Annotated in this window: 43 protein-coding genes (2 of these 43 only partly in view); 24 read left to right on the top strand and 19 right to left on the bottom strand. The window is 71.6% G+C overall.

What is annotated here, in order from left to right; translation table 11 throughout:
* The 3 genes from eccCa to ACWCPY_RS25330 form a co-directional block, all read left to right on the top strand.
* Positions 1-3,388 carry the 3' portion of a type VII secretion protein EccCa gene (gene eccCa, locus ACWCPY_RS25340; protein WP_451268536.1) on the top strand. 584 nt of this gene lie to the left of the window's left edge, so only the last 3,388 of its 3,972 coding nucleotides appear in the window; its start codon lies off the left edge, out of view; it ends in the stop codon at positions 3,386-3,388.
* Positions 3,389-3,469: 81 nt separating this feature from the next.
* Positions 3,470-4,888, top strand: coding sequence for a DUF6177 family protein (locus ACWCPY_RS25335; protein ID WP_451268534.1), 1,419 nt, complete (start codon positions 3,470-3,472; stop codon positions 4,886-4,888).
* Between the two features lie 631 nt (positions 4,889-5,519).
* On the top strand, positions 5,520-6,413 hold the full coding sequence (locus ACWCPY_RS25330) for a terpene synthase family protein (protein ID WP_451268532.1): 894 nt from the start codon (positions 5,520-5,522) through the stop codon (positions 6,411-6,413).
* Between the two features lie 77 nt (positions 6,414-6,490).
* Here the strand turns inward: ACWCPY_RS25330 and ACWCPY_RS25325 are convergent, their stop codons facing one another.
* Positions 6,491-7,870, bottom strand: coding sequence for a PucR family transcriptional regulator (locus ACWCPY_RS25325; protein WP_451268530.1), 1,380 nt, complete (start codon positions 7,868-7,870; stop codon positions 6,491-6,493).
* Between the two features lie 175 nt (positions 7,871-8,045).
* On the opposite strand from ACWCPY_RS25325, the gene ACWCPY_RS25320 reads away from it, so the two are divergent.
* Both ACWCPY_RS25320 and ACWCPY_RS25315 read left to right on the top strand, forming a co-directional pair.
* On the top strand, positions 8,046-9,542 hold the full coding sequence (locus ACWCPY_RS25320) for a long-chain-fatty-acid--CoA ligase (protein WP_451268528.1): 1,497 nt from the start codon (positions 8,046-8,048) through the stop codon (positions 9,540-9,542).
* A gap of 107 nt (positions 9,543-9,649) precedes the next feature.
* Positions 9,650-11,137 (top strand): carboxylesterase/lipase family protein, encoded by a 1,488-nt coding sequence (locus ACWCPY_RS25315; RefSeq protein ID WP_451268526.1) that lies wholly within the window; start codon positions 9,650-9,652, stop codon positions 11,135-11,137.
* Positions 11,138-11,189: 52 nt separating this feature from the next.
* Here the strand turns inward: ACWCPY_RS25315 and ACWCPY_RS25310 are convergent, their stop codons facing one another.
* Positions 11,190-11,405, bottom strand: coding sequence for an EF-hand domain-containing protein (locus tag ACWCPY_RS25310; RefSeq protein ID WP_451268524.1), 216 nt, complete (start codon positions 11,403-11,405; stop codon positions 11,190-11,192).
* 165 nt (positions 11,406-11,570) lie between these two features.
* Between ACWCPY_RS25310 and ACWCPY_RS25305 the strand changes: the two genes are divergently transcribed.
* Complete coding sequence (locus ACWCPY_RS25305) at positions 11,571-12,209, top strand: GNAT family N-acetyltransferase (RefSeq protein WP_451268522.1); 639 nt, start codon at positions 11,571-11,573, stop codon at positions 12,207-12,209.
* Positions 12,210-12,246: 37 nt separating this feature from the next.
* On the opposite strand, the gene ACWCPY_RS25300 is transcribed toward ACWCPY_RS25305, so the two are convergent.
* The 6 genes from ACWCPY_RS25300 to ACWCPY_RS25275 form a co-directional block, all read right to left on the bottom strand.
* Positions 12,247-13,425, bottom strand: coding sequence for a YVTN family beta-propeller repeat protein (locus tag ACWCPY_RS25300; protein ID WP_451268520.1), 1,179 nt, complete (start codon positions 13,423-13,425; stop codon positions 12,247-12,249).
* Complete coding sequence (locus ACWCPY_RS25295; RefSeq protein ID WP_451268518.1) at positions 13,425-14,243, bottom strand: polysaccharide deacetylase family protein; 819 nt, start codon at positions 14,241-14,243, stop codon at positions 13,425-13,427. The genes ACWCPY_RS25300 and ACWCPY_RS25295 overlap by 1 nt, the downstream gene beginning before the upstream one ends.
* Before the next feature lie 355 nt (positions 14,244-14,598).
* Complete coding sequence (locus tag ACWCPY_RS25290) at positions 14,599-15,114, bottom strand: ATP-binding protein (protein ID WP_451268516.1); 516 nt, start codon at positions 15,112-15,114, stop codon at positions 14,599-14,601.
* Positions 15,115-15,365: 251 nt separating this feature from the next.
* Positions 15,366-16,133: an enoyl-CoA hydratase/isomerase family protein gene (locus tag ACWCPY_RS25285; protein ID WP_451268514.1), complete on the bottom strand. Its 768-nt coding sequence runs from the start codon at positions 16,131-16,133 to the stop codon at positions 15,366-15,368.
* A gap of 89 nt (positions 16,134-16,222) precedes the next feature.
* The gene (locus ACWCPY_RS25280; RefSeq protein WP_451268512.1) at positions 16,223-17,470 is read right to left on the bottom strand and encodes a L,D-transpeptidase; all 1,248 of its coding nucleotides are present in this window, start codon (positions 17,468-17,470) and stop codon (positions 16,223-16,225) included.
* A gap of 212 nt (positions 17,471-17,682) precedes the next feature.
* Complete coding sequence (locus ACWCPY_RS25275) at positions 17,683-18,906, bottom strand: L,D-transpeptidase (protein WP_451268510.1); 1,224 nt, start codon at positions 18,904-18,906, stop codon at positions 17,683-17,685.
* 155 nt (positions 18,907-19,061) lie between these two features.
* Between ACWCPY_RS25275 and glgX the strand changes: the two genes are divergently transcribed.
* Positions 19,062-21,293, top strand: a complete 2,232-nt coding sequence (gene glgX / locus ACWCPY_RS25270) for a glycogen debranching protein GlgX (protein WP_451268508.1) — start codon at positions 19,062-19,064, stop codon at positions 21,291-21,293.
* A 16-nt stretch (positions 21,294-21,309) separates the two neighbouring features.
* Here glgX and ACWCPY_RS25265 read toward each other — a convergent pair whose 3' ends face one another.
* The 4 genes from ACWCPY_RS25265 to ACWCPY_RS25250 are packed head-to-tail and all read right to left on the bottom strand — an operon-like array spanning position 21,310 to position 24,987.
* Positions 21,310-21,957, bottom strand: coding sequence for a response regulator (locus tag ACWCPY_RS25265; RefSeq protein WP_451268506.1), 648 nt, complete (start codon positions 21,955-21,957; stop codon positions 21,310-21,312).
* A gap of 19 nt (positions 21,958-21,976) precedes the next feature.
* Positions 21,977-23,266, bottom strand: coding sequence for a sensor histidine kinase (locus tag ACWCPY_RS25260; protein WP_451268504.1), 1,290 nt, complete (start codon positions 23,264-23,266; stop codon positions 21,977-21,979).
* 31 nt (positions 23,267-23,297) lie between these two features.
* Positions 23,298-24,083: an ABC transporter permease gene (locus ACWCPY_RS25255; RefSeq protein ID WP_451268502.1), complete on the bottom strand. Its 786-nt coding sequence runs from the start codon at positions 24,081-24,083 to the stop codon at positions 23,298-23,300.
* A gap of 1 nt (position 24,084) precedes the next feature.
* Positions 24,085-24,987 (bottom strand): ATP-binding cassette domain-containing protein, encoded by a 903-nt coding sequence (locus tag ACWCPY_RS25250; RefSeq protein WP_451268500.1) that lies wholly within the window; start codon positions 24,985-24,987, stop codon positions 24,085-24,087.
* Positions 24,988-25,159: 172 nt separating this feature from the next.
* On the opposite strand from ACWCPY_RS25250, the gene ACWCPY_RS25245 reads away from it, so the two are divergent.
* On the top strand, positions 25,160-27,001 hold the full coding sequence (locus ACWCPY_RS25245; RefSeq protein ID WP_451268498.1) for an ABC transporter ATP-binding protein: 1,842 nt from the start codon (positions 25,160-25,162) through the stop codon (positions 26,999-27,001).
* On the top strand, positions 26,998-28,851 hold the full coding sequence (locus ACWCPY_RS25240; RefSeq protein WP_451268496.1) for an ABC transporter ATP-binding protein: 1,854 nt from the start codon (positions 26,998-27,000) through the stop codon (positions 28,849-28,851). The genes ACWCPY_RS25245 and ACWCPY_RS25240 overlap by 4 nt, the downstream gene beginning before the upstream one ends.
* 64 nt (positions 28,852-28,915) lie before the next feature.
* Here ACWCPY_RS25240 and ACWCPY_RS25235 read toward each other — a convergent pair whose 3' ends face one another.
* Positions 28,916-30,121 carry a cytochrome P450 gene (locus ACWCPY_RS25235; protein ID WP_451268494.1) on the bottom strand — a complete coding sequence of 402 codons (1,206 nt, stop codon included), beginning with the start codon at positions 30,119-30,121 and terminating at the stop codon, positions 28,916-28,918.
* Positions 30,122-30,320: 199 nt separating this feature from the next.
* On the opposite strand from ACWCPY_RS25235, the gene ACWCPY_RS25230 reads away from it, so the two are divergent.
* Complete coding sequence (locus tag ACWCPY_RS25230; protein ID WP_451268492.1) at positions 30,321-30,980, top strand: helix-turn-helix domain-containing protein; 660 nt, start codon at positions 30,321-30,323, stop codon at positions 30,978-30,980.
* Between the two features lie 276 nt (positions 30,981-31,256).
* Positions 31,257-32,039 carry an isoprenyl transferase gene (locus tag ACWCPY_RS25225; RefSeq protein ID WP_451268490.1) on the top strand — a complete coding sequence of 261 codons (783 nt, stop codon included), beginning with the start codon at positions 31,257-31,259 and terminating at the stop codon, positions 32,037-32,039.
* 80 nt (positions 32,040-32,119) lie between these two features.
* Here the strand turns inward: ACWCPY_RS25225 and ACWCPY_RS25220 are convergent, their stop codons facing one another.
* Positions 32,120-32,329, bottom strand: a complete 210-nt coding sequence (locus tag ACWCPY_RS25220; protein ID WP_451268488.1) for a DUF397 domain-containing protein — start codon at positions 32,327-32,329, stop codon at positions 32,120-32,122.
* A complete protein-coding gene (locus ACWCPY_RS25215) occupies positions 32,326-33,156 on the bottom strand; it encodes a helix-turn-helix domain-containing protein (RefSeq protein ID WP_451268486.1) in 831 nt (276 codons plus the stop codon). Before ACWCPY_RS25215 ends, ACWCPY_RS25220 begins: the two co-directional genes overlap by 4 nt.
* Positions 33,157-33,260: 104 nt before the next feature.
* On the opposite strand from ACWCPY_RS25215, the gene ACWCPY_RS25210 reads away from it, so the two are divergent.
* From ACWCPY_RS25210 to ACWCPY_RS25185, 6 genes are all read left to right on the top strand, one after another.
* Positions 33,261-33,521, top strand: a complete 261-nt coding sequence (locus tag ACWCPY_RS25210) for a hypothetical protein (RefSeq protein ID WP_451268484.1) — start codon at positions 33,261-33,263, stop codon at positions 33,519-33,521.
* Complete coding sequence (locus tag ACWCPY_RS25205; RefSeq protein ID WP_451268482.1) at positions 33,518-33,982, top strand: hypothetical protein; 465 nt, start codon at positions 33,518-33,520, stop codon at positions 33,980-33,982. The genes ACWCPY_RS25210 and ACWCPY_RS25205 overlap by 4 nt, the downstream gene beginning before the upstream one ends.
* The gene (locus ACWCPY_RS25200; protein WP_451268480.1) at positions 33,961-35,664 is read left to right on the top strand and encodes an ABC transporter transmembrane domain-containing protein; all 1,704 of its coding nucleotides are present in this window, start codon (positions 33,961-33,963) and stop codon (positions 35,662-35,664) included. The genes ACWCPY_RS25205 and ACWCPY_RS25200 overlap by 22 nt, the downstream gene beginning before the upstream one ends.
* Positions 35,661-37,433, top strand: coding sequence for an ABC transporter ATP-binding protein (locus ACWCPY_RS25195; RefSeq protein WP_451268478.1), 1,773 nt, complete (start codon positions 35,661-35,663; stop codon positions 37,431-37,433). The genes ACWCPY_RS25200 and ACWCPY_RS25195 overlap by 4 nt, the downstream gene beginning before the upstream one ends.
* A gap of 96 nt (positions 37,434-37,529) precedes the next feature.
* Complete coding sequence (locus ACWCPY_RS25190) at positions 37,530-38,561, top strand: alcohol dehydrogenase (RefSeq protein WP_451268476.1); 1,032 nt, start codon at positions 37,530-37,532, stop codon at positions 38,559-38,561.
* A gap of 686 nt (positions 38,562-39,247) precedes the next feature.
* Positions 39,248-41,281, top strand: a complete 2,034-nt coding sequence (locus ACWCPY_RS25185) for a M4 family metallopeptidase (RefSeq protein ID WP_451268474.1) — start codon at positions 39,248-39,250, stop codon at positions 41,279-41,281.
* 78 nt (positions 41,282-41,359) lie between these two features.
* On the opposite strand, the gene glgP is transcribed toward ACWCPY_RS25185, so the two are convergent.
* Positions 41,360-43,963, bottom strand: coding sequence for an alpha-glucan family phosphorylase (gene glgP / locus ACWCPY_RS25180; RefSeq protein WP_451268472.1), 2,604 nt, complete (start codon positions 43,961-43,963; stop codon positions 41,360-41,362).
* Between the two features lie 677 nt (positions 43,964-44,640).
* Here glgP and ACWCPY_RS25175 point away from each other — a divergent pair.
* From ACWCPY_RS25175 to glgB, 4 genes are all read left to right on the top strand, one after another.
* Positions 44,641-46,680, top strand: a complete 2,040-nt coding sequence (locus tag ACWCPY_RS25175) for an alpha-1,4-glucan--maltose-1-phosphate maltosyltransferase (RefSeq protein WP_451268470.1) — start codon at positions 44,641-44,643, stop codon at positions 46,678-46,680.
* Positions 46,677-48,383 carry a maltose alpha-D-glucosyltransferase gene (treS, locus tag ACWCPY_RS25170; protein WP_451268468.1) on the top strand — a complete coding sequence of 569 codons (1,707 nt, stop codon included), beginning with the start codon at positions 46,677-46,679 and terminating at the stop codon, positions 48,381-48,383. The genes ACWCPY_RS25175 and treS overlap by 4 nt, the downstream gene beginning before the upstream one ends.
* Positions 48,384-48,611: 228 nt before the next feature.
* Positions 48,612-50,012: a maltokinase N-terminal cap-like domain-containing protein gene (locus ACWCPY_RS25165; RefSeq protein WP_451268466.1), complete on the top strand. Its 1,401-nt coding sequence runs from the start codon at positions 48,612-48,614 to the stop codon at positions 50,010-50,012.
* Positions 50,013-50,068: 56 nt separating this feature from the next.
* The gene (gene glgB / locus ACWCPY_RS25160; RefSeq protein WP_451268464.1) at positions 50,069-52,402 is read left to right on the top strand and encodes a 1,4-alpha-glucan branching enzyme; all 2,334 of its coding nucleotides are present in this window, start codon (positions 50,069-50,071) and stop codon (positions 52,400-52,402) included.
* 69 nt (positions 52,403-52,471) lie between these two features.
* On the opposite strand, the gene trxA is transcribed toward glgB, so the two are convergent.
* From trxA to ACWCPY_RS25145, 3 genes are all read right to left on the bottom strand, one after another.
* Positions 52,472-52,813: a thioredoxin gene (gene trxA / locus ACWCPY_RS25155; RefSeq protein ID WP_451268462.1), complete on the bottom strand. Its 342-nt coding sequence runs from the start codon at positions 52,811-52,813 to the stop codon at positions 52,472-52,474.
* A 3-nt stretch (positions 52,814-52,816) separates the two neighbouring features.
* The gene (locus ACWCPY_RS25150) at positions 52,817-53,221 is read right to left on the bottom strand and encodes a MerR family transcriptional regulator (RefSeq protein ID WP_329814992.1); all 405 of its coding nucleotides are present in this window, start codon (positions 53,219-53,221) and stop codon (positions 52,817-52,819) included.
* Positions 53,222-53,314: 93 nt separating this feature from the next.
* Positions 53,315-54,679: a cation:dicarboxylate symporter family transporter gene (locus ACWCPY_RS25145; RefSeq protein ID WP_451268460.1), complete on the bottom strand. Its 1,365-nt coding sequence runs from the start codon at positions 54,677-54,679 to the stop codon at positions 53,315-53,317.
* 174 nt (positions 54,680-54,853) lie between these two features.
* Between ACWCPY_RS25145 and ACWCPY_RS25140 the strand changes: the two genes are divergently transcribed.
* The 3 genes from ACWCPY_RS25140 to ACWCPY_RS25130 form a co-directional block, all read left to right on the top strand.
* Positions 54,854-56,545: a sensor histidine kinase gene (locus tag ACWCPY_RS25140; RefSeq protein WP_451268458.1), complete on the top strand. Its 1,692-nt coding sequence runs from the start codon at positions 54,854-54,856 to the stop codon at positions 56,543-56,545.
* Positions 56,542-57,216, top strand: coding sequence for a response regulator (locus ACWCPY_RS25135; RefSeq protein ID WP_451268456.1), 675 nt, complete (start codon positions 56,542-56,544; stop codon positions 57,214-57,216). Before ACWCPY_RS25140 ends, ACWCPY_RS25135 begins: the two co-directional genes overlap by 4 nt.
* 398 nt (positions 57,217-57,614) lie before the next feature.
* Positions 57,615-57,671: the start of a helix-turn-helix domain-containing protein gene (locus ACWCPY_RS25130; protein WP_451268552.1), read on the top strand. The gene runs 582 nt beyond the window's last position; only the first 57 of its 639 coding nucleotides appear in the window; it begins with the start codon at positions 57,615-57,617; its stop codon lies off the right edge, out of view.

Here is a 57,671-nt window from a genome sequence, read left to right as displayed (position 1 = left end):
CCGTACCGGCACCGAACTCCCGCTCACCGTCCCGCTCGACCGGGTCGGCAACATCAGTGTCATCGGCCCCCGCGAGGACTGTCTGCGCGTCGCGCGCGCCCTGCTCGTCCAGACCGCCGCCACGCACGCCCCCGACGACGTCGCGATGGCGCTCGCCGTGCCCGGTGACCGGCTGGCCGACTGGGAGTGGGCCAAGTGGATGCCGCACCTGCTCGACACCGAGCAGTTCGACGGCCCGGTCGCCGCCCGCCGGATCGCCCCGTCCGCGCCCCAGCTGTCCCGCCAGATCGGTCCGGAGCTGCGCCGCCGCGCCTCGTACGCGGCCGAGGTACGGCGCGGTCTGTCCGGGAAGGACGCGCTGTCCATGACGTCCCGGCTGCTCGTCGTCACCGACGGGCACGGCGAGGACGCCGTCGACCTGCCGCGCCCGGACGACGCGGTCGGGCTGCGCGAGATGGGCGTCAGCGTGCTCCACCTGCTCGAACACCGGGTCCAGGAGCCGGGGCACGTCAGCGTACGGATCACCGTCGACGGCGACGGGGTGGTCATCGAGGACCTGCGCGAGCAGGAACCGATCAGTGCCCACGGCACCGTGGACGAGGTCAGCATCCCGTTCGCCGAGGGCCTGGCCCGGATGCTGGCGCCGATGCGGCTGTCCGCCGAATCGCTGGTGGACGCCCCGCTGTCCGGGCCCGTCGACTTCGCCGACCTGCTCGGCATCGACGACGTGGCCCAGCTCGACCTCTCGCACATGTGGGCGCCGCGTGGTGAACGTGCCTTCCTGCGTGTGCCGATCGGCATCAGCGACTCCCACCAGCCGGTGCTCCTGGACCTGAAGGAGTCCTCCGAGCTGGGCATGGGGCCGCACGGTCTCTGTGTCGGGGCGACGGGTTCCGGCAAGTCGGAGCTGCTGCGGACCCTGGTCCTGGCCCTGGTGGCCACGCACCCGCCGGAGGACCTCGCGCTGGTCCTGGTCGACTACAAGGGCGGTGCGACCTTCGCCCCGTTCGCGGAGCTGCCGCACGTGGCCGGTGTCATCACCAACCTGGAGAACCAGGCGGGCCTCGTCGAGCGGGTGCACGCCTCGCTCGCGGGTGAGGTCAAGCGCCGCCAGCAGGTGCTCAAGGACGCGGGCAATGTCGCCGACATCGGTGACTACGCGGCGCTGCGCGCGGACCGGCGGCCCGATCTGGATCCGCTGCCGCACCTGTTCGTGGTGATCGACGAGTTCGGTGAACTCCTCACCGCGAAGCCGGACTTCATCGACCTGTTCCTGTCCATCGGCCGTATCGGCCGCTCCATCGGTGTGCATCTGCTGCTGTCCAGCCAGCGCATCGAGGGCGGCAAGCTCAAGGGCCTGGACACCTATCTCTCGTACCGGCTCGGTCTGCGTACCTTCTCCGCCGACGAGTCGCGCACGGTCCTGGACACCACGGACGCCTTCCATCTGCCGCCGCTGCCCGGTTTCGGCTATCTCAAGGTCGACACCAGTCACTACGAGCGCTTCAAGGCGAGCTATGTCTCGGGCGCGTACCGGGGCCCGGTGCAGCGCACGCAGGAGGAGGACGCCGGTCCGCTCGCGCTGGAGTACGAGGCGTTCAACACCCTGGCCGAGCCGGAGACCTCGGGCGAGGAGCCGAAGGTGCGGCGCCGGGAGACCGGGCCGACGGAGATGGGTGTCATCGTCGACCAGCTGCGGGAGGCGGCCGGTCCGGTGCGCCGGATCTGGCTGCCGCCGCTGCCCGGTGCCGTCGCCCTGGACAAGGTCGCGGGGCCGCTGGACGTGGGCCCGCGCGGGATGCAGCTGGCCGCGCGGCGCGGTCCGCTCCAGGTGCCGCTGGGTCTGCTCGACGACCCGACCAAGCAGTGGCAGGGCCAGTGGTATCTGGACCTCACGGTGGCGGGCGGCCATGTCGCGATCATCGGCGGTCCGCAGGCCGGCAAGACGACGCTGCTGCGCACGCTCGCGCTGGCACTCTCGCTGACCCACACCCCGCAGGAGGTCGGCGTCTACGGGCTCGACCTGGTCGGCGGCGGTCTCCAGGCCGTGTCGGGGCTGCCGCACGTCGGCGGCGTCGCCGGCCGTGCGGACCGGGAGCGCGCGGGACGCACCGTGGAGGAGGTGCGGGGCATGCTCGCGGTCCGCGAGGAGCTCTTCCGCGAGCACAGCATCGACTCCGTGGAGCAGCTGCGTTCGCTGCACGCGGCGGGCCGGCTGCCGCAGCTGGCCTCGGCCGAGATCGTGCTGATCATCGACGGTTTCGGTGCGCTGCGCGACGACTTCGACGAGCTGGACGACGCCGTCGTCGACATCCTCAAGCGCGGTGGCGGCTACGGCATCCACGTCGTCGCGGGCATGCTCCGCTGGAACGACGTGCGCATCGCCACCCAGTCGAACTTCGGCACCCGGGTCGAGCTGCGGCTCAACGACCCCAGCGAGTCCAGCATCGACCGGAAGCTGGCGCAGACCCTGTCGCCCGACGAGCCGGGCCGCATCCTCACCGACGGCAAGCTCTTCGCGCAGGTCGCGCTGCCCCGCACGGACGGGCTCGCGGACGTCTCGGACCTGGGCGCGGTCCTGGAGCACACCGCCCGTACGGTCCGCGCCACCTGGAGCGGCGAGGTCGCCCAGCCGGTGCGGATCCTGCCGCACGTCCTGGAGCCGCATCTGCTGCCGGGCCCGGTCGCCGAGCCCAAGCGGGTACCGATCGGCCTGGACCAGACGGCGCTGGCGCCCGCCGTGCTCGACCTGTTCCACCACGACCAGCACCTGCTGATCCTCGGCGACAGCGAGTGCGGCAAGACGAACCTGCTGAAGACGATCGCCGGCGGGCTGATCGAGCGTTACGGCGAGGACGAGCTGGTCTTCGCCGTCATGGATCCGCGGCGCGGTCTGCGCGGCGCGATCCCGGAGGAGTTCCGCGGCGGCTACGCGTACAACCCCAAGATGTGCGCGGGACTGGCCGCCGGCATCTCCACCGAGCTGGAGAAGCGGCTGCCGGACGACCGGGCGGACACCGAGGACCTGGAGCCCGGCAGCTGGGGCAGCGGTCCGCGGATCGTGATCCTCGTCGACGACTACGACGTGCTGACCACGGCCGGGCAGTCGCCGCTCGACCCGTTCCTGCCGTACATCCCCTCCGCCGTCGACATCGGGCTCCATTTCGTGCTGACCCGCCGGGTCGCGGGTGCCTCGCGCGGCATGTACGACCCGCTGATGCTGGGTCTGCGCGAGTCGGGGGCCTCGGCGCTCCTGATGGCGGGCGACCGCAGCGAGGGCCAGCTGTTCCCCGGTGTGTACGCGACCCAGCAGCCGCCGGGACGCGGGGTGTTCATCCGCAGGGGCCAGCCCAACCGTCTGATCCAGACCGTGTACACCGCGGAGTGACGCACCGGGCGGCGGCCCGCGCCCGCGGGCCGCCGCCCACCGCACACCCGCATCCCGGACGAAGAAGGAACGGCCGACCACATGACCAAGGACGTCATCGCCCTCACCACGCGCATGCCCGACCCGCTGACCGTGCTCGCGGGGCTGCTCGCGGGCGGACCGGACAAGCTGGTGGGGACGGCGGGCGAGGATGCCGTCGTGCAGCTCTGCGACGAAGAGGGCCGGCCGCTCGTCTCCATCGAGGCACCGCTGCTGGTGCAGGTGGCGGGCGAGGCCGAGCGGCTGCTCGGTGCCACGGCGCCGCCGGTCCCGTTCTGGTGGACGGAGGCCCGCGCCACCACCGGTGTCGAGGAGGCCGAGCTGCTCGCGGGCACCTTCGCGGCCCGGATCGCCACCCTGGCCGGGGGCTCCGCCTGGCCGCCGGAGGCCGCGCGTTCCCTCGCGGTGGTGAAGACCGACGGGGTGAGCGTCGCGCCCACGCCCGCCGCCGCGCAGCCCGCCGTGGACGCGCTCACCGACAAGGTGGCCGTCATCATCCAGGACCGTCCGGTGGTCGCCATGACGGCCTGGCTCTCGGACGCGTTCCGGGCCGCGGCCAATGCCGAGCTGGGGCTCCAGATCGTCACCTCGCCGGGTGCCACGCTCTCCCCCGCCGTGCGCAACAGCCTGAGCGGCTGGCCCTCGCGGTGGGTGGTGCAGGACGAGAAGGACGGCTACTACGACGGTCTGTCCGGTGCCGTACTGCGCTGGCAGAGCGGCATGTTCGCGACGGTCGAGTCGGCCGACGCCACCCCCGAGGACCCGCGCACACCGGTGGCCGCCGCCTACCAGGAGGTCGCGGAGACCGGTGAGCGGCAGCTGGCGATCTCGTTCCGCACGGTCCACCCGGCGGACGACCGGCTGGTGCTGGGCGGGGCGCTGGAAGCGGTGTGGCAGGAGCTGACGGGGCAGGCCCCGGCGGGGTGGGGCACCGCCGAGCCCGCCAACCTGCCGTGGTCGCTGCGCCGGCTGACCGATGTCGCCTTCGACCGGGCGCCCGAACCGACCTGGTTCGTGGTGGTCGGCAGCCCGGACCGGCCCGGCCTGGCCACGGTCCGCATCAGCCGGACGAAGGCGGGGGTGGAGGAGGACGTCACGCTGGCGTTCGGTTACGGCCCCGGCGAGGAGCCCCCGCTGGACGTCCTGCCCCGGGTGGCGGAGGTGCTCGCGACCCGTCATCACCTCCAGTCGATGCTGGTCCAGCTCCGCAAGGCGCGGCGCGACCTGGCCGTGCCGCCGCGCTTCGAGGGGCCGGGGGTGCCGCTGGCCTTCGTGCTCGGCGCGGAGGAGGTGCGCGAGATGCCCGGCGACCGCGCCCGGCGCACCCCGCTCTCCGAGCCGCCCGTCCAGCTCGGCCCGAGGTCCCGTCCGGCGCTGTACTACCCGCTGCCTGGCGATCCGTCGGATCTGTCGGGCTGGCAGGACTTCGAACGGCTGATGCGGCACCTGAAGGGCGCCTGAGGAGGACAAGCCGATGGCCCCGACCCGGGAAACCGGGCCGGGGCCATCGGCTTGTCCGGGCCGCGGGAAGGTACGGCGGGGCGGGGTGCGAGGCGGCGGCGTGAAATCGACGGCGTGGGTCGCCCGAGCGGTCTCCCTCACCGCCCGCAGGCGATCACCACAAGAGGTCACCAACCGCTCAGAGATGTTCACGCTCCCCTGACGATCAAGCACTTTCGGTCACAAACGGCTTCCCTCCTACCCGCACACGGGGTTGACTGGGGGTCACGCATGGTGATGCCGCCGCCCCGCGTCAAGGGCCGTTGTCACCGCGGGCCCGAGGGCCCGGCCCCGATGCCCCGAACCCCGGCGGAGGAGAGTGAGCAGGAATGACTGCCTCGTCTCGCACGGTGAGCCTCTGGCCAGAGTCGGCGGGTGCGGGCGGCCCGTCCTCCGATGCGTACCCGGCACGAGCACGCGAGTCCGACCGGATACCCGTTCGTATCGTTCATCCGAATCGTTTCGACGAGGGGCACCAATGAGCCAGATTGCGCTGCCAGCGTTTCACATGCCGTTCCAGAGCACCGGATGCAATCCCGGCATCGAGGAAACCAGGGAGGCAGCATGGGAATGGGCCGAATCCAATGGCCTCGTGCTCTCCCCGGTGGCCCGGAAGAAGATGATCCGGACCAGGCCCGAGCTCTGGATCTCCCTGATCTTCCCGACCGCCTCGCAACAGCATCTCGATCTCTTCTGCCAGTGGCTCTTCTGGGCCTTCCTCGTGGACGACGAGTTCGACGACGGGCCCGCCGGACGTGATCCGCGCATGTGCGAGGCGGCGATCGACCGGCTGGTCACCGTGCTCGACGGCGGCCCGCCGCGCGGCGCCATGGAGCGGGCGCTCGTGGGGCTGCGGACCCGGACGTACCGGGACCGCTCGGCGCGCTGGATCCGGCAGTTCCGGCGGGACACGGTCGCCTGGCTGTGGACCTACTACGCCGAGGCCGTGGAGCGGGCCGCCGGTCAGGCGCCGACCCGGACCGAATTCGTGAAGCACCGCCGGGATTCGGTGGCCATGCAGCCCTTTCTCGATCTCCACGAGATCACTGCCGGGATCGACCTGCCGGAATCGGCCCGGAGCCTTCCCGCGTACATCGCGCTGCGCAATGCCGTGACCGATCACTCGGGGCTCTGCAACGACATCTGCTCCTTCGAGAAGGAGGCGCTGCTCGGGTACGAGCACAACGCGGTGCGCCTCATCCAGCGTGATCGCGGCTGCACGCTCCAGGAGGCCGTCGACGAGGCCGGGGGGCAGCTCGCGGAGATCGCGCAGCGGGTGCAGCGCGCCGAGAAGGAACTGGTCGAGGAGATCGAGGCGGCCGGCATCCAGGGCCCCACCCGGCTCGCGCTGGAGCGGTGCGTACGGGACTACCGCGGGCTGGTCCGGGGCGACTTCGACTACCACGCCCGCGCGGAGCGCTACACCCGTCCCGATCTCGTCGAGGTCGACGAACGGGAGTCCCTCTCCGAGCACTTCGCGGCCTGACACACCGACACGACGCGCGGGAGCCGGCGACCGGAGGCCCGGCAGCGGCCTCCGGTCCCGCGCGGCGGCCCGCACCATCAGGCCCAGGGTCTTTCGTTCGGATCATGCCGGGCTCGCGGGGCCTGGCATGATCCGAACGAAAGATCCTGGCCCAAGTCGCCTTCCGCCGAGGCCCGTCCGCCCTCGGCGCCGGTCAGCGGCAGTGCCCGCAGGGCCAGCGCCCACCCCAGCCGCACCTCGCCCGACTCGGCGGAACGGCCGGTGAGTTCGGCGATCCGGCCGATCCGGTTGAGGACCGTGTTGCGGTGGCAGTAGAGCAGCTCGGCCGCCCGCACCGCCGAGCAGCCGTGGTCGAGCCAGACCCTCAGGGTGGTGAGCAGCACCTCGCGTTCGGCCGCCGTGTCCAGGACGCCGCCCAGCTGTGTGGTGACGATGCGCTCGGCGATCTCCGGCCGGCCGACCAGGAGCACCTCCGCGAGCCGGTCGTCGAAGGCCGCCGCCTCGCCGCTCCCCGCGGGCAGCGTGCGCAGCGCCTGCTCGGCCAGGCGCAGGGCCCTGCCCGCCTGGGCGAGCCGGTCGAACTCCGGTGACACGCCGGCGGTGGCGCCGGTGCGGTGCCGCAGCAGGTCGAGCAGGACGCCGGACTCCCCCGCGGCCAGCCGGACGATTCCCGCGTACCGGCCCGACCGGGGACGCCAGAAGGACCAGATGCCATGGCCGTCGAGGACGGGGGCCGGGTTGGGTGGTGCGGCCGGGTCCTGGGCGGCGACGACGATGACGTACCGGTCGTGGACCGGCACGCCCAGCGCCGCGGAGGCCGCCGCCGCGACCGCCGGGTCGTCGCCCCGCCCGTCGAGCAGGGCCTCGAAGAGGGCGACGCGGCGGGTGTCCTGCCGGCCCTGCATCTCCAGCTGGGTCAGCCGGTACGACTCCGCCATCACCAGTGAGTAGCGGTCGATGGTCTCCCACACGGCGCCCGCCATGTCCAGCTCGGTGTCCCGGTCGCCCGCGACCGGGACACCGGCCTCCGGTGTGCCGCGCGTCGCCCGCAGATGCTCGGCCATCACCTGCCACATCACCCGGCCCCCGCGCCGGTAGGCCTGGAGCACGGTGTCCAGCGGTACGTCCTGCTCCGCGCGCCGCCGCCCCGTCTCGCGCGCCGCGTGCTCGCCGTCACCCCCGCTGGACGGCAGCCCGCCGAAGTCCTCCAGGGCGCGCAGCAGGTTGTCGCGGCAGATCTCCCGCAGGTCGTCCCGGCTGACGAGCGAGCCGGAGGCGTACGTATCGCTGTGCGCGTGGATGTCGTCGACGACCCGCCGGGTCAGCTCGTCGATCCCCGGCAGAAGGGCGACGGCCAGGGCACGGCGCAGCTCGCCGTCGCGGGGTCCTTCGGAACGGGGTCCGTCGGAACGAGGGGCTTCGGAGCGAGGGGCTCGGGCAGCCGGGTTCTGCGCCATGACCGAAGGCTAGCGCCCGCACGTTATGCGAATGCCTTGCCATGGGCCGCTCCGCGTGGCTGCTGCCCAGGTGAGCGGTGCGCATGGTGGGCAACCGCACATTGTGCGAAACCGGGGGCACGGCCGATTCTGAGCAGGAGCAGCCGTGTGAACGTCATGTTTCCTGGAGCGTGTCATGTTTCTCAGCGTCGCAACCATCCTGGGCGAGTCGGCCCGCAAGCACCCCGACCGCGTCGCCGTGGTCGATTCGGGCACCCGGACCGACTACCGCGAGCTGTGGGCGGGGGCCCTGCGCTGCGCGGGCGCGCTGCGGGCGTCCGGGGTGCGTCCGGGCGACCGGGTCGCGGTGCTGCTGCCCAATTCGGCGGACTTCCTGTACGCGTACTACGGCGCGCTGGCCGCCGGGGCGGCGGTGGTCCCGGTGCACGGGCTGCTGGTGGCCGAGGAGGTGGCGTACGTACTGCGGCACAGCGGGTGCGTCGCGCTGATCGCCGGCGGTCCGATGTGGCCGGTCGCCGAGGAGGCGGCACGCGCCGCCGGGGTCCGGGCGGTGCACGGCGTGCCGACGGGCGGCGACCCGCTGCCCGCGCCGGAGCCGGCTGCCCCGGAGGACACCGCGGTGATCCTGTACACCAGCGGCACGACCGGGCGGCCCAAGGGTGCGCTGCTCACCCACCTCAACATCGTGATGAACGCCTCCGTGATCGCCCACGACCTGCTGCGGCTCGATGTCGACGACGTGGTCCTCGGCTGTCTGCCGCTCTTCCACACCTACGGGCAGACCTGCGCGATGAACTCGACGCTCCGGGCCGGGGCGACGCTCGTCCTCATGCCGCGCTTCAGCGGTGCGGGCGCGCTGGAGCTGCTGGCCTCCGAAGGGGTGAGCGTCTTCATGGGCGTACCGACGATGTACCACGCCCTGGTCGAGGCGGCGCAGGAGGCCGGGACGCCGGACCGGACGAGGCTGCGCGCGGCCGTCTCGGGCGGCGCGGCCCTCCCCGTCGCCGTGCTCGAACGCTTCGAGAAGACCTTCTCGACGCAGGTCCTGGAGGGCTACGGGCTGACCGAGACCTCCCCGGTCGCCACCTTCAACCAGCCGGCGCTCGGCCTCCGCCCCGGCACGGTCGGCCACCCGATCTGGGGCGTGGAGACCGGTGTGGCGGACGCGGCGGTGGAGGACGCGGTGGTGCTGCTCCCGGACGGCGAGGTCGGCGAGGTGGTGGTGCGCGGCCACAACGTGTTCGCCGGGTATCTCGACGACCCGGTGGCGACGGCCGCGGCGGTGGTCGACGGCTGGTTCCGCACCGGGGATCTCGGGGTCCGGGACGAGGACGGCTTCCTGAGCATCGTCGACCGGAAGAAGGACCTGGTCATCCGGGGCGGCTTCAACATCTATCCGCGCGAGGTCGAGGAGGTGCTGGTCCGCCATCCGGCGGTCTCCGAGGTCGCGGTGATCGGGGTGCCCGACGAGGCCAGGGGCGAGGAGATCTGCGCGGTCGTCGTCCTGCGCGCCGGAGCGGATGCGGTGACCGAGGCGGAGCTGATCGACTGGTCCCGGGAGCGGCTCGGACGGCACAAGTATCCGCGGATCGTACGGTTCACCGGCTCGCTGCCGCTGGGCCCGACCGGCAAGGTCCTCAAGCGGGCCCTGACGGCGCCGTCCTCCTCCTGACCTGCCGCCCCGTCACCCGGAACCGGCCGGTCCGGGTCGACGGAGCCCCGGACCGGGTACATATCGGGTCACCGGTCCGCGTCCGCACCGCAGAAGGGCTGAACCTCATGTCTGCCGTACCCTCTCCGATATCCGGGACGTCGCCCCGGGTCAGCACGGTCCACGGGACGGTGCGCGGCACGGTGGAGAAGGGTGTCGCCGTCTTCCGCGGCATCCCGTACGCCGCCCCGCCGGTCGGCGCCCTGCGCTTCGGGGCGCCCGCGCCGCCCGAGCCCTGGGAGGGGGTGCGGGACGCGCTGGCGTTCGGGCCGACCGCGCCCAAACGGCCGTACTCCCCGCCGCTGGACCGGCTGCTGCCCGACCCCGACGTGGCGGGCGACGGCTGTCTCAACCTCAATGTGTGGACGCCGTCCCCGGCCCGCACCGGACTGCCGGTGCTCGTCTGGATCCACGGCGGCTCGCTGCTGCACGGCTCGTCGGCCGTTCCGCTGTACGACGGGACCGCGTTCGCCCGTGACGGTGTGGTCCTGGTGTCGGTCAACTACCGGCTCGGCATCGAGGGGTTCGGGGTGTTCCCGGACGCGCCCGCCAACCGGGGGCTGCTCGACCAGATCGCGGCGCTGACCTGGGTGCGGGAGAACATCGCGGCGTTCGGCGGCGATCCGGACCTGGTGACGGTGTGCGGCGAGTCGGCGGGGGCGATCAGCATCGGCGCCCTGCTGGCGGCCCCGCGGGCGCAGGGCCTGTTCCGGCGGGCGGTGCTGCAGAGCGGTGCGCCGACCGCGCTGCCCCTGGGCGCGGCCGCCCGCCGCACCACGGAGCTGATCGCCAAGCGGCTCGGGGTCGAGGCGACGGCCGGGGCGCTGGCCGCGGTGGATCCGGCCGCGCTGCTGGCCGCGCAGACCGAGGTGACGTCCGGCGGCTCCCCGCTGACCGGCGGGAACTCCTTCCAGATCGTGGTGGACGGCGATGTGCTGCCCCGGGATCCGCTCGAAGCGCTGCTGGACGGCGCCGCGTCCGGCGTCGATCTGCTGATGGGCTCGAACAGCGAGGAGTACCGGCTCTGGTTCGTGCCCAGCGGTCTGACGGAGCGGCTGTCCGCGTTCAAGCTCAGGCTGGCCCTGCTGAAGTTCAGGGTGCCGGGCGCCACGACGCGTACGTACCGGGCGAACCGTCCGGGCGCCACTCCGGGGGAGCTGCTCGGGGCGCTCGCCACCGATCTGCTGCTGCGGGTCCCGCTGAACCGGGTGGCCGACGCCCGCGCGGAGGCCCGGGGAAGCACCCATCTCTACGAGTTCGGCTGGCCGTCCCCGGTGCTGCGGCTGGGCGCCTGTCACGCGCTGGAGATCGGCTTCGTCTTCGACACCCTGGAGGTGCCCGACGCGGTGGCGCTGGCCGGGGCGGACGCCCCGCAGGAGCTGGCCGACGCAATGCACGCGGCGTGGGTGGCGTTCGCCGGGTCCGGCGACCCCGGCTGGCCGGCCTGGGACGCCTCGCGCCCGGTGATGGGCTTCGGCCCCGGGGAACCGGCCCTGCTGCGGGCCCCGCGCGACGCGGAACTGCGCGGCTGGGCTCCGTACCGCGAGAGCGCCTGACCACGGCGGCGACGGCGGCCCCCGGCCCGCGGGCCGGGGGTCCTCCCGGGGGTCAGTCCTTGTTCTGCGCCGCCCAGAACTCGTCGAACGTGAGCAGCCCGTCGCCGTTGGCGTCGTGCGAGTTGATGACGGCCTGGGCCACCGGCTCGGTGACGTAGGGGTCGCCGAGCTGAGCCATCACGCTCGTGTACTCGGCGGCCGAGATCAGCCCGTCGCCGTTCAGATCGAACCGCTCGAATGCCTTGCGCGCCGACTCTATGTCCGCCACAGTTCCGCCCCTTCGTCATACCTGATCGATGCCTGGCCCATGCCTGACTGACGGGGGTCAGATTAACGGTCGCGACCGATGGCGTTCGCGGCGGCCGGTGGTCGATCATGAGTGGGGGGTCCGCCGGGCGGCGGACCACGGACCGGACCGGGGAGCGGAACGCGCATGGATGACGCGCTGGCACGGATTCTGACGGCAGCGGCGCACGGGCGGTTTCCCCCGCCGGACGGTTCGACGACCGTGGTGGGACAGCCCAATGCCCGGGACGCGGGAGTGCTGGCGTTCACCGCGCACTCGGTGGTCTTCACCGACGAGGACCCCGGCTGGGTGCGGTCCGTGCTGGCCGGCACCCCCGGCGACGAGCTCGCCGCGACGATGAATCCGCACTTCCTGACCGCGCTGACGGCCCGGAGCGGCCGCCATGTGAACACCATCGATCTGCTGACGGTCGCGAAGGCCCTGCCCGGCGGACCGGAGATCGGACTGCGGGAGATCGAGGACCCGGAGCACCCCCGGGTGGCCCGCGCGATGAAGTACCGCGACGAGGTGCGGGTCTGGTCCGCCGACGGCGGTGTGGTGATCCTCGGCCGGGGTGTCGCGGGCCGCTGGGAGACCGCGATCGAGGTGGCCGAGGAGGCGCGCGGCCGGGGGCTCGGCGAGCGGCTGGCGCGGGCGGCCCGGCATCTGGTGCCGGACGCAGTGGTGTGGGCCCAGCAGTCGCCGGGGAACGCCCGCAGTGTGCGGACGTTCCAGGCGGCGGGCTACCGGCCGGTGGGCTCGGAGGCCCTGCTGATCGCGGGGTGAGCGGTCGGCGGGGCCGTGCCGGGGAGCGGCCGGGCGGTCAGCGGAAGACGCCGGTGTGGCCGAGCGAGTAGCGGCCCGGCTGCGGGTAGACGGCCAGCCCGTGCGGGCCGCTGCCCACCGGGATGCGGGCGAGCAGCTTGCCGTCGGCGGTGTCGATCGCGTACACCTCGGCGTCGTAACGCCCGCTCAGCCAGAGGACCTTGCCGTCCGTCGAGACCCCGCCCATGTCGGGGCTGCCGCCGCCGGGCAGCCGCCACTTCTTCGTCAGCTTGCGCTTCGCGAAGTCGAAGACGGAGATGGAGCCCTCGCCCCGGTTGGAGATGTACATCTCCTTGGAGTCGCGGCTGACGTAGAGGCCGTGGGCGCCACGGCCGGTGCGCAGCAGTTTCGGGGTGGTGAACTTCTTCCCGTCCAGCACCCAGATCCCGTTGGCGATCATGTCCGCGATGTAGAACGTCCCGCCGTCCGGCGAGAGTTTCACGTCCTGCGGCATCGCTCCGCCGTGCGGCAGCTTCTGCCGGCCGACGACCTTCATCTTCGCCGTGTCGACCTTGAGGAGCTCGCCGGAGAACTCGCAGGAGACGATGAAGTACCGGCCGTCGGAGGAGAAGTCGGCGTGGTTGACGCCGGAGCAGCCGACCTTGACGGTCTTGGCCGTCTTCATGGTGTGGGCGTCGCGGAAGACCAGCTGGCGGTCCATCGAGGCCATCACCACGGCGTACTTGCCGTCCGGGGTGAAGTAGAGGTTGTACGGGTCGGAGACCGGAACCGTGCGGCCGGCCTTCCCGGTGGCCGGATCGATGGCGGTGAGGCTGTCGCCGATGTCGTTGTTGACCCAGAGGGTCTTCAGGTCCCAGGAGGGGACGACGTGCTGCGGCTGGCGGCCGACGTCGATGGTCTTGATGACCTTGTACGTCGCGGGGTCGATCACGGTCACGGTGTCGGAGTTGGTGTTGGGGACGTACACCCGGGACGGGAAGTCCTTGACGACCGGGGAGAGTTCGCCCCGGTCGGCCGCGTAGACGTCCTTGGCGTCGAGCACCGGGGGCATCCCGGGGAGCCCCGGCGGTGCGGCACGGTCGGGTTCGGCGGAGCGGACGCCGTCGGTGCCGACGGCCTGGACATCGGTCTTCTCGGCGGAGGTGCCGCAGCCGGTGACGGCGGCCAGCAGGACGCCCCCGAGCAGGGCCGCGGTGTGCTTGGTGAAGGAGGACATCAGGTCAGCAGCTCCGTGGTCGTCACCGCGCGCAGTCGGCGGCGGTCGATTTCGGTGAGGAGGAGGGGCAGCGCGGCGGCCGTGTCCGCGTAGCCGAAGTGCAGGCTCACCACCGATCCGTTGCGGATCTCCCCGGCCACCTTGCGGGTGACGGCCGCGGCACCGGGAGAGGTGAAGTCGAGGGAGTCCACGTCGTACGAGAGGACGTGCGGGTAGCCGGCCCTGGCGGCCAGCCGCTGGACGAGCGGGGTGGCGTAGCGGGTGCGCGAGGGCCGGAACCAGGTGCCGATGGAGCCGGTGAGCCGGCGCAGCCGCCGGGCGCAGTCGTCGATCTCCGCGTACGCCTGGGCCTCGCCCATCGAGGAGATGTCGGTGTGGTGCTGGGTGTGGTTGCCGAGTTCGTGGCCGCCGTCGAGGATGCGCCGGGCCATGTCGGGGTGTTCGTCGAGCCAGCTGCCGACGGCGAGGACGGTGACCCGGACGTGGGCCCGTTCGGCCTCGGCGAGGACGGTGCGGGCGATGGCGGGGTCGCCCTGGCCGTGGAAGGTGAGGGCGACGCGGGCGCGGTCGCGGGGGCCGTGGTCGATCTGGACCGGCTGTCCGGGGAAGCGGTGCGGTCCGGGCGCGGGCCGGGGGGACGGGGGCCGGGTGGTGGCGTCGGCGGGGTTCTTCGGGCTCACCGCGTCCGTGACGGCCCCGGCCGGGGTGCCGGCGGCGTCGCGGTCCGCGCATCCGGCGGCGAGGACACCGGCGAGGGCGGCCCCTGCGCCCGCGCGCAGGGCGCCGCGGCGGTGCACCGGAGTGTCGGAAGCGTTCATGTACAGACACAGTAGGGACGAGAGGGAGCGAAAATAACAATTCAGACATAGGGGCGGCGCGAATGAATCATTCACCGAATCCCATAAATATTCACACTTTTGCAGGCAAGTGACCCATCACACCTGTGATTCACATAGGAAATGTCCCAATATGGCAGTAGAAGTAATGAATGCACCTTTGGCGGAGAGGTCGCCCGTCTGCCATAGTCGGTGACACGACCGCATGACCCGAGCCCGGTCGTCACAAGCGGCCGTGAACACACCCCCCATTTCACGGCCCCCACACAGCAGCCCCCGAAGCGCCTCACCACGGCGGACCGGGGGCTGCTGTGGTTCCGGGCCCGGGCCCGCCGGGTCAGCGGTCGGAGATCCGCATCTCGAACCAGGTGGTCTTGCCGCGCGGCAGCAGATCCACCCCCCAGCGGTCGGAGAGCTTGTCGACGAGGAAGAGGCCGCGCCCGCTGACGTCCATCGGCTGAACGGGCATCAGGCAGGGCAGCCCGCGCGAGGGGTCGCGCACCTCGATCCGGATCCAGCCCCGGCGCCGCAGCATCCGCAGCCCAAAGACCCGCGCACCGGTGTGCCGCACCGCGTTGCCGACGAGCTCCGAGACGAGCAGCACGGCGTACTCGGCGGTCTGCGGGGAGAGCGCCCACTGACGGAGCACCACGCACGAGGTGAGCCGCCGGGCGGTGGCCGCGGACTCCGGACGGGAGGGCAGCCGGACTTCACCCTCCGTCGGATTTCCGAACAACTCCAGCGCCTTGAACGCCTGTTCGTCCTCGACGACCGGCATCCAGCGCGCCGCTGTCGCACCACTGTGCGGTCGCGGCTGTTCCACACCCTCCAGGCCCGCCATGGACACCATCATGGCCACAAAAACAGCACGCCGTGGCCGTTCCGAAGGAATCCGCACCCCGGAACACGCCGCCCCACGGAGGTCGGTAGGCATATGCCAGTGGCAGAATGCGAGCCATTAAAGCCCATCTGACCTGCACGAATACCCCCTGCGAGCCTGGCGTGCGGGCCGGGCGGGATGCCGGGCCCCAAGGTCCCCTCAGGGCCCGGCCAATCCGCCCGCACGGATGAACCCGCGTCGGTGCGTGCTCAACTGACGTCCGGTCAGAGGAACTTGGCCTTGCCCGGACCCTCCTCCACAAAGCTGCGCATTCCGCGCTCCCGGTCCTCGGTGGCGAACAGTCCGGCGAACCAGTTCCGCTCGATCGTGAGCCCGGTGTCGATGTCCGTCTCCAGGCCGGCGTCGACGGATTCCTTGGCGGCGCGCAGCGCGAGCGCCGGCCCCTTCGCCAGCCCGGCGGCCCAGGCGTGCGCCTGCTCGTACACCTCGGCGGCGGGCACCACGCGGTCCACCAGACCGATCGTCAGGGCCTCCTCGGCCCTGACATGACGCCCCGTGAAGATCAGGTCCTTGGCCCGGGAGGGGCCGATCAGCCGGGCCAGGCGCTGGGTGCCGCCCGCGCCCGGGATCAGCCCGAGCAGGATCTCGGGCTGGCCCAGCTTGGCGTTGTCGGCGGCGATGCGGAAGTCGGCGCAGAGCGCCAGCTCGCAGCCGCCGCCCAGCGCGTAGCCGGTGACGGCGGCGACGACCGGCTTGGGGATCCGGGCCACCGCGGTGAACGAGTCCTGCAGCGCCTTGGACCGTACGACCATCGCCGTATGGTCCATCGCCTGCATCTCCTTGATGTCCGCGCCCGCCGCGAACACCTTCTCGCCGCCGTAGAGGACCACGGCCCGTACGTCGTCGCGCCGGGTCGCCTCCTCGGCGAGCTCACGCAGCCGGTCCTGGGTGGCGACGTCCAGGGCGTTCATGGGCGGGCGGTCCAGCCGGATCGTGCCGACGCCGTCGCGTACTTCGAGATGTGCGGTCATGGGAGGCAGGTTAACCGCCGCTAACGCCGGCGGGCCCGGTGCTGTTGGTCACAGCACCGGGCCCGCCGGCAGGTTGCTCGCCCGGAGGACTACTCGGTCCACTCCGACCAGGACATGTTCCAGCCGTTGAGGCCGTTGTCCGGCTGGATCGTCTTGTCGTGCGAGTTCTTCACGACCACGACGTCACCGATGAGCGAGTTGTCGAAGAACCAGGCCGCCGAGGTCTTCTTGCTCCAGGCGCCGCGCACGTCCTGCAGACCGACGCAGCCGTGGCTGGTGTTGGTCGAGCCGAAGATGCCGGAGGCGCCCCAGTAGTTGCCGTGGATGAAGGTGCCCGAGGTGGACAGACGCATCGCGTGCGGCACGTCCTTGATGTCGTACTCGCCGCCGAAGCCGACGGTGTCACCGTTCATCCGGGTCACCTTGAGCTTCTCGCTGATGACCATCTGGCCGTTGTACGTGGTGGTCGCCGGGGCGCCGGCCGAGATCGGGATGTCCTTGATCTGCTGACCGTCGCGGACGACCTTCATCCGGTGCGTGCTCGCGTCGACCGTGCTGACCTGCTTGCGGCCGATGGTGAAGGAGATCGTCTTGGCCTGCTTGCCGTAGACACCGGGGCGCCCCTCGACGCCGTCGAGGTTGAGCTTGACGGTCACCTTGGTGCCCGCGGCCCAGTACTCCTCGGGACGGAAGTCCAGGCGGTCGTTGCCGAACCAGTGGCCCTCGACCGGGACGGACGGCTCGGCCGTCACCTTGATCGCGTTCTCGACCGCGGCCGGGTCGGTGATGCCGCGGGTGAAGTGGATCGAGACCGGCATCCCGACGCCGACCGTGGAGCCGTCCTCCGGGGTGTACTGCCCGATGAAGGTGTTCTGCGGGACCAGCGTGGTGAAGCTGGTGTCCTTCGCCGACTCACGGCCCTCCGAGTCCTTGGCGATCGCGTGGACCTTGTACTTGGTCGCGGCGGCCAGGTGCTGGTCGGGCGTCCAGCTGGCGCCGTCGGCCGCGATCTTCCCCTCCACCTCGGTGCCCTTGGGGTCGGAGACCTTGACCGTGGTCAGCTTCCCCTGCTCGGCCGAGACCTTCAGCGCACCGCTGGTCGCGACGGAGTCGGCGCCGTCCTTGGGCGCGACGGTCACCACGGCCTGCGAGGAGGAGGTGTCCTCGGCCTTCCCCGCGCCACCGCCCTTGCCGCCGCCCGCGTCGTCTCCCCCGCCGCACGCCGTCACCAGCAGCAGCAGCGCACCCAGAACCAGAGCCAGCAGTCCGGTGGAGCCTCGCCCGCCCCGTACGCCGTTCGCCCCGGCCGATGTCCCCGATATCGGCTGCCCGTTCAATGTGGTCGTCTCCCCTCACACGGCCTGGCCCCGCCATGGCCCCGGGAGCCCGAAGGCTCCCTCCCCCGCGCGCTGCATATGCACGCTCAGCGAAAGATAATCACACCGGCCTTGGGGAAATGACCCCCCGGATGTCACCGTTCAGTCCCAAGTTGTCCCAGGGCTTCACCGGGGGGCGCGGGAGGCGGCCGGCCGGGGCGGCCGGCCGGGGCTCAGCGGAGGGCGGAACCCGCCTTCCACCGGGTCCAGTCCAGGTTCCAGCCCCCGAGTCCGTTGTCCGGCGCGACCTGTTTGTCCTTGGAGCGGACGACCTCGATCACATCGCCGACGAGCGTGCGGTCGAAGAACTGGCCGGCCGGGGTGTCGCCGCTGCCGCCCTGTACGTCCTCCAGCCCGACACAGCCGTGGCTGACGTTGTCCGAGCCGAAGACGTCCTCGTCCGACCAGTAGTTGCCGTGCACGAAGGTGCCGGAATCGGTGAGCCGGAGGGCGTGCGGGACATCCTTGATGTCGTACTCGCCGCCGAAGCCGACCGTGCGGCCGTCCATCCGGGTCTCTTCGTACATCTCGCTGACCACCATCTTCCCGTTGTACGTGGCCGTCTGCGCGGAGCCCGCCGTGATCGGGAAGGTCGTGACCACCTTGCCGTCGCGGCGCACCTCCATGGTGTGCGCGGCCGCGTCGACCAGGGACGTCTGGGAGCGGCCCACCGTGAAGGCGACCTTCTTGTCCTGGGTGCCGTAGACGTGCGGCGCCCCCTCCACGTCGCGCAGCGCCATGTCGACGGTCACCTCGGTGCCCGGCTTCCAGTAGGCGGCGGGGCGGAAGTCGAGGCGGTCGCCGCCGAACCAGTGCCCGACCACCTCGACCGCCGGTACGGCCGTCACCCGGATGGCCTTCTGCACCGCCGCGCGGTGGGTGACCGGCCGGTTGAAGTGGAAGGAGACGATCATTCCGGTGCCGACCGTGGAGCGGTTCTCCGGTTTGAAGTAGCCGATGAAGCGGTGCTGGGGCACGGCCGTGGTGAAGGTGGTGTGGCGGGCCGAGCGCTTCCCCGAGCCGTCCACGGCCACCACGTCCACGCTGTACTTGGCGGCGAGCCCGAGCCGGCCCGCTCCGCTCCGGGGCGCCCAGGACCGGCCGTCGTCCGCGATCCGGCCCGGCACCTCCTGGCGCTGCGCGTCCTCGATCCGTGTCACCTCGACGCTCTTCAGCCGGCCGTCGGGGGCCTTCACCGCGATCCGTTCGTCCGGGCCGATGTCCTTCGCCCCGTCCCGCGGGGTGACCTGGATCGCTTCCTGCGGCGGGCCCGCCTTCCCGCTGAAGATCGATCCGGCGCCGGAGCAGCCGGTCAGTGCGGCCAGCACGACGAGTAGTCCTGCCCATGTCAGCACGGCGGCCGGGCTCACCATCTTCTTCTTCGCTACGTGGTTCACGTCCCCCCAACGACGGGGGCCGGTCGGGGGAAACGTGAGTGCGGGCGCCCGGGTGGGCAGATACAGGGGGGAGAACGACACTCGGGGAGCCGCGGCCGGGACGCCGCGCGCTCCTCCCGGGTGCCGGAATCCCACGAGCCGCGGGAGGCGAGCAGGTGTCGAGCGCAGCCGAGCAGGAGGCGGTGCGGGAGCCGGGGACGGCGGCCGGACGGCAGCGGCGACAGGCCGTGCCGGGGCCGCCTTCGGCCGTGTGGCCCGGCGCCCCGACGCCGCTCGGGGCCCGCTTCCGGGTGGGCCCCGACGGGGTGGCGGGCACCAACTTCGCACTCTGGGCGGGTGGTTCGGAGGGCGTCGAACTCTGTCTCTTCGACGAGGACGGGACCGAGCGGCGCCTCGCGCTGACCGAGCTGACCCATGAGATCCGGCACGGCTTCGTGCCGGGCGTACGGCCCGGGCAGCGCTACGGCTACCGGGTGCACGGCCGCTGGGACCCCTGGACCGGGGCCCGCTGGAACCCGGCGAAGCTGCTCCTCGATCCGTACGCACGGGCGGTGGACGGCTCGTTCACCCTTCCGCCCGAGGTGTACGGCCATGTGAGGGACTGGCCCCACCAGCATGTCGCCGACACCGTCCGTGACGAACGGGACTCCGCCCGGCACGTCCCCAAGGGTGTCGTGGTCCATGACGACGACGACTGGGCCGAGGACCGCCGCCCCAAGACCCCGTGGGCGGACTCGGTCATCTACGAGCTCCATGTGCGCGGCTTCACCAAGCTGCACCCCGGGGTCCCCGAGGAGCTGCGGGGCACGTACGCCGGTCTCGCCCATCCGGCGGCCGTCGGGCATCTCCAGCGGCTCGGGGTGACGGCGGTGGAGCTGCTGCCGGTCCATCAGTTCGCCCACGAGGACCATCTGCTGAGACGCGGGCTGCGCAACTACTGGGGCTACAACTCCATCGGCTACTTCGCCCCGCACGCCGGCTACTCGGCGAGCGGCACCGCGGGCCAGCAGGTCGGCGAGTTCAAGCGGATGGTGCGGGCCCTGCACGGCGCCGGGATCGAGGTGATCCTGGACGTGGTCTACAACCACACGGCGGAGGCGGGCGAGCTCGGGCCGATGCTGTCGCTGCGCGGCATCGACAACCGCGGCTACTACCGCCTCCAGTCCGACGCCCGCAGATACGCGGACTACACCGGCTGCGGCAACACCCTGCACGTGGTCCAGCCGCAGGTGCTGCGGCTGATCACGGACTCGCTGCGGTACTGGGTGACGGAGATGGGCGTCGACGGCTTCCGCTTCGACCTGGCGGCCGCGCTGGCCCGCTCCATGCACGACGTCGACATGCTCTCGCCGTTCCTCGCGGTGATCGCCCAGGACCCGGTGCTGCGCCGGGTGAAGCTGATCGCCGAGCCGTGGGACGTCGGCAACGGCGGCTACCAGGTGGGTGCCTTCCCGCCGTTGTGGACCGAGTGGAACGACCGCTACCGGGACGCCGTGCGGGACTTCTGGCGCGGCGCCCTGCCCGACGTGCGCGACCTCGGCTACCGGCTGACCGGATCCAGCGACCTCTACGCGTGGGGCGGCCGGCGCCCTTACGCCTCGGTCAACTTCGTCACCGCGCACGACGGCTTCACCCTGCGCGACCTCGTCAGCTACGAACAGAAGCACAACGAGGCCAACGGCGAGGGCAACCGGGACGGCACCGACGACAACCGGGCCTGGAACTGCGGCGCCGAGGGCGAGAGCGAGGACCCCGGGATCAACACGCTGCGCCGCCGCCAGCTGCGCAATCTGCTGACCACGCTGCTGCTGTCGACGGGCGTGCCGATGCTGGTCGCGGGCGACGAGATGGGCCGTACGCAGGGCGGCAACAACAACGCGTACTGCCAGGACAACGAGATCGGCTGGCTGGACTGGTCGCTGCTCGAACAGCCCGGGTGGCGTGCGCTGACCGAGCTGACGGCACGGGTGCTGCGGCTGCGCCACGCCCATCCGGTGCTGCGCCGCCGGGCGTTCTTCTCCGGGCTGCCGCAGGCGGCGGACGGGCTGCGGGACCTGGCGTGGTTCACGGCGGGGGGTACGGAGATGACGGAGGCGGACTGGTACGCACCGGCCGCCACGGTAGGCCTGTATCTCTCCGGGCGCGACATCCCCGGCCGGGACGCGCGCGGCGAGCCCATCACGGACGACAGCTTTCTGACGGTCCTGCACGCCGGTCACCGGCCGGCCGGCTTCCGGCTCCCGGGGCCGCCGTGGGCGCGGAGCTACGAGCTGGTCCTGGACACCTCTCGGGAGGACCAGGCCTCGGCCCCCGGCACCGTCCACCCGGGCGACGGGACGCTGACCCTGCCGGCGAGGTCGGTGCAGCTGCTGCGCGTCGCGGAGTGAGCGGTGTGCGGCCGGGTCAGCCGAGGATGCCCCGGTCGTAGCCGATCGCGACGGCGGCGGCCCGGTCCTTGGCGCCCAGCTTGGCGAAGACATGGGTGAGGTGGGTCTTCACGGTGGCCTCGCTGATGAACAGCTCGGCGGCGATCTCCCGGTTCGACGTGCCCTTGGCGACGAGTTCGAGCACCTCGCGCTCGCGGGCCGACAGCGCCTCGCTGCCCGCCGCCGGGGTACGCACCCGTGAGATGAGCCGGGAGGCGACGGCGGGCGAGAGCACGGTGCGGCCGTCGGCGGCGGCCCGGACGGCGGTGAACAGCTCGTCGCGGGGCGCGTCCTTGAGCAGATAGCCGGTCGCGCCGGCCTCGATCGCGGGCAGGGTGTCGGAGTCCGTGTCGTACGTGGTGAGGACCAGCACCTTGGACCGGGCGCCGCGCCGGGCCAGTTCCGCGATGGCGGCGACTCCGCCGCCGCCCGGCATCCGCAGGTCCATCAGGACGACATCGGGGTCCAGCCGGACCGCCAGCTCCACCCCCTCCACCCCGTTCGGCGCCTCCCCGAGGACCTCGAAGTCCGGGGCCGAGTCGAACATGCCGCGCAGACCGTCCCGTACGACGGGGTGGTCGTCGACGACGACGAGTGTGATGACGCGTGCGGATTCCTGAGCCATGGCAGGACAACCGTACTGGTCATCGGCTGTGCCGGACCAGGGGCACCCGGGCGCTGACCGCCGTGCCCCGGCCCGGCTCGGTCTCCACCTCGACCGTGCCCGCGATGCGCTCGGCGCGGGCCCGCATGCCGCCGAGCCCGAAGCCGCCCGCACCGCCGGCCGGGGGCAGGGCGGCCGGGTCGAAGCCGCAGCCGTCGTCCCGTACGTCCAGGGTGAGTTCGTCCCCCATGAACGACAGCGTGACACCGGCCCGAAGGGCCCCGGCGTGGCGGCCGACATTGGCGAGGGCCTCCTCGGCGATCCGCAGGAGGGTGGCGGCTATCTCGTCGTGGACCGGCTCGACGGTGCCGGTGACGGTGAACTCGGCCCGGACCCCGTGGCGTTCCGCCCAGTCGGTGACCGTGCGCTTCAGCGCGCCCGGCAGGTCGTCGTGTTCCAGTGCGGCGGGGACCAGGTCGTGGACCGAGCGGCGCGCCTCGCCGAGGCTGTGCCGGGCGAGGCCGGCGGCGCGGTCCAGGTGCACCCGGGCCAGCGCCGGGTCGGTGTCGCCGATCGAGTCCACCACCTGGAGCTGGGCGATGATGCCGGTCAGGCCCTGGGCCAGGGTGTCGTGGATCTCGGCGGCGAGCCGGCGGCGCTCGTCGGCGACGCCCGCCTCGCGGGCCTGGACCAGGAGCTGGGCGTGCAGCCCGGCGTTCTCCGCCAGGGCCTGTTCGAGACGGGCGTTGGCCGACTCCAGTGCGGCGATGGTGTCGACCTGGGTACGGGCGTGGTCGGCCTCGCGGTCGCCGATCCTGGCGAAGACCATGGTGAGGGTCGCGTGCAGACAGAACAGGGCGGCGAAGGCGATCCAGTTCATCAGGGAGACCGGCGGCAGGCCGCTGCCGCACTGCGCGCCCGCCATGATGGCGGCCGTGACCAGCAGCGCGGGACGGACGGCCCGCTGCGGGAGCAACCGGCCGGTGTCGAAGTATCCGAGGATCGCGAACACCGAGTAGAAGGGGTTGCACCAGGTCAGTGCGAAGCCGATCAGGGTGCGGGCGACGTAGTAGAACTGCGACGCCCGCGACTTGGGGACGACGACCGGCCCGACCCGCCCCCACCAGAGCTGGAGGGTGAGGGCGACGGGCACCAGCACCACGACGCCGTGCACCTCCGCGCGGTCCATGAGGAGCGGGGCGCTCACGGCCGAGACGAACGTGCTCAGCCCGAGGAGCCCGTAGGGCCCGTACCTGAAGAACCGTTCCCACCCGAGCTCGGCGCTCGTCGTGTCGTTCCGGTGTGCCGTCGCCGTGTCCCACGCCTTCATGGGTGCAGTCTCCCCGTCCCCGGCGTGCCGGTCACTCCCAGCGGAACAGACGGGTCGCGAGCAGCGTCACCAGCGCCGTCCACAGCACCATCACGCCGAGCTGGGTGAAGCCGGGCCAGCTGCCGGAAGCCGCCCGGTCCAGCGCCTCGGACGCCGCTCCGAACGGGGTGAACCGGACGATGTTCCGGAGGGTGTCGGGCATGCTCTGCACCGGGATCCAGACGCCGGCGGTGAACATCATCAGGAGGTTCACGACCGAACTGATGGCGGCGGCCGCCTTGGTCGTACGGGAGAGGGCGCAGAGCAGTGCGCCGAGGGTCAGCACGCTCGCCGTCGACAGCAGCAGCGCCAGGACGTAGGCGACGGGCTGTCCGGGCAGTCCGACGCCGAAGGCGACCCGGCCGACGGCCATCGCCAGTACGGCGGAGCCGAGGGCGGCGGCGCCGTGCAGGGCGATCTGCGCGGTGAGCAGCGCGGAGGGGCGGACCGGAGTGGTGGACATCCGGCGCAGGATGCCGCGTTCGCGGTAGCCGGTGAGGACGGGCGGCATGGCCTGCAGCCCGGACATGATCATGGCGAGCAGGACGGCCACCGGTACGTACAGGTCGATGACGCGCCGGCCGCCGAGATCGTCGGTGTGCTCCCGGAAGGAGGGGATGAGGCCGAGGATCGTCAGGAGCGCGGTCGGGAAGACGACGATCCAGAACAGGGCGCCGGGTTCGCGCAGGAAGAGCCGGGTCTCGGACCTGAGCACCGCCTTGCGCGCGGATACCGGTGCGGGTGTCGTGGTGGCCGTGGCCGGGTTCGCCGTGGTCATCTCAGGCCGCCTGTTCTGTGAGGTCGAGGAAGGCGTCGTCGAGCGTCGCCTCCGAGACGCGGAGCCGGTGTGCGGTGATGCTGTGCCGGGCCAGCAGGGAGATCACGGCGTTGACCGTCTCGTCGGTGCCGCTGATCTCGATCCGGTCGTCCTTGCGCTCCACGGAGGCCGCGCCGGGCAGCTGCGCGAGCTCGGCGTCGGTGAGCGGTCGCGACGGGGTGAAGGAGATGACCGTGGAGCTGCCCGCGCTGCCGATCAGGCCGGAGGGGGTGTCGAGGGCGACGACCTTCCCCTTGTCGATGACGGCGATCCGGTCGCAGAGCTGGCTGGCCTCCTCCATGAAGTGGGTGACCAGCAGAACGGTGACGCCGCTGTCGCGTACGTCCTCGATGAGTTTCCAGGTGTCCCGGCGGGCCCGTGGGTCCAGGCCGGTGGTCAGCTCGTCGAGCACCACCACCCGCGGGTTGCCGACCAGGGCGAGCGCGATGGACAGCCGCTGCTTCTGACCGCCGGACAGCTTGGCGAAGCGGGTGCCGTACACGGTGTGCAGGCCCAGCCGTCCGGCGAGCTCCCGCCAGTCGGCGGGGTCCGGGTAGAAGGCGCTGTAGAGCTCCAGCGCCTCGGCCACGGTGAGTTTGGGCTGGAGTTCGCTCTCCTGGAGCTGGGCGCCCAGCAGCCGGGTGACCCGGTCGTGGTCGGCGACGGGGTCGAGACCGGCGACGCGGACCGTACCGGCGTCGGGGGCCCGCAGGCCCCCGACGCACTCGACGGTGGTGGTCTTGCCCGCGCCGTTGGGGCCGAGGATCCCGAAGATCTCCCCCTCGTCGACGGAGAAGCTCACACCGTCGACCACGGTGCGCCCGGCGTACGCCTTCCGCACCCCGTTCACTTCAATGATTGCCATGCCCACGAGCATCGTGTCGCGGGGCCCTGCGCACCATCGTCCATCGCGCTCGAAGGAGCATCAGCCGATCGGTTGATACGGGCTACGACCTGCGCCTCCCGGGCCCGACAGCCATCCCTCGGCCGGAAAACCACATGAGCGATGTCAGGGGTGAACCGTAGGCTCGACTGTGATGCCCGAAGAACATGTAGAGCCCAAGGATCGGTCCACCGTTCAGTCCCTGTTGCGGTTGTGGCCTTATGTGAAGCCGGTGCGCGAGCGGCTGTTCGGCGCCGCGCTGGTCGCGATCGTCGCGTCCTGCGTCGGCCTGGTGATTCCCCTCGTCCTGAAGTGGATCGTCGACGGCCCGGTGGCGGACCGCGACCCCGGCGGGGTCTGGCTCGGCGCGCTGTATCTGCTGCTGCTGGGCATCGCCGAGGCCGCGCTGTTCGGGGTGCGGCGGTGGATGGTGTCGCGGCCGCTGGCCGGGATCGAGGCGGCGATGCGGGCCGATCTGTACCGGCATCTCCAGCGGCTGCCGGTGGCGTTCCACGACCGCTGGCCGTCGGGGCAGTTGCTCTCGCGCGCGACCACGGACCTGATGCTGCTGCGTCAGTTCCTCGCCTTCCCGCTGACCTTCCTGCTGGTCAACGGGGCGACGATCCTGATCGGCTTCGTCATCCTGCTGATGCAGCAGTGGACGCTGGGGCTGGTGCTGCTGACTCCGGTGGTGCCGATGGTGATCATCTGTCTGGTCTTCGAGACGAAGTTCTCGGCGGTGGCGCGCCGGGCCCAGGACCAGGTCGGCGATCTGACGACGGTCGTCGAGGAGAGCGTGCTCGGCATCCGCATCATCAAGGGCTTCGGCCGGCACCGCAGCCAGGCCCTCTCCTTCCGTTCCCTCTCGGAGCGGCTGCGCACCACGGAGCTGGGCAAGGCCCGTCTCCTCGCGGGCATCTGGTCCTCCATCACCCTGATCCCGGAGCTGGCCATCGGTGCGGCGCTGGTGCTCGGCACGGTCCAGGTCGCGGACGGCGACCTCTCCGCGGGCACCCTGGTCGCCTTCCTCTCCACCGCGCTCGCGCTGCGCTGGCCGGTCGAGTCGATCGGCTTCCTGCTGGCGATGAGCCAGGAGTCGGCGACGGCGACCGAGCGGTTCTTCGAGGTGATGGACGTGGCCGAGGAGGTGGACGCGCCCACCGCCGACGGGCAGGCCCGGCAGAGCGGCTCGGCCCGCGGTGAAATGGTCTTCGAGGGCGTGGAGTTCCGCTATCCCGACGCGGAGCCCGGCTCCGTGCCCGTGCTGTCCCGGATCGATCTGCACATCCGCCCCGGCGAGACGATGGCCCTGGTCGGGGCCACGGGTTCCGGGAAGACGACGCTCACCGCCCTCGTGCCCCGGCTGCACGAGGCCACCGCGGGGCGGATCACGCTGGACGGTACGGACATCACCACCATGTCCCGGGAGCGGCTGCGCGAGCTGGTGTCGGTGGCCTTCGAGGAGCCGACGCTCTTCTCGGCGGGCGTCGGGGAGAACGTGCTGATGGGCGCCGAGGGTGCCGGGGACGACGAGTTGCGCAGGGCCCTGGCCATCGCGCAGGCCGACTTCGCGCACGATCTGCCCGAGGGCGTCGACACCCAGGTCGGGGAGCAGGGCCTCAGCCTCTCCGGCGGCCAGCGGCAACGACTGGCACTGGCCCGCGCCGTGGTCGGCCGGCCGCGCTTCCTCGTCCTGGACGATCCGCTCTCCGCGCTGGACGTGCACACGGAGGCGCTGGTGGAGGCCGCGCTGCGGCGGGTCCTGGCGGAGACCACGGCGATCGTGGTCGCGCACCGACCGTCCACCGTGATGCTCGCGGACCGGGTGGCGCTGCTCTCGGAGGGCCGGATCGCCGCCGTCGGCACCCATCAGGAACTGCTGCGCACCAGCCCCGAGTACGCCTGGCTGATGTCGGGCGCCGAGGACGCGCCCGCCGAGGACGCCTTCCCCGACCTGTCCGCCGAGGACCTCCTCGCCGAGAAGGGCACCCGATGACCAGTACGACGACCGCGGACACGGCCCCCGCCGAGCCCACCGAGGGTGCCGGGAGCGCCGGGGACCGCTTCGACCGGGACGACCTGCCCACCCCGCCCGGCGCGACCGGGGCCCTGCTGAGATCGCTGCTGCGGCCGATGAGGGCCCGGGTGGCGCTGATCGCGCTGGTGCTGCTGGTCCAGCAGCTCTCGGTCCAGGCCGGTCCGCTGCTCGTCGCGTACGCGATCGACAGCGGGGTGCCTGCGTTCCGGGACGCGGACTACGGGCCGCTGATCGCGGTGGCCGTCGGGTACGCGCTGTGCTCGGCGGTGGCCGGGGGCATGCAGTACGCGTTCGTACGGGTCTCCTCCCTGGTCAACCAGGGCGCGCTGCTCGATCTGCGGGGGCGGATCTTCCGTCATGCGCAGGCGCTGAGCGTGGACTTCCACGAGCGCTACACCTCGGGCCGGCTGATCTCCCGTTCCACCACGGACGTGGAGTCGCTGCGGGAGCTGCTCAGCGAGGGGCTCCAGGAGCTGATCAACGTCGTGCTGTCGTTCGTCTCCATCTCGCTGATGCTGCTCTGGCTGGACTTCGGTCTGGGCTCGGTGGCCGTGCTCTCCTTCGTCCCGCTCTATCTGCTGGTGCGGCGCTTCCAGCGGCGGGCCGGTGTGCTGTACGCCGAGCGGTCCTCGGCGATCGCCGCGGTCATCGTGAAGTTCGCGGAGACGATGAACGGCATCCGCCCCGTCCAGGCCTTCCGCCGCGAGCCCGTCAACGACGCGCACTTCGAGGGCCTCAACAACGCGCACCGTTGGACCAACGGCAGCGCGATGCTGGAGATGGCCCGCTATGTCGTCGGTTCCCGGCTGGTCGCCAACACGGCGGTCGCCGGAATCGTGCTGTGGGGCGCGTACCGGGTGGCCTCGGGCACCCTGGCGCTCGGGGTGCTGGCCGCGGCCGTGCTCTATCTGCGCCGGCTGTACGACCCGATCGACCGGCTCGGCATGTTCCTCAACTCCTACCAGTCGGCCGCGGCCTCGCTGGCGAAGATCGCGGGTCTGCTGGCCCAGACCCCGTCCGTCCCCGAGCCGTCCGACCCGCGGGAGCTGCCGGTGCTCACGGGGGAACACCCGGGCCGCGAGGTCGTCTTCGAGCAGGTGCGCTTCGCCTACCGCACGGGCGGCGAGGTGCTGCCCCGCTTCGATCTGACGGTCCCGGCCGGGCAGACCGTCGCCGTGGTCGGGTCGACGGGGGCGGGCAAGTCGACGCTGGCCAAGCTGCTGGCCCGGTTCTACGACCCGACGGACGGCCGGGTGCTGCTCGACGGCACGGATCTGCGGGACCTGGCCGTGCCGGAGCTGCGGCGAGGTGTGGTGATGGTGACGCAGGAGGCGTTCCTGTTCTCCGGGACGGTCGCCGAGAACATCGCGATCGGCGACCCCGACGCGACCCGCGCGGAGATCGAGCAGGCCGCCAAGGCGATCGGCGCGCACGATTTCATCAGCGCACTGCCCGACGGCTACGACACGGACGTGCGCAAGCGGGGCGGGCGGATCTCGGCCGGTCAGCGCCAGCTGGTCGGCTTCGCCCGCGCCCTGCTCGCCAACCCGGCGGTGCTGATCCTCGACGAGGCGACGAGCTCGCTGGACATCCCCGGCGAACGGGCCGTGCAACGGGCCATGGACACGGTGCTGCACGGCCGCACCGCGGTGGTGATCGCCCACCGCCTGTCCACGGTGGAGATCGCGGACCGGGTCCTGGTGATGGAGCACGGCCGCATCGTGGAGGACGGCGCCCCGGCCGAACTCATCGCCGGCACGGGCCGCTTCGCGGGGCTGCACCGGGCGTGGCGGGAGAGCCTGACGTGAGCGGCCTGCGGCCCGGGCGCCCGGGGCCTGCGCGGCGCCCGGCGTCCACGGCGGCCCTCGTCGCTCACGCCCCCCAGGTGACCGGGAGGCTCTTCACCCCGTAGACGTCCGCGCTCTCCGGACGCAGGACGACCTCCTCGGGCGGTACGGCCAGACGCAGCGCGGGAAAGCGGTCGAACAGCGCGGGGAGCGCGACCTTCATCTCGACGCGGGCCAGTTGCTGCCCCAGGCACTGGTGGATGCCGTGACCGAAGGCCAGGTGTCCGCCTTCCTGCCTGCGGAGGTCGAGCACATGGGGGTCGGTGAAGCGCTCGGGGTCGCGGTTGGCGGTGTTGTACGACAGGATCACCCGCGAGCCGGCCTCGATCGTCCGGCCGCCCACCTCGACGTCCTCCAGCGCCGTCCTCATGAACGTCTTGGCGACACTGAGGTACCGCAGCAGCTCCTCCACGGCCCGGTCGGTGAGGGCGGGGTCGGCGCGCAGCGCGGCCAGTTGCTCCGGGTTGCGCAGCAGCGCGAAGGTGCCGAGGGACAGCATGTTCGCGGTGGTGTCGATCCCGGCCGCCAGCAGGAGCAGGGCCATCCCCCTCAGTTCCTCGTCGGTCAGATCGCTGTCGGTGAGGTCGCTGAGCACGTCGTCGGTGGGGTCGGCGCGTTTGGCGGCCACCAGCTCCGCGAGGTAGTCCTGGGTCCCGGTATAGGCCGCGATCAGGTCCTCGTCGCTCGTCTCCCCGTTCATGAACGAGTCGACCTGTTCCTGGAAGGACCCCCGGTCCCCGTACGGCACCCCCAGCAGTTCACAGATCACGACGGCGGGGATGGGCTTGGCGAACGCGGTCACCAGGTCCGCCGACGGCCCGGCCTCCTCCATGGCGTCCAGGTGGTCGGCGGTGATCTGCTCGATGCGCTCGGTGAGCAGTCGCATCCGCCGTACGGTGAACTTGCCCATCAGCGGCTTTCGATAGCGCCGGTGCTGGGGCTCGTCCATGAGGAGGAACTCGCCGGGCGGGGCCGGGGGCGCCTTCATGTCTCCGTAGTCGATGGTGGGGTGGAGCATGAGCTCCTTGCGCGAGCTGAAGCGCGAGTCGGCGAGCACCGACCTGACCAGGTCGTATCCGGTGATCAGCCAGCCGGGTTGCCCACCGGGGAAGGTGTAGCGGCTGACGGGGCCGTGCCGGCGGGCGTCGACCAGCTCGGCCGGCGGATCGAAGGGGCAGCCGGACGGACGCGTCGTCGGCATCGTCGGGACGGTGTGCAGGACCTCACCCATGATCATTCCCCATCTCGCGATAGTACGCGTTTTACGATGTTTGAAAGCTACGTTGCATTCAGAATTCCTGTCAATCGACAGAAACGCATTCACCCAGCTCAGCGTCCGAAAATTGATGCAATGACGATGGGATCGAATGCAACGCAGCATTGCAATGAATGAAAGCGAAAGCAATACTGACGGCATGCCAGGAGAACGGTTGACCCAGCAGGACCGCCGGCGCATCGCGGCCGGAATCGCCGACGGGCTCTCCTACGCCGAGATCGCGAGGCGGCTCGACCGGCCGACCTCGACGATCAGCCGGGAGATCGGACGCAACGGCGGCTCCGGCGGCTACCGGCCCCAGCGGGCGCACCAGGCGGCGGGCCTGCGGGCGCGTCGTGGCACACCGGCGCCCCCGCGCGCCGCCGGGCCGTCGGGTGACGCGGCGGGAGAGGAGATCATCGAGATGGCGGTCCGGGCGGGGCTGCCGAGGATGACGGCACGCGTCCACGTCGACCTGCTGCTGTCCGAGGACGGCAGGCGCACCGCGGCCGAGCTGACCCGCAGGCTGGAGGTCAGCCCAGCCTCCGTCTCCTTGGCCGTGAACTACCTGGTCCAGCACGGTTATGTCCGGCGTGAGCGCGATCTGCGGCGGCGCCGGGACGTCTATGTGATCGACGACGAGGCCTGGTACCAGTCCATCGTCCTCAGCACACGCCAGACGCTCGAAGCGGCGCGGTCCGCGATGGCCACGGCGGAGGCCGTCGGGCCCGACAGTCCCGTGGGGCGGCGGATGACCAAGGCAGGAGCATTCCTGCAGCGGGTCAGCGTGGACATCATGGAGTCGGCCGACCGCTGGCGCGGCCTCCTGACGTGAGCAGGCCCGGACGAACCCGGGAAGCCCGCCGACCGGTTCCCGGGAAGCCCGCCGACCGGTTCCCGGGAACGGCCGGATCGCCCGCGGCGGGCGGTGAACCGATCCCCGGCCCGCCCCGATCACACATCACCGGATCCCCTGCTCCCTGCACTTCACCATGCGCCTGACACCCCGGCCGGGCCACCCGCGCAGCTGTCGCCCACGAAGTGCCGACCCGCTCTCCGGCCCCCCTGGTAGGGTCCGCGGCGAGCATCGACAACGCGACGGAGATGGTTCATGAGGCTGCTCCCGCTGTTTCTCCGAAGGCCGATCGAGGCGGTGTACGAGCGCCGACTGGCCACCACCCTGGCGGGGCTGCCACGCCCCCGGCACGTCGGGATCATGCTCGACGGCAACCGGCGCTGGGCGCGGCAGGCGGGTCACTCGGACGTCCGGGAGGGGTACCGGGCGGGCGGCGCCAAGACGACCGAGTTCCTCGGCTGGTGCACTGCCGACGGAATCGAGCACGTGACCCTCTTCATGCTCTCCGACGACAACCTCGGGCGCCCCGCCGAACAGCTCGGGCCGCTGATCGAGATCATCGAAGAGACCGTCCGGGACATCACGGCCGCAGGCCGCCCCTGGGAGGTCCAGGTGATCGGCTCGCTCGACATGCTGCCCGGCACCAGTGCCCAGGTGCTCAAGGAGGCCGCCGCCGCGACCGCCGGGCGCGGCGGGCTCAAGGTGGACGTCGCGGTCGGCTACGGCGGCCGACGGGAGATCGTCGATGCGGTGAAGCGCGCCTTCGAGGAACACATCGCTGCCGGTGGCGATCCTGCGGAACTGGTCGAACGGTTCGAGATCGAGGACATCTCCCGGCATCTGTACTCACCGACGGCCGACCACACCGACTTCATCATCCGGACCTCCGGAGAACAGCGGCTGTCCGGCTTCCTTCTCTGGCAGTCCGCGTACGCCGAGATGCACTGGGTGGACTGCTACTGGCCGGCGTTCCGTCGCGTGGACTTCCTGCGCGCACTTCGCTCGTACGCCCATCGTGAGCGGCGATTCGGCAAATGACCCGCCACACCCCCGGCGGGTCACGGGGGTGTGGCGGGGCTGTCGTCGTGTCCGGGATCAGTGCGCGCGAAACCGGGCGGTCAGACGGTTCCGAACCCGTCGGCCTTGACGCCCGCCACGAAGGAGGCGAACGAGGCGGCGGAGGTGTTCAGCACCGGGCCGCCCGGGTTCTTGGAGTCGCGGACGGGGACCACGCCGAGTGGGGCGACGAGGTTGGCGGCGACCTCGATGCACTGGCCGCCGTTCTCGCTGAATGAGGACTTGAACCAACGGGGGGACTCGGTCGTCACGGGGTGCCCTTTCGTAACTGGCTGATCATGGCCACGGACGCCGCTCGCGACAGCGCTTCGGCCTGTAGTTGATGGTAGTCCGTCAAGATGGGCAGCACCGAGGCGCTGTCCCGCTCAAGATGGCCCCGATTGGCGGACTCCGCGTACGACATGAGCGAGCGGTCCGGCATCGTGAGCACGGTTACCGGCAACGTCATCGGACGACGCACCCCGATGGCGAACGGGGCGACTTGAAGCACGGTGTTCGGTAGCTCGGCAAACTCCAGCAGGCGGACGAACTGTGCGTCCATGAGGACGCCGTCCCCGATGGGGCGGAGAAGACAGCTCTCGTCGAGCACCACGAAGACCAGCGGGGGTGGTGTTCGTGTGAGCGACGCTTGGCGCTGCGCGACCAGCGCAATCCGCTCGTCGGCTTGCTCCCGCGAGGCGACACCCCGTTTCACAGTGCTGTCCCCAAGCGCTGATGCGTACTCCGGCGTCTGGAGCAGGCCAGGTATGACACCCACCTCATACAGCCTGATCTCTACCGCTCGCGCCTCGTGAGTGACGTACTCGGGGAAGCCCTCGATCAGCGCCCTGTGCCTGACGGCCCGGCTCTGCCGCTCAAACCGGTCGCCCGTTCCAAACGTCCTGTCAGCACTTGCTGCGAACTGTTGAGTTGGTTTCCTCCGTCCAGTTTCAACGGCAGAAATATGCGCCCCGGAGCACCCCATACGCTCGCCGAGTTCGTCCTGCGTCCAGCCGCGCTCATCCCTCGAACTGCGAAGACGCACACCGAACGCCGCGCTGGGCGACCGTTCGGGGTCCAGTTCCTTCCGATTCACCATCCGGCACCTAACTTGCCTGTCACTCTGCGTAAGTTGAAGACTCCCCGAGCCTAAGCCACGCTGATCCCCCTTGGTAGCGGAACCGTTACGGAGAGGAGTGACCCGTGTGTGCGGAAGACAGCCCCCCGAGCGACCGGAAGCCCCCACAAGTCCCGCCCACCGGCACGCTGTTGGTGGACACCAGCCGTCGTGACCGGGTGGGTGAGTTCCGGGGGACAGCCGGCCCGTACTGGTCGTTGCGGCCGGTCTGCGGTGGTACGGAGTGGGAAGCGGAACCCGCGAGCGTGCGACCGCCGAGCCCCATGGAACGGCTGCGGGCCGAGATCACGCGGTGCAACGCCCGGAGCGAGGGGCGGATCCTGTGAACGACGACGTGAGCACATCGCCCGAGCAGGTGAGTTACCGGTGCGCGGCGACCGCCGAAGGACTCGTGTACGGCACCGACGGGTCGGCACGGTACGTCCTGGGCACCTTCCGGACCATCTCCCCCGTCCTCGCACTGCGCTGGCTCGGCGGGCAGGCGCTGTGGATCGTGGACCGGCTCGGCCTCGACCCGCGCCTCGGCCACCTCGCGGAACTCCTCGCCTGGTACGAGGACCGCGAGAGCCAACGCGCCGCCCACGCGCACATCAGGACCGGCGCCCCGCTCCTCGTCGTCGTCCCCGACACGGACTGCACGTACACCCTGTCCGTACGATCCGTGGAGCAGGCATCCGCGGCCGCGTTCCACCGACACCCCGGGGAGGGATCGAGATCAGGAATCGCTCGCAGCACCGCGTACGGCCCCCCGACCGTCGCAGCGCCATGCGGTACCTGTGGTGGCTGATCGTCTGTCAGCGCCGGCGGGTCGCCGCCGGATCTCTGCTCGGCAGCGCCTGGATGGTGTGCCTGACGCTGCCGCCGTACCTGCTGTCCCGCGCCATCGACGACGGGCTGCAACCGGGGCGGTGGTCCGCGCTGGCCGGCTGGGTCGCGGCGCTGCTGGGTGTGGGGGTGCTGAACGCCTGGCTGGCCATCATGCGGCACCGCACGATGACCAGGGTGCGGCTGGACGCCGCCTTCCGGTCCGTGCGGGCCGTGGTCACACAGGCGACCCGGCTGGGCGGGGCGCTGCCGCGCCGGGTCACGGCGGGGGAAGTCGTCACGATCGGGTTCGGCGACGTCGCCGTGATCGCCGGCACGCTGACCATCACCGGCCCCGGTGTCGGCGCGGTCCTCGCCTTCGTCGTCGTGGCCGCGCTGCTGCTGGCCGTGGAGCCGCTGCTCGCCGCCGTGGTGCTGCTCGGGGTGCCGTTGCTCGCGGTGCTGGTCGGCCCGTTGCTGGGGCGGTTGCAGGGCGTCGAGGCGGCGTACCGGGAGCAGCAGGGCAGGCTCGCCGGCCGTTTCGAGGACATGGTCGGGGGCCTGCGCGTCCTCAACGGCATCGGCGGCAAGGAGGTGTACGCCGAGCGCTACCGGCGCGGCTCGCAGGAGTTGCGGGCAAAGGGGTACCGCGTCGGCGCGGTGACCAGCTGGATCCAGGCACTCGGCGTCGGCCTGCCCACCCTGTTCCTCGGGGCCGTGACCTGGCTGGCGGCCCGGATGGCGGCTCAAGGAACCATCAGCGTAGGCGAGTTGGTCGCGGTCTACGGGTACGCCGCGGTGCTCGTGGTGCCGGTCGAGTTCTTCATCGAGGGCGGCTACGACCTCGGCCGAGGGCTGGTCGCCGCCCGCCGGGTCATACGTTTCCTGGACCTGGAACCCGCTGCCGAGGAGGGCGATGCGGCTGCGGACGGGCCCGGGTCGCCGTCCACGCTCCGTGATCCGGAGTCCGGTGTGGAGGTGGTGCCCGGGAGGCTGACCGCACTGGCGGGTGCCCGGCCTTCGGAGTCCGCGGCGGTGGTCGAGCGGCTCGGCCGGTTCACCGGATCGGCCGCGACCTGGGGCGCGATACGCCTCGACGGGATCGACCTGACGCAGGTGCGCCGGCGGATCCTGGTCGCGGACAACGAGGCCGATCTGTTCGCCGGTCCGCTGCGCGAGGTGATCGGCGGCGCCCGGGACCGGGACGAGGAGTCCATCGGCCGGGCCCTGTACGCGGCCGTGGCGCAGGACATCGTGCGCGGGCTGCCGGACGGGCTCGACTCGCGCGTCGACGCGCAGGGCCGCAACCTCTCCGGGGGCCAGCGCCAGCGCGTCCGGCTGGTCCGGGCCCTGCTGGCCGATCCCGAGGTGCTGCTGGCGGTGGAGCCCACCTCGGCGGTCGACGCGCACACCGAGGCGGCCATGGCGTCCCGGCTGCGCGCCGCACGCTCCGGCCGCACCACGGTCGTCACCAGCACCTCGCCGCTCGTGCTGGACCGGGCGGACACCGTGTACTACCTGGTCGGCGGTCGTGTCGCGGCCGTCGGCGGCCACCGTGAACTCCTGGACCGGGAGCCCGGATACCGCCTCCTGGTGTCGCGCGGTACGGACGAGGAACCCTCCGGCGAAGGAAACGTCCCGCCGTCCGAGGAGGCCGTGCGATGACCACCGGATCCGGGCCCGCGCACCGGGCCCTGCCCATCGCCGAACCGTCCCGGACACTCCGCGCGGCGCTCCGGCTGATCCGGCTGGACGGCCGCGCCTTCGCCGCCGTGATCGGCCTCAACGCACTGGCCGCCGGTGCCGGGCTCGTCGGCCCGTGGCTGCTCGGCCGCATCGTCGACGAGGTCGGTGCGGGTGCCGGGGTGTCCGCGGTGGACCGTCTGGCGCTCACCGTCCTGGTCTTCGCCGTGGTGCAGCTCCTCCTGGTCCGCTGCGCGGGTTACGCCGGACACCGCTTCGGCGAGCGGACCCTGGCGCGCATCCGTGAGGAGTTCGCCGGGCGGGCGCTCGCGCTGCCCGCCCGGGTGGTCGAGCGGGTCGGCACGGGCGACCTGATGGCCCGCGGCACCACGGATGTCGCCGTGGTCGGTGCCACCCTCCGGGACGCCGGGCCGGAGCTCCTCATCGCCGCGGTCCAGGCCCTGTTCATCCTCGGCGCGGTGTTCGTGCTCGATCCGCTGCTCGGCGCGTGCGGGATGGTGGGTCTGCTCGGGATCCGGTTCGCGGCCCGCTGGTACCTGCGCCGGGCGTTCACCGCGTACCTGGCCGAGGGGGCCGCCAACTCGGTGCTCGCGGAACAGCTCGCGGCCACCGCCGCCGGGGCCCGTACGGTCGAGGCCCTCGGGCTTCAGCAGCGTCGTGTCGCGGCCTGCGACAAGGCCGTCGAGGAGTGCCTGCGGACCCGGACCCGGACGCTGTTCCTGCGCAGTGTGCTCTTCCCTGCCGTGGACGTCTCGTACGTCGTTCCGGTGGCCGGTGTCCTGCTGATCGGCGGCGTACTGCACGACCACGGCACGGTGAGCCTCGGCGCGGTGGTCGCCTCGGCCCTGTATCTGCGGCAGCTGTCCCAGCCCCTGGACACCATCCTCCAGCGGCTGGAACAGCTCCAGAGCAGCGGCGCCTCCTTCGCCAGGGTCGAGGGCCTCGCCCTGGCGGCGCACGTACCGCCGGCCGCCTCCCCCGCACCGGCCGACGACCGGATCGAGGTGACGGGGGTGCGGTACGCGTACGACGGCGGGGGCGATGTCCTGCACGGTGTCGACCTGACGGTCCGTCCCGGCGAGCGGCTCGCGGTCGTCGGTCCCTCCGGTGCGGGCAAGACCACCCTGGGCAGGCTGCTGGCGGGCATGGACGCGCCGCGCTCCGGCTCGGTGACGGTGGGGCGGGTCCTGGTCCACGGGCTGGACCCCGAGCGGCTGCGCAGGCACGTCGTACTGGTCACCCAGGAGCACCACGTGTTCCTCGGCACGGTCCGGGACAACCTGAGGATCGCCTCGGCCGGCGCCACCGACACCGAACTGCGCGCGGCGCTCGCCGCGGTCGGCGCCGACTGGGCCGACGAGCTGCCGGACGGCCTGGACACCGATCTGGGCCACGGGGCGCACCGGCCGGACGGCGCCCGGGCGCAGCAGCTCGCCCTGGCGCGCGTGGTGCTGGCCGATCCGCACACGCTGATCCTCGACGAGGCCACCGCGCTCCTGGACCCGGGGACGGCCCGGCACACGGAGCGGGCGCTGGCCGCCGTGCTCGAAGGCCGGACGGTCGTCGCCGTCGCGCACCGCCTGCAGACGGCGCACGACGCCCACCGGGTGGCCGTGATGGAGGACGGCCGGATCACCGAACTGGGCACCCATGACGAGCTCGTGGCGGCCGACGGCGCGTACGCCGCGCTCTGGCGCTCCTGGCACGGCGGACGGCCGCCCGCCTCCTGAGCCGCGGCCCCCGTACGCGTCGCCCGGCGCGCGCGAGCGGGCCGGAGCTGGTCTGCTGGTTCCGGGAACCGTCCCCCGTAACCCGGAGAGATCCAGATGAGTGTCTCCAGCACCTACCGAGCCGCGCAGGCCACCGCCGCAGGCGGTCCTTTCGAGATCGTCGAGCGCGCGGTGGCGCAGCCGGGCCCGGGTCATGTCCGGGTGGCCGTGGACGCCTGCGGGATCTGCCACAGCGACGCGCTCTTCGTGGAGGCCATGCTGCCGGGCGTACGGTTCCCGGTGGTCCCCGGGCACGAGATCGCGGGCCGGATCGCGGAGCTCGGCGAGGGGACGCAGAGCGCCTGGCAGGTGGGTGACCGGGTGGCGGTGGGCTGGTTCGGCGGCAGCTGCGGCCACTGCACGCCGTGCAGGCGGGGCGACTTCGTGGTCTGCGTGAACCTGAAGGTGCCCGGATGGGCGTACGACGGTGGCTACGCCGAGAGCGTGACCGTCCCGGCGGACGCCCTGGCCCGGATCCCCGAGGCGCTGGCGGCGGCCGACGCGGCGCCGATCGGCTGCGCGGGGGTGACCACGTACAACGGGCTGCGGCGCAGTGCCGCCCGGGCCGGGGACCTGGTCGCCGTGCTCGGCATCGGCGGCCTCGGGCACCTGGGCGTGCAGTACGCGGCGGCGATGGGCTTCGAGACGGTGGCGATCGCCCGGGGCGCCGCCAAGGCCGACTTCGCGAGGGAGCTCGGCGCGCACCACTACATCGACAGCACCGCGGACACCGGCGTCGCGGAGGCGCTGCAGGCCCTGGGCGGTGCCCGGGTCGTCCTGGCCACCGCCGCCAACTCCGCGGCCATCACGGCGACCGTGGAGGGGCTGGCACCGCGCGGTGAGCTGGTGGTCATCGGCGCGGACCCGGAGCCGCTGGGGATCAGCCCGAACCAGTTGCTGATGTCGGGCAAGGTCGTCCGGGGCCACCCGTCCGGCACCGCGCAGGACGTGCAGGACACCCTGGCGTTCAGCGCCCTGCACGGGATCCGCCCGATGACCGAGACCGTGCCGCTGGACGACGCGGAGGCCGCGTACCGCAGGATGCTGTCCGGCGCGGCCCGCTTCCGGATGGTGCTCACCACCGCCTGACACCCCGTGGAGAACCGATTCCCGCAGGTGGTGCGGGAGTTGCGGGGCGGCACCGTGCGCACCGCCCGGTGCCGCCCCGTGCCGCCCGCACGGTGTCGGCTACGACGGGTGCCGTAGTGCCCGCGTCCCCGCCGTGGACGGCGGGGACGGTGGGTGTGGTCCTGAGCGACGGGCCGCCCGGTACGGGTGAGCGAGGCAGAGCACGCGGCGGGGACGACCGCCCTCTCCACCCCTGGCGTACCCCCGGCCGGGCCGTGGGGCGAACGCGGCGAAAACGGCCGCGACCGCCACGGCCGTCCGCGCGGAGCCGTGATCACTTCAGGACACCCGGCTCTGCAGCAAGAAGCTGGTGGCAAGAAATCAGCCACATGTCGACATCATCTCGGCCAGCACCGAACACCCGCCCTCCCGACCGTTGTTCGAACACGAAGCCTTCAGGACGGACCTCGGCACTCTCTTCGAATTCCGGGCACGACGGACGCCCTACGGCATCGCGGTGATGATCCGCGAAACGTCCGCTTAACGAACATGACCTTTCCGGCAACGAACGAGATCCGGCCAAGTTGTTGACGCGGTCCTGACAGGAACGGCTCCCGGCTGACACTCTTCACCCCGTTCTGCGCACTTCTCGCTCACCCCGGACGGCTCACCGAGCCGCCGGTACCCCCCTCGCAGAAGGAGTCCGCGTGAGATCCACGCCCAGCCGTCGTGCCACCGCGACCGGCGCTCTGATAGCCGCAGCAGCCCTCCTCGCCGTCGGAGTCCAGACCGGTACGGCCACTGCCACTCCCAGCAGCGCCCCGGCGGCGACCCCGGCGACGGCCGGCGCCGACCACGGTGCCCTGTCCAAGCAGCTGTCCCCGTCCCAGCGCGCCGAGCTGATCCGTCAGGCCGACGCGGGCAAGGCGGCCACGGCCAAGGACCTCGGTCTCGGCTCGCAGGAGAAGCTCGTCGTCAAGGACGTCGTCCAGGACAACGACGGCACCACGCACACGCGTTACGAGCGCACCTTCGCCGGACTCCCGGTGCTCGGCGGCGACCTGATCGTCCAGGAGTCCAAGTCCGGGACGACCCAGGGCGTCACCAAGGCCTCCAAGGTGACCAGCGGTCAGCTGAAGGCCGTGGACCTCAAGGCGGACATCGCGCCCGCCAAGGCCGAGACGCAGGCCCTCGGCCTCGCCAAGGCCGACGGTTCGAAGAAGACCGAGGCCGACCGGGCACCCCGCAAGGTGGTCTGGATGGCGCAGGGCAAGCCGCAGCTCGCCTACGAGACCGTCGTCGGCGGCCTCCAGCACGACGGCACCCCCAACGAGCTGCACGTCATCACGGACGCGGCCACCGGGGCGAAGCTGTACGAGTGGCAGGGCATCGAGAACGGCACCGGCAACACGCAGTTCAGCGGCCAGGTCACCCTCGGCACCGCCCCGTCGTACACGCTGACGGACACGGGCCGCGGCAACCACAAGACGTACAACCTGAACCACGGCACCTCCGGCACCGGGACGCTGTTCACCAACTCCACCGACGTGTGGGGCAACGGCAACCCGTCGAACGCCGAGACCGCTGCCGCGGACGCCCACTACGGCGCGGCCGAGACCTGGGACTACTACAAGAACGTGCACGGCCGCACCGGTATCCGCGGTGACGGTGTCGGCGCGTACTCCCGCGTCCACTACGGCAACAACTACGTCAACGCCTTCTGGCAGGACAGCTGCTTCTGCATGACGTACGGCGACGGCTCGGGCAACAACGCCCCGCTGACCTCGCTCGACGTCGCCGCGCACGAGATGTCGCACGGTGTCACCGCCGCGACCGCCAACCTGGTCTACAGCGGCGAGTCCGGTGGCCTCAACGAGGCGACCAGTGACATCTTCGCCACCGCGGTCGAGTTCTACGCCAACAACACCAGCGACCCGGGCGACTACCTCATCGGCGAGAAGATCGACATCAACGGTGACGGCACCCCGCTGCGTTACCAGGACAAGCCGAGCAAGGACGGCGCGTCCAAGGACGCCTGGTACTCCGGCATCGGCAACATCGACGTCCACTACTCCTCGGGCCCGGCGAACCACTTCTTCTACCTGCTCTCCGAGGGCAGCGGCGCCAAGGTCATCAACGGGGTCTCCTACGACTCCCCGACCTCCGACGGCCTGCCGGTGACCGGCATCGGCCGCGCCAAGGCCGAGCAGATCTGGTTCAAGGCGCTCAGCACCAAGTTCACCTCCACCACCAACTACGCGGCGGCCCGCACCGGCACCCTCGCCGTGGCCGGTGAGCTGTACGGCACGACCAGCGCCGAGTACAAGGCCGTGGGCGACGCCTGGGCGGCCATCAACGTCGGCACCCGTGACGGCGGCAACCCGAACCCGGGCGGCAAGGTCTTCGAGAACAAGACCTCGGTCGCCATCCCGGACCGCGGTGCGGCCGTCACCAGCTCGGTCACCGTCACCGGTATCACCGGCAACGCGCCCAGCGCCCTCAAGGTCGACGTGGACATCACCCACACCTACCGCGGTGACCTGGTCGTCGACCTCGTCGCCCCGGACGGCACGGCCTACCGGCTGAAGAACTCCTCGGCCGGCGACCCGGCGGACGACGTCCGCGGCACCTACACGGTCGACGCGTCGTCCGAGGTCGCCAACGGCACCTGGAAGCTCAAGGTCCAGGACGTCTACTCGGGTGACACGGGCAAGATCAACAGCTTCAAGCTCACCTTCTGAGCCCCGCACCGGTCATGACCCGGTGACCACCACCCGGCAGGAGCTCACGCCCCTGCCGGGCGGTTCCGTCTCCGCGCATCAGCGCATCAGCACGCCCGCGCCGTCCCCCGCCGCCTCCGCGGGCAGCGCCACCAGGCCGAGTTCCGCCCCGGTCGCCAGCAGCGGATGGGCCGGGAGCACCCGCACCGTGTAGCCGTACGGCCCCGTGCGGTCGAGGGCGAGCGGCCCCTCGTAGAGCCAGCGGCCCTCCAGGTCCTGGCCCCCGGCCGGCTTCAGCGGGAAGAGCTGGGCGTCCGAGATCGCGTCGGCGGCATCCACCCGGCCGGCCACCGCCTGCACCTCCACGTCGCCCGGCTCCAGCACCCCGAGGGCGACCCTGACCCGGAGCAGCAGCGTCGCCCCCAGTTCGGCCGAGCCGTCCGCCGCGGTGGGCGCCACGGCCTCCACATGGTCGACGGCCACCCGCGGCCAGGCGGCACGGACCCTGGCCTTCCAGTCGGCGAGCCGGCGCGCCGTCCCCGGGTCCAGCGCACGCCGGGCGTGAGCGGCGGGCGCGTACAGCCGCTCCACGTACTCGCGGACCATCCGGTCGGCCAGCACCTTGGGACCGAGCGTGCCCAGCGTGCGGCGGACCATCTCGGTCCAGCGCTCCGGAATCCCCTCGCCGCCCCGGTCGTAGAAGCGCGGCGCGACCCGGTCCTCGATCACCTCGTAGAGGGCGGCCGCCTCCAGATCGTCCCGGCGGTCCTCGTCCTGGGCCAGACCGTCGGCGGTCGGGATCGCCCAGCCGAAGTCCGGCTCGAACCACTCGTCCCACCAGCCGTCGAGCACCGAAAGGTTGAGGCAGCCGTTGAGCGCCGCCTTCATCCCGCTCGTACCGCAGGCCTCCAGCGGGCGCAGCGGGTTGTTCAGCCATACGTCGCAGCCCGGGTAGAGCTTCTGCGCCATGGCCATCCCGTAGTCCGGAAGGAACACGATGCGGTGGCGCACCCGCGGGTCGTCGGAGAACCGCACCAGCTCCCGGACCAGCCGCTTCCCGCCGTCGTCGGCGGGGTGGGCCTTGCCCGCGACGACGATCTGGACGGGGCGGGTCGGGTGGAGCAGCAGCTCCGTCAGCCGCTCGCGGTCGCGCAGCATCAGTGTCAGCCGTTTGTACGAGGGGACGCGCCGGGCGAAGCCGATCGTCAGCACGTCCGGGTCCAGCACGGAGTCGATCCAGCCGAGCTCGGCCGGCTCCGCGCCCCGGGCCCGCCACGAGGCGTGCAGCCGCTCGCGGACCTCGGTGACCAGCTGTGCGCGCAGGGCGCGCCGCAGGTCCCACAGCTCCCGGTCGGGGACCCCGGCGGCGGAGTCCCAGCGGCCGGGCGTGCCGTCGTAGCGGTTGCGCAGCCGGAAGACCTCGGGCGCGACCCAGGTGGGCGCGTGGACCCCGTTGGTGACCGAGGTGATCGGCACCTCGGCGGGGTCGAAGCCGGGCCACAGCCCGGCGAACATCTCCCGGCTGACCGCGCCGTGGAGGGTGGAGACCCCGTTGGCGCGCTGGGCGAGCCGGAGCCCCATCACCGCCATGTTGAAGAGGCCCGGCTCACCGCCGGGGTAGGTCTCCGTGCCCAGTTGCAGGATGCGTTCGGCGGAGACGCCCGGGAGTTCGCCGTCGTCGCCGAAGTGCCGGGCGACGAGCTCGCGGTCGAAACGGTCGATCCCGGCGGGCACGGGTGTGTGGGTGGTGAAGACCGTGCCGGCCCGTACGGCCTCCACCGCGGAGTCGAAGTCGAGGCCGCTGCCGGAGAGTTCACGGATGCGTTCGAGGCCTAGGAAGCCGGCGTGCCCCTCGTTGGTGTGGAACACCTCGGGTTCCGGGTGTCCGGTGAGACGGCAGTAGGTGTGCACGGCCCGGACGCCGCCGATGCCGAGGAGCATCTCCTGGAGGAGCCGGTGCTCGCTGCCGCCGCCGTAGAGCCGGTCGGTCACCTCGCGTTCGCCCGGCGCGTTCTCCTCCACGTCGGAGTCGAGCATCAGCAGGGGTACGCGCCCGACCCGGGCCTGCCAGATGTGCGCGTGCAGGGAGCGGCCGCCGGGCAGGGCCAGCACCACCCGGCTCGGGGCGCCGTCGGCCTCGCGCAGCAGGGCGAGGGGGAGCTCGTTCGGATCGAGTACCGGGTAGTGCTCCTGCTGCCAGCCGTCGCGCGACAGGCTCTGGCGGAAGTAGCCGTGCCGGTAGAGCAGGCCGACCCCGATGAGGGGGACGCCGAGGTCGCTGGCGGCCTTGAGATGGTCACCGGCGAGGATGCCGAGTCCGCCGGAGTACTGGGGCAGGGCCGCGGTCACTCCGAACTCGGGCGAGAAGTAGGCGACGGCGGCCGGGAGTTCGGCGCCCAGCTCCTGCTGCTCCTGGTACCACCTGGGCCCTTCCAGGTAGTCCCGGAGGTCCTGGGAAGCCTCGGCCAGCCGGTGCAGGAACTGCTCGTCGCGGGCCAGCTCGGCGAGCCGGCCGGCCGATACGGCGCCGAGCAGCCGCACGGGATCGCATTCCGCCGTCCGCCGGACCTCCGGTTCGACGGCCTGGAACAGCTCACGGGTCTCGGTGTGCCAGGACCAGCGCAGATTGTGGGCGAGGTCGCTGAGCGGTCGAAGGGGGTCGGGGAGGACGGGACGCACGGTGAATCGACGGATGGCCTTCACATGACCACCTTGACAGGGGACGTACGGATCCGAGGGGACGCACCACGGGGTGCGCCGCTCCGTCACCCTCGCCGGTGGCGGCGGCGCTGCCCGGTGGCGGCGTCCCTCTCCGGTGGCGGCGGCCGTCGCCCCGTCCGTATCCGGATTCACTCACGGCCCGTCCGGACACATCGGCCCCACAGGTAATGGCCGATTCCCTTCCCTCGTTCGGTCTTGTGGCCCTCCACACCAGAGGGAAGGCTGCGCAGTGGCGTCCGGACGTTCTCCGGCGAGCCCGTGCGGACGGGGCGGAGCCGGGTGCGAACCGGTCGTCACGTATACGTCCGAGTAATTAACAGAATCACCGGATTGGCCCACCGGGAATCAGGGGAAGGCTTCTCCGGTACACAGCCCGAGTGCTCCCCGGGCGGCAGATGAATGCCGCCCGAATGCAGCACGAATGCGAGGCATCCGCGGATCCGGATTTCATCCGGTTTACTTCCGCGCAACATACCCATGCCCAGGTCATTCGACTGCCATTCGAGTGAACGCGGACAGGAGCGGCCATGCCCACACCCCACCAGCCGTCGACGGAGCAGCTAGAAAGGACGGACCCGATCGGTCGCGGTGCGCGCATTTCGCCCTCCGCCACTGTGCCGCGCCCAGTTCAGCCCGAACCCCAGTCCCCAGGTGATTCCATGATCGGTCGCATTCCCGTCCTCGACGTCCGTCCCCTCGTCGACTGCGGCAGAAGGCCCGCCAAGGCGGTTGCCGGTGAGACCTTCCAGGTCACCGCGACCGTCTTCCGCGAGGGCCACGAGGCCGTCGCCGCCAATGTGGTGCTGACGGACCCGAACGGGCACCCGGGCCCCTGGACGCCGATGCGCGAGCTCGCTCCCGGCACCGACCGCTGGGGCGCCGATGTCACCCCGGTCTCCGAGGGCCGCTGGACGTATACGGTCGAGGCCTGGAGCGATCCGGTCAGCACCTGGCGGCAGCACGCCCGGATCAAGATTCCGGCGGGGATCGACACCGCGCTCGTCCTGACGGAGGGCGCCGAGCTGTACGAGCGGGCCGCCGAGGGGGTACCCAAGCGGGACGGCCGCGAGGCGGTGCTGGCCGCCGTCGACGCGCTGCGCGACGCGTCCCGCCCGGCCGCCGCCCGGCTGGCCGCGGCACTCACCCCCGAGGCGCAGGCCGCGCTCGCCCGTCATCCGCTGCGCGAACTGCTCAGCGCCTCCCCGCCGCTGCCGCTGGTGGTGGAGCGCCGACGGGCCCTGTTCGGCTCCTGGTACGAGCTGTTCCCCCGCTCCGAGGGCGCCAGGGTCGAGAAGGCCGGCCCGCCCGCGAAGCGCAGGGGCCGGACGGGGAAGGCGGCCGGGGCGGCGCCGAGGATCGTCAGCGGCACCTTTCGCACGGCCGCCGAGCGGCTTCCCGCGGTCGCCGCGATGGGCTTCGACGTGGTCTACCTCCCGCCCGTCCACCCCATCGGCACCACCCACCGCAAGGGCCCCAACAACTCGCTCTCCCCCGCCCCGCACGACGTGGGCGTGCCCTGGGCGATCGGCTCGGCCGAGGGCGGCCACGACGCCGTCCATCCCGAACTCGGCACCCTCGACGACTTCGATCATTTCGTGGCGACCGCCCGCGGTCTGCGCATGGAGATCGCACTCGATTTCGCGCTCCAGTGTTCTCCCGACCACCCCTGGGTGGAGAAACACCCGGAGTGGTTCCACCACCGCGCGGACGGCACGATCGCCTATGCCGAGAATCCGCCGAAGAAATACCAGGACATCTATCCGATCGCCTTCGACAGGGATATGCGCGGACTGGTCGCCGAGACCGTGCGCATTCTGCGGTTCTGGATGGATCACGGGGTACGGATCTTCCGCGTCGACAACCCGCACACCAAACCGGTCGTCTTCTGGGAGAAGGTGATCGCGGACATCAACCGGACCGACCCCGATGTGATCTTCCTGGCCGAGGCATTCACCCGGCCGGCGATGATGAAGACGCTCGCGGCCATCGGCTTCCAGCAGTCCTACACATATTTCACCTGGCGCAATACCAGGCATGAAATCACCGAATACGTCACGGAGTTGTCGGGCGAGACCGCTTCCTACATGCGTCCCAACTTCTTCGTGAACACCCCGGACATCCTGTCCGGCTATCTCCAGGACGGAGGCCGCCCGGCCTTCGAGACGCGGGCCGTACTCGCCGCGACGCTCTCCCCCTCCTGGGGTGTGTACGCGGGCTACGAGCTGTGCGAGAACACCCCGGTCGGACCCGGCAGTGAGGAGTACCTCGACTCGGAGAAGTACCAGATCCGGCCCAGGGACTGGGAGTCGGCGGAGCGCGAGGGCCGTTCGCTGGCCCCGCTCATCACCACGCTCAACCGCGTCAGGCGCCGCAACCCGGCTCTGCAGCAACTGCGCGACGTGCACTTCCACTCCACCGACAACGACGCGTTGATCGCGTACAGCAAGCGTTCGGGTTCGAACATCGTTCTGGTGGTCGCCAACCTCGACCCGCACCACACCCACGAGGCCACGGTCTCGTTGGACATGCCGCGACTCGGCCTCGACCGGCACGAGCGCTTGCCGGTGCGCGACGAGCTCACCGGCGACACCTATCACTGGGGCAGGACCTTCTATGTGCGTCTGGAGCCGGGCGTCACGCCCGCGCACATCGTCGTCCTGCGACCGTCCCCGCCGACCGGAGGGTCACCCACACCATGATCGTCAATGAGCCTGTCCACGACACGTTCGAGGACACCCCGGCCAAGGACCGCGATCCCGACTGGTTCAAGCGCGCCGTCTTCTACGAGGTCCTCGTCAGGTCCTTCCAGGACTCCAACGGCGACGGCATCGGCGACCTCAAGGGCATCACCGCCAAACTGGACTATCTGCAGTGGCTGGGCGTCGACTGCCTCTGGCTGCCGCCGTTCTTCAAGTCGCCGCTGCGCGACGGCGGATACGACGTCTCCGACTACACAGCCGTGCTGCCGGAGTTCGGCGACCTGGCCGACTTCGTGGAGTTCGTCGACGCCGCGCACCAGCGCGGGATGCGCGTGATCATCGACTTCGTCATGAACCACACGAGCGATCAGCACGACTGGTTCCAGCAGTCCCGTACCGACCCGGAGGGTCCGTACGGCGACTACTACGTCTGGGCCGACGACGACAAGCAGTTCCCGGACGCCCGGATCATCTTCGTGGACACCGAGACGTCCAACTGGACCTTCGACCCGGTGCGCAAGCAGTACTACTGGCACCGGTTCTTCTCCCACCAGCCGGATCTCAACTACGAGAACCCGGCGGTCCAGGAGGAGATCATCTCCGCGCTCCGCTTCTGGCTGGACCTCGGCATCGACGGCTTCCGGGTGGACGCCGTGCCGTACCTGTACCAGCGGGAGGGCACCAACTGCGAGAACCTCCCGGAGACGCACGACTTCCTCAAGCGGGTCCGCAAGGAGATCGACGCGCACTACCCGGACACCGTGCTGCTCGCCGAGGCCAACCAGTGGCCGGAGGACGTCGTCGACTACTTCGGCGACTACCGGGCCGGCGGCGACGAGTGCCACATGGCGTTCCACTTCCCCGTGATGCCCCGGATCTTCATGGCCGTGCGGCGCGAGAGCCGCTACCCGGTCTCCGAGATCCTGGCGAAGACACCGGCGATCCCGGAGAACTGCCAGTGGGGCATCTTCCTGCGCAACCACGACGAGCTCACCCTCGAAATGGTCACGGACGAAGAACGCGACTACATGTACGCGGAGTACGCCAAGGACCCGCGCATGCGGGCCAACATCGGCATCCGGCGGCGGCTCGCACCGCTGCTGGACAACGACCGCAACCAGATCGAGCTGTTCACCGCGCTGCTGCTGTCCCTCCCCGGCTCCCCGATCCTCTACTACGGGGACGAGATCGGGATGGGCGACAACATCTGGCTCGGTGACCGGGACGCCGTACGCACCCCGATGCAGTGGACGCCGGACCGCAACGCCGGGTTCTCCTCCAGCGATCCGGGGCGGCTCTACCTCCCCACCATCATGGATCCGGTCTACGGCTACCAAGTCACCAATGTCGAGGCGTCGATGGCGTCCCCGTCATCGCTGCTGCACTGGACACGGCGGATGATCGAGATCCGCAAGCAGAACCCCGCCTTCGGTCTCGGCTCGTACAACGAACTGCCGTCGTCGAACCCGGCCGTGCTCGCCTTCACCCGTGAGCACGGGGACGATCTCGTGCTGTGCGTGCACAACTTCTCGCGGTTCGCGCAGCCCACGGAGCTCGATCTGCGGTCCTTCGACGGGCGTCATCCGGTGGAGCTGATCGGTGGGGTGCGCTTCCCCGCCGTGGGCCGGTGGCCCTATCTGCTGACGCTCGCGGGGCACGGCTTCTACTGGTTCCGGCTGCGCAAGGACGCGCCGCCGAGCTGACCGGACACCAGCAATCGCGGGGCGGTTTCCGCCGCCCCGCACGGGGCACCTTCCCCCGCACCGCACACGTACGGCCCCTTCCGGGTCCCATCTGGCGTTTCGATCCCATCGAGTCGAGTCCGTACGGACCATCCTGACCCGACACGTCCCGCACAGCCGGACAGCTATTGCCGCAATCCGGGACACTCTTCGCATCCTGTGGTGTGCCCGGGGAAAGGACGCGATGCCATGTCGGAGGCTGCATCCACTCGGGTCGCCCTGACCGACAGCACAACCCTGCTCCCGTCTCTCGCACCCCTGCTGCACCAATGGCTGCCCAGGCAGCGGTGGTTCGCGGGCAAGGGGCGGCCGGTCACCGCGTTCTCGCTGGTGTCGGCGACCGAAATACTGCCGGTGGGCACCGGATCCGTCGCCGCCGGAACCGGAACCGGGCTGCTCCATCTGCTGGTCCGGGTCCACCAGCCGGCCACGCCCGCGCAACCGCCGGACGACTGCTACCAACTGCTGCTCGGCGTACGGGCCGCGCTGCCGCCCCGGCTGGCGCCCGCGCTCATCGGCCATGTGACCGAGGGGCCGCTGGCCGGCCGCACCGTCTACGAGGGGCTGCACGACCCACGCCTCGCCGAACTTCTGCTGGAACGGTTCCGTACCCCCGGCACCCTGGGCGCCCTGCGCTTCGCCCGGAGCGGTCCGGCCATCGCCGCCGGACTCGCACCGCGGCTCCTCGACACCGAGCAGTCCAACACCTCGCTCGTCTACGGCGACGCCTACATCCTCAAGATCTTCCGCCGGATCTTCCCGGGCACCAACCCCGATCTGGAGCTGCCGCTGGCGCTCGCGCAGGAGGGGTGCGGACGGGTGCCCGCCCCCGTCGCCTGGTTCGAGGCCACCACCACCACCCGGCCGCTCACCCTCGGCGTCCTCCAGCCGTTCCTGAGCGGCGCCGAGGACGGCTGGCAGCTCGCCCTGCACGCCCTGGCCGGGGGCCGGGACTTCACCGACGAGGCCCACGCGCTGGGCCGGGCCACCGCCGAGGTGCACAACGCGCTCGCCGCCGCCCTGCCGACACCCGCCCTGCACCGCGCCCAGACCGAACGCCTCGCCGCCTCGATGGTGCGCCGGCTGGAGGCCGCCGCCCAGTCGGTGCCGGAACTCGTGCCGTACGTCCCCGGACTGCGTACCGCCTTCGACGCGGTGGCCGCCCTCGGCCACCGGGGACGCGACTGGGCGGCCCAGCGGGTGCACGGCGATCTGCATCTCGGCCAGACCCTGCGCGCGGCCGACGGTTTCTGGTCACTGATCGACTTCGAGGGGGAACCGGCCCGGCCGCTGCGTGAACGCCGCCGCCCGCAGCTCCCGGTGCGCGACATCGCCGGGATGCTCCGCTCCTTCGACTACGCGGCCCGCTCGCACCGTCCGTGGAACGCCGACTGGGCGGCCCGCTGCCGGACCGCCTACTGCGAGGGGTACGCCCGCGCCGCGGGCTTCGACCCGCGCAGCGAACCGGAGCTGCTGCGCGCCCACGAGACCGACAAGGCGGTGTACGAGGTGCTGTACGAGGCACGGCACCGGCCCGACTGGCTGCCGGTCCCGATGGCCGCGATCCACCGCCTGGCCGCCGACGACTGACGGCCCGGCACGCGCTCCCCTCTTCCCCCCAACCCCCTCCGAGGAGGCTGTCCCCCGTGACCGCCCGCAAGCCGTCCCGCGAAACGCCCGCCCCCACCGAGGCCCCCCGAGTCGAACCACCGGCACATGAGACGGCAGAAGCCCCCGCGCCGCCACGGCGCCCCCGCCGGAGCGCCGCCGGCCAGGGCGTGCGCCGGGCGCGTCCCCTCGACGACGGCGACCGGGGCCGGCTGCTCGCCGGTGAGCACCACGCCCCGCACGACCTGCTCGGCGCCCACCCGGTCCGGGGCGGCGCGGCCTTCCGGGTGCTGCGCCCGTACGCCCGGTCGGTGACCGTACTCGCCAAGGGGCTGCGGGCGCGGCTCCACGACGACGGCGACGGCTTCTTCTCCGGGCTGCTGCCGATGCCCGCGCTGCCCGACTACCGGCTGCTGGTCGCGTACGCGGACGACGAGTTCGAGGTCCAGGACCCGTACCGCTTCCTGCCCGCGCTCGGCGATCTCGATCTGCATCTGATCGGCGAGGGACGGCACGAGGAGTTGTGGACCGCCCTCGGCGCGCAGCCCATGGAGCACCAGGGGGTGGCCGGCACCCGGTTCACGCTCTGGGCGCCCAATGCCCGCGGTGTGCGGGTCGTCGGGGACTTCAACTACTGGGACGGCACCGGCTTCCCGATGCGTTCGCTGGGCTCGTCCGGGGTGTGGGAGCTGTTCCTGCCCGGGATCGGGGAGGGCGCGCTGTACAAGTTCGACGTGTGCCGCCCGGACGGTTCGCACACGGTGCGCGCCGACCCGATGGCCCGGTATGCCGAGGTGCCGCCCGCCAACGCCTCGATCGTGACGGCCTCGCACCACGAGTGGCGGGACCAGGAGTGGATGGCGCACCGCGGGGACGTCCCGGTGCACGAGGCGCCGCTGTCGGCGTACGAGGTGCATCTGCCGTCCTGGCGCCCGGGACTCACCTACCGTCAGCTGGCCGACCAACTCCCGGCGTACGTAAGGGATCTGGGGTTCACGCATGTGGAGCTGATGCCGATCTCGGAGCATCCCTTCGGTGGCTCGTGGGGGTATCAGGTCACCGGCTTCTACGCCCCCACGTCACGCATGGGGACGCCCGACGACTTCCGTTTCCTCATCGATTCCCTGCACCGGGCCGGGATCGGGGTGATCGTGGACTGGGTGCCCGCGCACTTCCCGCGCGACGACTGGGCACTGGCGGAGTTCGACGGACGGCCGCTGTACGAGCACTCCGATCCGTCGCGGGCGGCGCATCCGGACTGGGGCACGCTGGAGTTCGACTTCGGGCGCACCGAGGTGCGCAACTTCCTGGTGGCCAACGCCACTTACTGGTGCGAGGAGTTCCACATCGACGGGCTGCGGGTCGACGCGGTCGCCTCGATGCTCTATCTCGACTACTCGCGCCAGGAGGGCGAGTGGTCCCCGAACGAGCGCGGCGGGCGGGAGAATCTGGACGCCGTCGCCTTCCTCCAGGAGATGAACGCCACGGTCTACCGCCGCAATCCGGGTGTGGTGACCATCGCGGAGGAGTCCACCGCCTGGGACGGCGTCACCCGCGCCACCCACCATGTCGGCCCCGGTGGTTTCGGGGGCCTCGGCTTCGGGCTGAAGTGGAACATGGGCTGGATGCACGACTCCCTGGAGTACGTGTCGAAGGAGCCGGTGCACCGCAAGTACCACCACAACGAGATGACGTTCTCGATGGTGTACGCGTACAGCGAGAACTACGTCCTGCCGATCTCGCACGACGAGGTGGTGCACGGCAAGCGGTCGCTGGTCTCCAAGATGCCCGGCGACTGGTGGCAGCAGCGCGCCGACCACCGGGCCTACCTGGGATTCATGTGGGCCCACCCGGGCAAGCAACTCCTTTTCATGGGGCAGGAGTTCGCCCAGGGTGCGGAGTGGTCGGAGGGGCACGGCCCGGACTGGTGGCTGCTGGACCCCTCGTACGCGGCGGAGAGCGACCACCGGGGCGTACGCACCCTGGTGAGCGACCTGAACGCGGTGTACGGCGAGACCCCCGCGCTCTGGCAGCGCGACACCGTTCCGGAGGGCTTCGACTGGGTGGACGGCGGCGCGGCCGAGGACAATGTCTTCGCCTTCCTGCGCTACGACGCGCACGGCTCGCCGCTGCTGGCCGTCAGCAACTTCTCCCCGGTGGTGCGGCACGACTACCGGCTGGGGGTGCCGCAGGTGCCCGGTGACCGGGTGGCGTGGGCGGAGGTCCTCAACACCGACGCGGCGCGGTACGGCGGCAGTGGTGTGGGCCACCCCGATCCGCTGAAGCCGCAGCCGGTGGCCGCGCACGGCAGGCCCGGCAGCCTGCTGCTGACGCTGCCGCCGCTGGCGACGGTCTGGTTCCGGCCGGTCTGAGCGGGGCGCGTCGTCGAACCGCCCGGGGCCTGGGGCGCGCGGCCCGGACGGGGTCGCGCGCCCCGGTGCTCACACCGCCGCGTGGAGGTCCTCCAGTTCCTGGAGCAGTCGGCGCTTGGGGCGGGCGCCGACCATGGACTTCACGGGCTCGCCGCCCCGGAAGACCATCAGGGTCGGCGCGGAGAGCACCGCGTACCGGCTGGCGATGGCGGGGTTGGTGTCGATGTCCAGCTGGACGACCTCCATGCGCCCGGTCAGCTCCGCGGCGACGGCGCTGAGCACGGGGGCGAGCTGGCGGCACGGGCCGCACCAGTCGGCGGTGAACTCGACCAGCACCGGGAGGTCCGCCCCGAGCACCTCCGTGTCGAAGGTGGTATCGGTGACCTCGGCCACACCCTCTGCATGAATCATCTGTCATCCTCCCAGTTCACAACGTGGTTCCGGACCGCCGGGCAGCGCTGCCCCGGCCTCCAGCTCGGCCCTGGCGAGCTGGGCGCCCACCTGGGCGCGGACGGCCTGGAGCTGTTCGACGAGCGAGTCGAGTTCGCCGAGTTTGCGCCGGTAGACGGCGAGCGAGGCGGGGCAGGCGTCACCGGCCGGGTGACCGGCCCGCAGGCACTCGACGAACGGCCGGGTCTCCTCCAGCTCGAACCCGAAGTCCTGCAGGGTCCGGATCTGCTGGACCAGCCGCAGATCGTCCTCGTCGTACGCGCGGTAGCCGTTGTCGGCGCGCCGCGCGGACAGCAGCCCGCGTGACTCGTAGTACCGCAGGGTCCGCGTGGTCGTCCCGGCCCGTTCGGCCAGCTCCCCGATTCGCATGTCCTCGACGGTAGACCTTGACGCGGACGTCAAGGCAAGCGCGAGGGGCCGTCGCGGGAACTCCCGCGACGGCCCCTTCCCGGTGCCCGGTGGTCAGGCCTTCGCCACCGCGTGCCGGTCGTCGCCGTCGCGCGGCTCCGGGACGCCGCCCGCGTCGGCGTCGGCGTCCTGGTTGAGCATCTGCTCGTTCCACGGGAGCGCGCCGGAAAGGACCTTGTCCACCCGCTCCTTGTCGATCTCCTTGGTCCAGGTGCCCACCAGGACGGTGGCGACCGCGTTGCCCGCGAAGTTCGTCATGGCGCGGGCCTCGCTCATGAACCGGTCGATGCCGACGATCAGGCCGACGCCGTCGACCAGTCCGGGGCGGTGCGACTGGAGGCCGCCCGCGAGGGTGGCCAGGCCGGCGCCGGTGACTCCGGCGGCGCCCTTCGAGGCGACGATCATGAAGAGCAGCAGCGAGACCTGCTCACCGGCGCTCAGCGGGTCGCCCATCGCGTTGGCGATGAAGAGCGAGGACATCGTGAGGTAGATCGCGGTGCCGTCGAGGTTGAAGGAGTAGCCGGTCGGCACGGTGATGCCGACGACGGGGCGGCTGACCCCGAGGTGCTCCATCTTGGCGATGAGCCGCGGCAGGGCGGACTCGGAGGAGGAGGTGGAGAGGATCAGCAGGAACTCGCGGCCCAGGTACTTCAGCAGGGCGATCAGGTTGACCCCGGCGACCAGCCGCAGGATGGCGCCGAGCACCACGAAGACGAAGATCGCGCAGGTGAGGTAGAAGCCGATCATGATGATCGCGAGGGACTTCAGCGCGTCGACGCCGGTCTCGCCGACCACCGCCGCCATCGCGCCGAACGCGCCGACCGGGGCCGCCCACATGATCATGGCGAGGATCCGGAAGACGAGCCGCTGGATGTGGCCGATGCCGCGCAGCACCGGTTCGCCCACCGAGCCCATGGCCTGGAGCGCGAAACCCGCGAGCAGGGCGACGAGCAGGGTCTGGAGCACCTGGCCCTCGGTGAAGGCGGAGACGATCGTCGTCGGGATGATGCCGAGCAGGAAGTCGGCGGTGGACTCGCTCGCCCCGGCCGCCTGCTTCTCACCGGCGGCGCGTACGGCCTCGGTGAGGTGGAGGCCCTGGCCGGGCTCCAGGAGGTTGCCGACGAGCAGGCCGATGGCCAGGGCGACGGTCGACATCACCAGGAAGTAGCCGAGGGCGAGGCCGCCGACCGCGCCGACCTTGGCGGCCTTGCGCACCGAGCCGACGCCCAGCACGATCGTGCAGAAGATGATGGGCGAGATCATCATCTTGATCAGGTTCACGAAGCCGGTGCCGATCGGCTTGAGCTCGACGGCGACGCCCGGGGCCACGAAGCCCACGAGGATGCCGAGCCCCACCGCCGCGATCACGGCCAGATACAGATAATGCGTGCGGTCCCGCTTGGCGGCTGCCACTCCCACGGGGCTTCTCCTCGGCTCGTCCGGGTCGCTCCCCGTCCCTGGGGGCGCAAAGGGCTGTCCGGCGGATCGGAGCCGTCGGACGAAAAAACCCTTGGCGAATATCTCGCTCCCTGTGACGCCGGTCACCGTTGCGTGCATTTCGTTCATGTGTTTTCGGCCAGGCAGACTGGGTCCATGCGTCTCCCCCGTCCCCGTACCCGCCCGCGCAGCCTGGCCGGTCAGCTCTTCGCCATGCAGGTGGTGCTGGTGGCGGCCGTGGTGGCGGGGTGCGCGTTCTTCGCGTACGTCTCCGGCAGCGAGCAGGCGAAGGAGACCGCGACCCGGCAGGTCACGGCGGCCGCGCTGGCGATCGCGGACGCGCCGTCGGTACGGGAGGCGATCCGCACCCCGGACCCGTCCGCGGTGCTCCAGCCGTACGCGGAGAAGGTCCGCAAGGACACCGGGATCGCCTTCGTCACGATCATGTCCCCGCAGCGGGTCCGCTGGACGCACCCGGACTCCCAGCGGATCGGCGAGGAGTTCCTCGGGCACACCGCGCGGGCGCTGCGCGGCGAGACGTTCTCGGAGACGTACACCGGCACGCTCGGCCCCTCGATCCGGGTGGTCACCCCGATCCGGGACGGCGGCAGGATCACCGGCCTGGTCAGTGCGGGCATCACGGTCGAGCGGGTCTCCTCGCAGGTGCGGGCGCAGCTCGGGGCGCTGGGGCTCGCGGCGGGCGGGGCGCTCGCGCTCGGCGGCATCGGCACGTACGTGATCAACGCCCGGCTGCGGCGGCACACGCACGGCATGAACGCCGCCGAGCTGAGCCGGATGCACGACTACCACCAGGCCACGCTGCACGCGGTGCGCGAGGGGCTGCTGATGCTCGACGGACAGCGGCGGATCGCGCTGATCAACGACGCGGGCCGGGAGCTGCTCGGCCTGGAGCCGGGCGCGGTGGGGCGCCGGGTCGCCGAGCTGGACCTGCCGGCGCCGTTGACCGGGGCGCTGCTCGCCTCCGAGGAGCGGGTCGACGAACTGCATCTGACGGCGGACCGGGTGATCGTGGTCAACACCCGTCCGGTGGTCGGCGGGGAGCAGCGCGGCACGGTCGTGACCCTGCGCGATCACACCGAACTCCAGGCATTGTCAGGTGAGTTGGACTCCGAGCGGGGGTTCACCCAGGCCCTGCGCTCGCAGGCGCACGAGGCGGCGAACCGGCTGCACACCGTCGTCTCGCTGATCGAGCTGGGCCGGGCCGAGGAGGCGGTGGGATTCGCCACCGCCGAGCTGGAACTGGCCCAGGCCCTCACCGACCGGGTGGTGGGCGCGGTCGCCGAACCCGTGCTGGCCGCGCTGCTGCTCGGCAAGGCGGCACAGGCGAACGAACGGGGGGTGGAGCTGGTGCTCGCGGACGACAGCCTGATCGACGACGGCGACCTGCCCGCGACTCTGCCGCACCGGGATCTGGTGACGATCCTCGGCAATCTGATCGACAACGCGGTGGACGCGGCGTCGGAGGCGGTGACCGGTGTGCCGGGCCCCGGTTCCGTGCCCGCCCAGCGGGGTGCGGAGAGCGGCCGGGCCGCCCGCGCCCGGGTGACCGTCACCGCGCTCGCCGGGGAGGGCGAACTGCTGCTGCGGGTCGCCGACACGGGGGCCGGCATCGATCCGGGGGACGCCGCCGAGGTCTTCGAGCGAGGCTGGTCGACGCACGGCACCGGTCGCGGGATCGGACTGGCGCTCGTCCAGCAGGCGGTGCACCGCAACGGCGGGACGGTCACGCTGGACACCGGCCCGGACGGCGGGGCGCGGTTCACGGTACGGCTCCCGCTGTCCGTCGCCGGCCGGCCGGCACACACCACGAAGGAGGTCACGGCATGATCCAGGTGCTGGTCGTCGAGGACGATCCCGTCGCCGCGGACGCCCACCGGCTGTATGTGAGCCGCGTCCCCGGGTTCACGGTGGCGGCCGTCGCGCATTCGCGTGCGGAGGCGGTGCGGGCGCTGGACCGCATCCCGGTCGATCTGCTGCTCCTGGATCTGTATCTGCCCGACGGGCACGGCCTGCAACTGCTGCGGTCGCTGCGCGCGGCCGGGCACTCGGCGGATGTCATCGCGGTGACATCGGCCCGCGATCTGGCGGTGGTGCGGGAGGGGGTGTCGCTCGGTGTCGTCCAGTACGTGCTGAAGCCGTTCACCTTCGCCACCCTGCGCGACCGGCTCGTGCGCTACGCGGAGTTCCGCGCGGCGGCCGGGGAGGCGAGCGGCCAGGACGAGGTGGACCGGGCGCTCGGCGCACTGCGCTCACCGCAGCCGGCCCGGCTGCCGAAGGGGCTGAGCGGCCCGACGCTGGAGGCCGTCACCCGCGCCCTGCGGGGAGCATCGGACGGGGTGACGGCGGCGGCGGCCGGGGAGGAGCTGGGCATCTCCCGGATCACCGCCCGCCGTTATCTGGAGCATCTGGTGACGGTGGGGCGTGCGGTGCGCAGTCCGCAGTACGGCCAGATCGGACGCCCGGAGCTGCACTACCGATGGGTGAGCCGGGACCACTGACGCCGTGTCCGCGCTCGAACCGCCGGCAGGACGAACCGCACGGTCGTACCGGCGCCGGCCGCCCGGCCTCCCCACGCATCCGACGACCCCATTGCGGCCGTCTCCCGGCTCATACCGACCACCCCCGTGTGACCCACAGTCCCGCTTCGCACGCGCTACTGCGGAGAGGAGGATTCCGGCCGGGCTTCCGGCCGAACGCAGTTCCTGCCGTTTGGTGACGGGCAGAGCCCGGAGAGGGACTTCACGGCCGAAGAGGCAGGCTAGGACGTTCCTACGAGGCGTGGATATCGGTGGAACACACCGTAGTCATTCCATGCCTTGACTCCTACCGTGGGGCCGTGCACCCCACCCCGCCGTTCAACGCCCCCGCCGCCCGCCGCCTGCGCGAGGCCCTGGGGATGCTTCCCGGCCATGTCGCCTACGGGCTCGGGGCCCAGTACGGGCTCCGGATCAGC

The organism is Streptomyces sp. NPDC002403, from assembly GCF_053593015.1.
This window is presented reverse-complemented; position numbering and strand designations above follow the sequence as displayed.

What these genes read in the sequence shown, in the direction of transcription:
- ACWCPY_RS25300 (WP_451268520.1), bottom strand. Translation starts at nt 13,425, where the DNA reads ATGTCCTCCTTCACCAAGCACACCGCGGCCCTGCTCGGGGGCGTCCTG.
- ACWCPY_RS25285 (WP_451268514.1), bottom strand. Translation starts at nt 16,133, where the DNA reads ATGACCGCACATCTCGAAGTACGCGACGGCGTCGGCACGATCCGGCTG.
- ACWCPY_RS25225 (WP_451268490.1), top strand. Translation starts at nt 31,257, where the DNA reads ATGAGGCTGCTCCCGCTGTTTCTCCGAAGGCCGATCGAGGCGGTGTAC.
- ACWCPY_RS25325 (WP_451268530.1), bottom strand. Translation starts at nt 7,870, where the DNA reads ATGGCGCAGAACCCGGCTGCCCGAGCCCCTCGCTCCGAAGCCCCTCGT.
- ACWCPY_RS25245 (WP_451268498.1), top strand. Translation starts at nt 25,160, where the DNA reads ATGCCCGAAGAACATGTAGAGCCCAAGGATCGGTCCACCGTTCAGTCC.
- ACWCPY_RS25250 (WP_451268500.1), bottom strand. Translation starts at nt 24,987, where the DNA reads ATGGCAATCATTGAAGTGAACGGGGTGCGGAAGGCGTACGCCGGGCGC.
- ACWCPY_RS25135 (WP_451268456.1), top strand. Translation starts at nt 56,542, where the DNA reads ATGATCCAGGTGCTGGTCGTCGAGGACGATCCCGTCGCCGCGGACGCC.
- ACWCPY_RS25305 (WP_451268522.1), top strand. Translation starts at nt 11,571, where the DNA reads ATGGATGACGCGCTGGCACGGATTCTGACGGCAGCGGCGCACGGGCGG.
- ACWCPY_RS25175 (WP_451268470.1), top strand. Translation starts at nt 44,641, where the DNA reads ATGATCGGTCGCATTCCCGTCCTCGACGTCCGTCCCCTCGTCGACTGC.
- ACWCPY_RS25150 (WP_329814992.1), bottom strand. Translation starts at nt 53,221, where the DNA reads ATGCGAATCGGGGAGCTGGCCGAACGGGCCGGGACGACCACGCGGACC.
- ACWCPY_RS25315 (WP_451268526.1), top strand. Translation starts at nt 9,650, where the DNA reads ATGTCTGCCGTACCCTCTCCGATATCCGGGACGTCGCCCCGGGTCAGC.
- ACWCPY_RS25320 (WP_451268528.1), top strand. Translation starts at nt 8,046, where the DNA reads ATGTTTCTCAGCGTCGCAACCATCCTGGGCGAGTCGGCCCGCAAGCAC.
- ACWCPY_RS25265 (WP_451268506.1), bottom strand. Translation starts at nt 21,957, where the DNA reads ATGGCTCAGGAATCCGCACGCGTCATCACACTCGTCGTCGTCGACGAC.
- trxA (WP_451268462.1), bottom strand. Translation starts at nt 52,813, where the DNA reads ATGATTCATGCAGAGGGTGTGGCCGAGGTCACCGATACCACCTTCGAC.
- ACWCPY_RS25195 (WP_451268478.1), top strand. Translation starts at nt 35,661, where the DNA reads ATGACCACCGGATCCGGGCCCGCGCACCGGGCCCTGCCCATCGCCGAA.
- ACWCPY_RS25140 (WP_451268458.1), top strand. Translation starts at nt 54,854, where the DNA reads ATGCGTCTCCCCCGTCCCCGTACCCGCCCGCGCAGCCTGGCCGGTCAG.
- treS (WP_451268468.1), top strand. Translation starts at nt 46,677, where the DNA reads ATGATCGTCAATGAGCCTGTCCACGACACGTTCGAGGACACCCCGGCC.
- ACWCPY_RS25200 (WP_451268480.1), top strand. Translation starts at nt 33,961, where the DNA reads ATGCGGTACCTGTGGTGGCTGATCGTCTGTCAGCGCCGGCGGGTCGCC.
- ACWCPY_RS25295 (WP_451268518.1), bottom strand. Translation starts at nt 14,243, where the DNA reads ATGAACGCTTCCGACACTCCGGTGCACCGCCGCGGCGCCCTGCGCGCG.
- ACWCPY_RS25240 (WP_451268496.1), top strand. Translation starts at nt 26,998, where the DNA reads ATGACCAGTACGACGACCGCGGACACGGCCCCCGCCGAGCCCACCGAG.
- ACWCPY_RS25215 (WP_451268486.1), bottom strand. Translation starts at nt 33,156, where the DNA reads ATGGTGAATCGGAAGGAACTGGACCCCGAACGGTCGCCCAGCGCGGCG.
- ACWCPY_RS25190 (WP_451268476.1), top strand. Translation starts at nt 37,530, where the DNA reads ATGAGTGTCTCCAGCACCTACCGAGCCGCGCAGGCCACCGCCGCAGGC.
- ACWCPY_RS25260 (WP_451268504.1), bottom strand. Translation starts at nt 23,266, where the DNA reads ATGAAGGCGTGGGACACGGCGACGGCACACCGGAACGACACGACGAGC.
- ACWCPY_RS25165 (WP_451268466.1), top strand. Translation starts at nt 48,612, where the DNA reads ATGTCGGAGGCTGCATCCACTCGGGTCGCCCTGACCGACAGCACAACC.
- ACWCPY_RS25290 (WP_451268516.1), bottom strand. Translation starts at nt 15,114, where the DNA reads ATGATGGTGTCCATGGCGGGCCTGGAGGGTGTGGAACAGCCGCGACCG.
- ACWCPY_RS25335 (WP_451268534.1), top strand. Translation starts at nt 3,470, where the DNA reads ATGACCAAGGACGTCATCGCCCTCACCACGCGCATGCCCGACCCGCTG.
- ACWCPY_RS25235 (WP_451268494.1), bottom strand. Translation starts at nt 30,121, where the DNA reads ATGGGTGAGGTCCTGCACACCGTCCCGACGATGCCGACGACGCGTCCG.
- ACWCPY_RS25255 (WP_451268502.1), bottom strand. Translation starts at nt 24,083, where the DNA reads ATGACCACGGCGAACCCGGCCACGGCCACCACGACACCCGCACCGGTA.